The organism is Nesterenkonia maliinae (assembly GCF_051262655.1).
Lineage (GTDB): Bacteria > Actinomycetota > Actinomycetes > Actinomycetales > Micrococcaceae > Nesterenkonia.
The window spans coordinates 453177-506409 of the sequence record NZ_JBIMEY010000001.1 but is presented as its reverse complement, the minus strand read 5'-3'; the positions used below and the strand labels follow the sequence as shown (position 1 = coordinate 506409).

At 64.7% G+C, this 53233-nt stretch carries 60 protein-coding genes, 1 tRNA gene and 2 pseudogenes (2 of these 63 only partly in view); 26 read left to right on the top strand and 37 right to left on the bottom strand.

The features are described from left to right. Positions 1-349, top strand: partial view of a hypothetical protein gene (locus ACHAA4_RS02360; protein WP_435772583.1) — the end only. Its footprint begins 419 nt before the window's first position; 349 of the gene's 768 nt are visible here — the last part of the coding sequence; the start codon falls outside the window, past its left edge; the stop codon is at positions 347-349. 172 nt (positions 350-521) lie between these two features. Here the strand turns inward: ACHAA4_RS02360 and ACHAA4_RS02355 are convergent, their stop codons facing one another. Beyond that, positions 522-854: a gamma-glutamylcyclotransferase family protein gene (locus tag ACHAA4_RS02355; protein ID WP_435772582.1), complete on the bottom strand. Its 333-nt coding sequence runs from the start codon at positions 852-854 to the stop codon at positions 522-524. Positions 855-2300: 1446 nt separating this feature from the next. Next, the gene (locus ACHAA4_RS02350; RefSeq protein ID WP_435772581.1) at positions 2301-2825 is read right to left on the bottom strand and encodes an AAA family ATPase; all 525 of its coding nucleotides are present in this window, start codon (positions 2823-2825) and stop codon (positions 2301-2303) included. A 116-nt stretch (positions 2826-2941) separates the two neighbouring features. Between ACHAA4_RS02350 and ACHAA4_RS02345 the strand changes: the two genes are divergently transcribed. Continuing rightward, complete coding sequence (locus ACHAA4_RS02345) at positions 2942-3442, top strand: NADPH-dependent FMN reductase (protein ID WP_435772580.1); 501 nt, start codon at positions 2942-2944, stop codon at positions 3440-3442. 264 nt (positions 3443-3706) lie between these two features. Here ACHAA4_RS02345 and ACHAA4_RS02340 read toward each other — a convergent pair whose 3' ends face one another. Then, complete coding sequence (locus tag ACHAA4_RS02340) at positions 3707-4264, bottom strand: DUF7010 family protein (protein WP_435772579.1); 558 nt, start codon at positions 4262-4264, stop codon at positions 3707-3709. A 424-nt stretch (positions 4265-4688) separates the two neighbouring features. Beyond that, positions 4689-5321 (bottom strand): isochorismatase family protein, encoded by a 633-nt coding sequence (locus ACHAA4_RS02335; RefSeq protein ID WP_435772578.1) that lies wholly within the window; start codon positions 5319-5321, stop codon positions 4689-4691. 151 nt (positions 5322-5472) lie between these two features. Here ACHAA4_RS02335 and ACHAA4_RS02330 point away from each other — a divergent pair, with 151 nt between their 5' ends. Continuing rightward, positions 5473-6429, top strand: coding sequence for a GlxA family transcriptional regulator (locus tag ACHAA4_RS02330; protein ID WP_435772577.1), 957 nt, complete (start codon positions 5473-5475; stop codon positions 6427-6429). Between the two features lie 178 nt (positions 6430-6607). Here the strand turns inward: ACHAA4_RS02330 and ACHAA4_RS02325 are convergent, their stop codons facing one another. From ACHAA4_RS02325 to ACHAA4_RS02285, 9 genes are all read right to left on the bottom strand, one after another. Continuing rightward, complete coding sequence (locus ACHAA4_RS02325; protein WP_435772576.1) at positions 6608-7123, bottom strand: DUF2306 domain-containing protein; 516 nt, start codon at positions 7121-7123, stop codon at positions 6608-6610. A 162-nt stretch (positions 7124-7285) separates the two neighbouring features. Further along, positions 7286-7525 carry a hypothetical protein gene (locus tag ACHAA4_RS02320; protein ID WP_435772575.1) on the bottom strand — a complete coding sequence of 80 codons (240 nt, stop codon included), beginning with the start codon at positions 7523-7525 and terminating at the stop codon, positions 7286-7288. A 368-nt stretch (positions 7526-7893) separates the two neighbouring features. Further along, positions 7894-8331, bottom strand: coding sequence for a cytochrome b5 domain-containing protein (locus ACHAA4_RS02315; RefSeq protein WP_435772574.1), 438 nt, complete (start codon positions 8329-8331; stop codon positions 7894-7896). A gap of 62 nt (positions 8332-8393) precedes the next feature. Beyond that, positions 8394-8822 (bottom strand): hypothetical protein, encoded by a 429-nt coding sequence (locus tag ACHAA4_RS02310; RefSeq protein WP_435772573.1) that lies wholly within the window; start codon positions 8820-8822, stop codon positions 8394-8396. Positions 8823-9118: 296 nt separating this feature from the next. Continuing rightward, complete coding sequence (locus ACHAA4_RS02305) at positions 9119-9937, bottom strand: GVDTG sorting domain-containing protein (RefSeq protein ID WP_435772572.1); 819 nt, start codon at positions 9935-9937, stop codon at positions 9119-9121. Between the two features lie 435 nt (positions 9938-10372). Then, the gene (locus tag ACHAA4_RS02300; RefSeq protein WP_435772571.1) at positions 10373-11119 is read right to left on the bottom strand and encodes a sortase domain-containing protein; all 747 of its coding nucleotides are present in this window, start codon (positions 11117-11119) and stop codon (positions 10373-10375) included. 938 nt (positions 11120-12057) lie between these two features. Then, on the bottom strand, positions 12058-12486 hold the full coding sequence (locus ACHAA4_RS02295; protein WP_435772570.1) for an ATP-binding protein: 429 nt from the start codon (positions 12484-12486) through the stop codon (positions 12058-12060). Further along, complete coding sequence (locus ACHAA4_RS02290; RefSeq protein WP_435772487.1) at positions 12476-12808, bottom strand: STAS domain-containing protein; 333 nt, start codon at positions 12806-12808, stop codon at positions 12476-12478. Before ACHAA4_RS02290 ends, ACHAA4_RS02295 begins: the two co-directional genes overlap by 11 nt. Before the next feature lie 192 nt (positions 12809-13000). Continuing rightward, positions 13001-14137: a PP2C family protein-serine/threonine phosphatase gene (locus tag ACHAA4_RS02285; protein ID WP_435772569.1), complete on the bottom strand. Its 1137-nt coding sequence runs from the start codon at positions 14135-14137 to the stop codon at positions 13001-13003. 1148 nt (positions 14138-15285) lie between these two features. On the opposite strand from ACHAA4_RS02285, the gene ACHAA4_RS02280 reads away from it, so the two are divergent. After that, positions 15286-16776 (top strand): NCS2 family permease, encoded by a 1491-nt coding sequence (locus ACHAA4_RS02280; RefSeq protein ID WP_435772568.1) that lies wholly within the window; start codon positions 15286-15288, stop codon positions 16774-16776. Positions 16777-17044: 268 nt separating this feature from the next. On the opposite strand, the gene ACHAA4_RS02275 is transcribed toward ACHAA4_RS02280, so the two are convergent. Beyond that, positions 17045-17554: a DUF805 domain-containing protein gene (locus ACHAA4_RS02275; RefSeq protein ID WP_435772567.1), complete on the bottom strand. Its 510-nt coding sequence runs from the start codon at positions 17552-17554 to the stop codon at positions 17045-17047. A gap of 296 nt (positions 17555-17850) precedes the next feature. On the opposite strand from ACHAA4_RS02275, the gene ACHAA4_RS02270 reads away from it, so the two are divergent. Beyond that, on the top strand, positions 17851-18201 hold the full coding sequence (locus ACHAA4_RS02270; protein WP_435772566.1) for a hypothetical protein: 351 nt from the start codon (positions 17851-17853) through the stop codon (positions 18199-18201). Next, complete coding sequence (locus tag ACHAA4_RS02265) at positions 18177-21518, top strand: DNA polymerase III subunit alpha (protein ID WP_435772565.1); 3342 nt, start codon at positions 18177-18179, stop codon at positions 21516-21518. Before ACHAA4_RS02270 ends, ACHAA4_RS02265 begins: the two co-directional genes overlap by 25 nt. On the opposite strand, the gene ACHAA4_RS02260 is transcribed toward ACHAA4_RS02265, so the two are convergent. Continuing rightward, positions 21436-22017 (bottom strand): methylated-DNA--[protein]-cysteine S-methyltransferase, encoded by a 582-nt coding sequence (locus ACHAA4_RS02260; RefSeq protein WP_435772564.1) that lies wholly within the window; start codon positions 22015-22017, stop codon positions 21436-21438. The genes ACHAA4_RS02265 and ACHAA4_RS02260 overlap by 83 nt on opposite strands. Then, complete coding sequence (locus ACHAA4_RS02255; RefSeq protein ID WP_435772563.1) at positions 22014-23759, bottom strand: DNA-3-methyladenine glycosylase 2 family protein; 1746 nt, start codon at positions 23757-23759, stop codon at positions 22014-22016. The genes ACHAA4_RS02260 and ACHAA4_RS02255 overlap by 4 nt, the downstream gene beginning before the upstream one ends. 156 nt (positions 23760-23915) lie before the next feature. On the opposite strand from ACHAA4_RS02255, the gene ACHAA4_RS02250 reads away from it, so the two are divergent. Further along, positions 23916-24581 carry an SDR family NAD(P)-dependent oxidoreductase gene (locus ACHAA4_RS02250; RefSeq protein WP_435772562.1) on the top strand — a complete coding sequence of 222 codons (666 nt, stop codon included), beginning with the start codon at positions 23916-23918 and terminating at the stop codon, positions 24579-24581. A 157-nt stretch (positions 24582-24738) separates the two neighbouring features. Further along, positions 24739-25581: a formate/nitrite transporter family protein gene (locus tag ACHAA4_RS02245; RefSeq protein ID WP_435772561.1), complete on the top strand. Its 843-nt coding sequence runs from the start codon at positions 24739-24741 to the stop codon at positions 25579-25581. Here ACHAA4_RS02245 and ACHAA4_RS02240 read toward each other — a convergent pair. The 4 genes from ACHAA4_RS02240 to ACHAA4_RS02225 form a co-directional block, all read right to left on the bottom strand. Then, positions 25578-26480 carry a DMT family transporter gene (locus ACHAA4_RS02240; protein ID WP_435772560.1) on the bottom strand — a complete coding sequence of 301 codons (903 nt, stop codon included), beginning with the start codon at positions 26478-26480 and terminating at the stop codon, positions 25578-25580. The two genes, ACHAA4_RS02245 and ACHAA4_RS02240, sit on opposite strands and share 4 nt — an antisense overlap. A 68-nt stretch (positions 26481-26548) precedes the next feature. After that, positions 26549-27013, bottom strand: a complete 465-nt coding sequence (locus ACHAA4_RS02235; RefSeq protein WP_435772559.1) for a hypothetical protein — start codon at positions 27011-27013, stop codon at positions 26549-26551. 90 nt (positions 27014-27103) lie between these two features. Then, complete coding sequence (locus ACHAA4_RS02230; RefSeq protein WP_435772558.1) at positions 27104-28252, bottom strand: ATP-grasp fold amidoligase family protein; 1149 nt, start codon at positions 28250-28252, stop codon at positions 27104-27106. Between the two features lie 878 nt (positions 28253-29130). Then, on the bottom strand, positions 29131-29262 hold the full coding sequence (locus ACHAA4_RS02225) for a hypothetical protein (protein WP_435772557.1): 132 nt from the start codon (positions 29260-29262) through the stop codon (positions 29131-29133). 43 nt (positions 29263-29305) lie between these two features. On the opposite strand from ACHAA4_RS02225, the gene ACHAA4_RS15365 reads away from it, so the two are divergent. Continuing rightward, positions 29306-29833, top strand: coding sequence for an immunity protein CdiI family protein (locus ACHAA4_RS15365; RefSeq protein ID WP_494337964.1), 528 nt, complete (start codon positions 29306-29308; stop codon positions 29831-29833). Between the two features lie 68 nt (positions 29834-29901). Here the strand turns inward: ACHAA4_RS15365 and ACHAA4_RS02220 are convergent, their stop codons facing one another. Further along, positions 29902-30261, bottom strand: coding sequence for a nuclear transport factor 2 family protein (locus ACHAA4_RS02220; protein WP_435772556.1), 360 nt, complete (start codon positions 30259-30261; stop codon positions 29902-29904). A gap of 112 nt (positions 30262-30373) precedes the next feature. Between ACHAA4_RS02220 and ACHAA4_RS02215 the strand changes: the two genes are divergently transcribed. Beyond that, positions 30374-30877 carry a hypothetical protein gene (locus tag ACHAA4_RS02215; protein ID WP_435772555.1) on the top strand — a complete coding sequence of 168 codons (504 nt, stop codon included), beginning with the start codon at positions 30374-30376 and terminating at the stop codon, positions 30875-30877. Continuing rightward, on the top strand, positions 30874-31203 hold the full coding sequence (locus tag ACHAA4_RS02210) for a transcriptional regulator (protein WP_435772554.1): 330 nt from the start codon (positions 30874-30876) through the stop codon (positions 31201-31203). The genes ACHAA4_RS02215 and ACHAA4_RS02210 overlap by 4 nt, the downstream gene beginning before the upstream one ends. A gap of 78 nt (positions 31204-31281) precedes the next feature. Here the strand turns inward: ACHAA4_RS02210 and ACHAA4_RS02205 are convergent, their stop codons facing one another. Continuing rightward, complete coding sequence (locus ACHAA4_RS02205) at positions 31282-31563, bottom strand: hypothetical protein (RefSeq protein ID WP_435772553.1); 282 nt, start codon at positions 31561-31563, stop codon at positions 31282-31284. Between the two features lie 39 nt (positions 31564-31602). Between ACHAA4_RS02205 and ACHAA4_RS02200 the strand changes: the two genes are divergently transcribed. The 4 genes from ACHAA4_RS02200 (at position 31603) to ACHAA4_RS02185 (ending at position 33859) form a co-directional block, all read left to right on the top strand. Then, positions 31603-31845 carry a hypothetical protein gene (locus ACHAA4_RS02200; protein WP_435772552.1) on the top strand — a complete coding sequence of 81 codons (243 nt, stop codon included), beginning with the start codon at positions 31603-31605 and terminating at the stop codon, positions 31843-31845. A 358-nt stretch (positions 31846-32203) separates the two neighbouring features. Beyond that, entirely contained in the window at positions 32204-32980 is a 777-nt protein-coding gene (locus tag ACHAA4_RS02195) for an SOS response-associated peptidase (RefSeq protein ID WP_435772551.1), read from the top strand. 88 nt (positions 32981-33068) lie between these two features. Further along, positions 33069-33344, top strand: a complete 276-nt coding sequence (locus tag ACHAA4_RS02190) for an SDR family oxidoreductase (RefSeq protein ID WP_435772550.1) — start codon at positions 33069-33071, stop codon at positions 33342-33344. Further along, complete coding sequence (locus ACHAA4_RS02185; protein WP_435772549.1) at positions 33341-33859, top strand: SgcJ/EcaC family oxidoreductase; 519 nt, start codon at positions 33341-33343, stop codon at positions 33857-33859. Before ACHAA4_RS02190 ends, ACHAA4_RS02185 begins: the two co-directional genes overlap by 4 nt. Before the next feature lie 61 nt (positions 33860-33920). Here the strand turns inward: ACHAA4_RS02185 and ACHAA4_RS02180 are convergent, their stop codons facing one another. Together ACHAA4_RS02180 and ACHAA4_RS02175 are read right to left on the bottom strand one after the other, a co-directional pair. Then, positions 33921-34667, bottom strand: a complete 747-nt coding sequence (locus ACHAA4_RS02180) for an NYN domain-containing protein (protein ID WP_435772548.1) — start codon at positions 34665-34667, stop codon at positions 33921-33923. A gap of 75 nt (positions 34668-34742) precedes the next feature. Then, a complete protein-coding gene (locus ACHAA4_RS02175) occupies positions 34743-35456 on the bottom strand; it encodes an ion transporter (protein WP_435772547.1) in 714 nt (237 codons plus the stop codon). 110 nt (positions 35457-35566) lie between these two features. Here ACHAA4_RS02175 and ACHAA4_RS02170 point away from each other — a divergent pair, with 110 nt between their 5' ends. Together ACHAA4_RS02170 and map (ACHAA4_RS02165) are read left to right on the top strand one after the other, a co-directional pair. Next, entirely contained in the window at positions 35567-35875 is a 309-nt protein-coding gene (locus tag ACHAA4_RS02170; RefSeq protein WP_435772546.1) for a hypothetical protein, read from the top strand. Then, entirely contained in the window at positions 35872-36657 is a 786-nt protein-coding gene (gene map, locus ACHAA4_RS02165) for a type I methionyl aminopeptidase (protein WP_435772545.1), read from the top strand. The genes ACHAA4_RS02170 and map (ACHAA4_RS02165) overlap by 4 nt, the downstream gene beginning before the upstream one ends. 93 nt (positions 36658-36750) lie before the next feature. Here the strand turns inward: map (ACHAA4_RS02165) and ACHAA4_RS02160 are convergent. From ACHAA4_RS02160 to ACHAA4_RS02150, 3 genes and pseudogenes are all read right to left on the bottom strand, one after another. Continuing rightward, a pseudogene (locus ACHAA4_RS02160) lies at positions 36751-36843 on the bottom strand (SdpI family protein); the annotation flags it as partial. Positions 36844-36929: 86 nt separating this feature from the next. Beyond that, complete coding sequence (locus ACHAA4_RS02155; RefSeq protein WP_435772544.1) at positions 36930-37172, bottom strand: hypothetical protein; 243 nt, start codon at positions 37170-37172, stop codon at positions 36930-36932. A gap of 58 nt (positions 37173-37230) precedes the next feature. Then, positions 37231-37698 (bottom strand): class I SAM-dependent methyltransferase, encoded by a 468-nt coding sequence (locus ACHAA4_RS02150; RefSeq protein ID WP_435772543.1) that lies wholly within the window; start codon positions 37696-37698, stop codon positions 37231-37233. 285 nt (positions 37699-37983) lie between these two features. On the opposite strand from ACHAA4_RS02150, the pseudogene ACHAA4_RS02145 reads away from it, so the two are divergent. Beyond that, positions 37984-38393 (top strand): annotated as a pseudogene (locus ACHAA4_RS02145) (DUF302 domain-containing protein). A gap of 52 nt (positions 38394-38445) precedes the next feature. Here ACHAA4_RS02145 and ACHAA4_RS02140 read toward each other — a convergent pair. The 4 genes from ACHAA4_RS02140 to ACHAA4_RS02125 all read right to left on the bottom strand — a co-directional run bounded on the left by ACHAA4_RS02140 (position 38446) and on the right by ACHAA4_RS02125 (position 41605). After that, positions 38446-39273 (bottom strand): cytochrome c oxidase assembly protein, encoded by an 828-nt coding sequence (locus ACHAA4_RS02140; protein WP_435772542.1) that lies wholly within the window; start codon positions 39271-39273, stop codon positions 38446-38448. A gap of 44 nt (positions 39274-39317) precedes the next feature. Further along, the gene (locus tag ACHAA4_RS02135) at positions 39318-39731 is read right to left on the bottom strand and encodes a DUF2243 domain-containing protein (protein WP_435772973.1); all 414 of its coding nucleotides are present in this window, start codon (positions 39729-39731) and stop codon (positions 39318-39320) included. A 234-nt stretch (positions 39732-39965) separates the two neighbouring features. Then, positions 39966-40865 (bottom strand): alpha/beta fold hydrolase, encoded by a 900-nt coding sequence (locus tag ACHAA4_RS02130; protein ID WP_435772541.1) that lies wholly within the window; start codon positions 40863-40865, stop codon positions 39966-39968. A 107-nt stretch (positions 40866-40972) separates the two neighbouring features. Continuing rightward, entirely contained in the window at positions 40973-41605 is a 633-nt protein-coding gene (locus ACHAA4_RS02125; protein ID WP_435772540.1) for a GyrI-like domain-containing protein, read from the bottom strand. 282 nt (positions 41606-41887) lie between these two features. Between ACHAA4_RS02125 and ACHAA4_RS02120 the strand changes: the two genes are divergently transcribed. The 5 genes from ACHAA4_RS02120 (at position 41888) to ACHAA4_RS02100 (ending at position 46602) form a co-directional block, all read left to right on the top strand. After that, positions 41888-42919, top strand: coding sequence for an aldo/keto reductase (locus ACHAA4_RS02120; RefSeq protein WP_435772972.1), 1032 nt, complete (start codon positions 41888-41890; stop codon positions 42917-42919). Positions 42920-43075: 156 nt separating this feature from the next. After that, a complete protein-coding gene (locus tag ACHAA4_RS02115; protein ID WP_435772539.1) occupies positions 43076-43411 on the top strand; it encodes a GNAT family N-acetyltransferase in 336 nt (111 codons plus the stop codon). A 92-nt stretch (positions 43412-43503) separates the two neighbouring features. Beyond that, complete coding sequence (locus tag ACHAA4_RS02110) at positions 43504-44829, top strand: glutaminase (protein ID WP_435772538.1); 1326 nt, start codon at positions 43504-43506, stop codon at positions 44827-44829. Positions 44830-45049: 220 nt separating this feature from the next. Continuing rightward, positions 45050-45748 (top strand): hypothetical protein, encoded by a 699-nt coding sequence (locus ACHAA4_RS02105; RefSeq protein WP_435772537.1) that lies wholly within the window; start codon positions 45050-45052, stop codon positions 45746-45748. Positions 45749-46287: 539 nt separating this feature from the next. Further along, positions 46288-46602 carry an alpha/beta hydrolase gene (locus ACHAA4_RS02100; RefSeq protein WP_435772536.1) on the top strand — a complete coding sequence of 105 codons (315 nt, stop codon included), beginning with the start codon at positions 46288-46290 and terminating at the stop codon, positions 46600-46602. 143 nt (positions 46603-46745) lie between these two features. Here ACHAA4_RS02100 and ACHAA4_RS02095 read toward each other — a convergent pair whose 3' ends face one another. The 5 genes from ACHAA4_RS02095 to ACHAA4_RS02075 all read right to left on the bottom strand — a co-directional run bounded on the left by ACHAA4_RS02095 (position 46746) and on the right by ACHAA4_RS02075 (position 50423). After that, positions 46746-47132 carry a DoxX family protein gene (locus ACHAA4_RS02095; RefSeq protein WP_435772535.1) on the bottom strand — a complete coding sequence of 129 codons (387 nt, stop codon included), beginning with the start codon at positions 47130-47132 and terminating at the stop codon, positions 46746-46748. 69 nt (positions 47133-47201) lie between these two features. Then, positions 47202-47274, bottom strand: a tRNA-Val gene (locus tag ACHAA4_RS02090). A gap of 67 nt (positions 47275-47341) precedes the next feature. Further along, complete coding sequence (ppgK, locus tag ACHAA4_RS02085; RefSeq protein WP_435772534.1) at positions 47342-48205, bottom strand: polyphosphate--glucose phosphotransferase; 864 nt, start codon at positions 48203-48205, stop codon at positions 47342-47344. A gap of 41 nt (positions 48206-48246) precedes the next feature. Further along, positions 48247-49149 (bottom strand): type I methionyl aminopeptidase, encoded by a 903-nt coding sequence (map, locus tag ACHAA4_RS02080; protein WP_435772533.1) that lies wholly within the window; start codon positions 49147-49149, stop codon positions 48247-48249. Positions 49150-49196: 47 nt separating this feature from the next. Then, positions 49197-50423, bottom strand: coding sequence for an MFS transporter (locus tag ACHAA4_RS02075; RefSeq protein ID WP_435772532.1), 1227 nt, complete (start codon positions 50421-50423; stop codon positions 49197-49199). A 77-nt stretch (positions 50424-50500) separates the two neighbouring features. On the opposite strand from ACHAA4_RS02075, the gene ACHAA4_RS02070 reads away from it, so the two are divergent. Continuing rightward, complete coding sequence (locus tag ACHAA4_RS02070) at positions 50501-50680, top strand: hypothetical protein (RefSeq protein WP_106123159.1); 180 nt, start codon at positions 50501-50503, stop codon at positions 50678-50680. A 54-nt stretch (positions 50681-50734) separates the two neighbouring features. Here ACHAA4_RS02070 and panB read toward each other — a convergent pair whose 3' ends face one another. Next, positions 50735-51553 carry a 3-methyl-2-oxobutanoate hydroxymethyltransferase gene (gene panB / locus ACHAA4_RS02065; protein WP_435772531.1) on the bottom strand — a complete coding sequence of 273 codons (819 nt, stop codon included), beginning with the start codon at positions 51551-51553 and terminating at the stop codon, positions 50735-50737. Positions 51554-51690: 137 nt separating this feature from the next. On the opposite strand from panB, the gene glnA reads away from it, so the two are divergent. Both glnA and ACHAA4_RS02055 read left to right on the top strand, forming a co-directional pair. Continuing rightward, positions 51691-53031 carry a type I glutamate--ammonia ligase gene (glnA, locus tag ACHAA4_RS02060; protein ID WP_435772530.1) on the top strand — a complete coding sequence of 447 codons (1341 nt, stop codon included), beginning with the start codon at positions 51691-51693 and terminating at the stop codon, positions 53029-53031. 2 nt (positions 53032-53033) lie between these two features. Then, positions 53034-53233, top strand: partial view of a bifunctional [glutamine synthetase] adenylyltransferase/[glutamine synthetase]-adenylyl-L-tyrosine phosphorylase gene (locus ACHAA4_RS02055; RefSeq protein ID WP_435772529.1) — the 5' end (the start) only. It continues 2917 nt past the right edge of the window; 200 of the gene's 3117 nt are visible here — the first part of the coding sequence; the start codon lies at positions 53034-53036; its stop codon lies beyond the right edge, outside the window.

Below are 53233 nucleotides of genomic sequence, written 5' to 3'. Positions count from 1 at the left end.
GGCGGAAGTGCGGGCTCGCCGCGCGGCGCTCTTGGCTCAAGCGCATGAGATGGACGCGCTCAATGCAGTCTTCGCCCTCCACTACTACAACCGCCGGTACTCCGGGCATATCGGAGAGTATGGATTGGGCCAGATCGACCTTGTCGACGCCTTGGGGAGCCGGTTCTCTCGCGGGCAGATCGACGAGGAGGTGAGGCGTTCTGATGCGTTGATCGAAGAGGGCATCCGGATGGGCGCCGGCTCCTGGGACAAGGAACCAAACATGGCCGCGCTGCGCAGGGACTTTCCCGGGTTCGAAGACCGGGCACTCAGCGACGCTCTCGATTGGGGACACGTCACCCATCGCTGAGATGGCCTGTTTCGGTTGTTTTAACACGTCACAACGGTCTCGCCGTTCCGTTCGCAGGGTGAGCGAGGATACGGAGATGCGTCTTGGAACCCAAGGGTTGAAAGGGAGTGGATAAGTGCTCGATGACGAATGCCAGGATGAGTCCGTTACACGATGACCGGGTGCCTGGGGCTCATTTTGGGAGATAGGCCCAGGCGGAGCGCCCCGAAATCAGGGAGACCGGGACGCGACGGTAAGAGACGCGCTCGTAGTGATCGGCAGCGGCGAGTTCGTCTGGGGCGAGTTCAAGGGCGACACCCTGGACGAGATCCTTATCGGTCCCGGGCAGAAGGGCCGGGTGCAGGTCTTTGCCGCTCGTGGCAATGACCTCTGGGTCGGTGATCCGCAGCTCGCCTACGACGTAGCCAGCAAGAGCATCGGGAACGGTTTCGACCGTCCGGCCGAATAGGGCGCGTTGAACATCCGCAAGTTGCAGGGTTCCAAAAGAAAAGACGACGTCAGACATGCTCACATCATCTCACCGACGAGGATCTTGACGCGCGAGATCCTCACCGTCTTGCAACCCAAGGGTGGTCTCAGGGGGTCCTTGCAACAGGCGGCTGAGATCCGTCCAAGAGTAGCTAGTTGACTCCTTCAACGGCCAGGTTGGTGCTCTCTCCAGCAGGTGATGCCGACGTTCCCAACCACAACTTGCTCTCGATGCTCACAATGCCTTGCGGGATGAGCCACCCTGGAAGCTCAAGTCAACCAAAGAAGGGTGCACGCATGACGGAGAAGCTCGAGTACGTGTCTGACGTGGAACGAAGTGAATGGCTTCGTTCCATGGAGGCTGAGCCGTTCAGCCGTGTCCTGTCGATCGTGCCCCGCGGTTACGAGATGTAGGCGCGCGTACTTCACCCGGTGTATCGCGACCGGCCACTCGCCACCAAGACGTGGCACGGCATCGACGAGACCACGTTACTTCCAAGATAATGCCGCAGACCTCGGCACCGTACTAGAATCCGAGCGCACCACCTGGACAAAGACTGCCGGCGCGTTCGACCCGACCATGCACCCCGAGGCCCAGTATGCACGTCTGCTGCGGTCCGACCCTGACGAGGTGCACTCGGCGATCGGTCATGATGGATGGCGCTACAGCGTCCCGGATGAAGGCAACCTCGAAGTGACCTCGCTCGAGACCGTCACCCGTGTGCTCGCCCGCCACACTACGACCCCCGATGCTGGCATTGCCCCGATCTGGGAGGGATGGGGCGGCCTCGTGAGCTCAGCCGGGGCACAGCTCGTGATGGTCGAAATCGTCGACAGCTCGTCTGCCGATGACAGCGATGGGGCCGGTGTGTGGCGCACCGTAGCCAGAGCGCTTCGGCGGCGACACAAGACCGCCGCTCGCCTGAGGAAGAGGGTCGTGCAGTCGGCGAAGATGCGACTTCCGACTCTGGCCCGCAATGTGCCGAAACCAGGTTCCGAGGTGCTTCCAGCTGAGATCGCCAGCGGACCGCGGCTCGACCTCCATGGAGATACCGGGCGCCACGACCTTCTCTTCGAGTCAGGGGCGCAGGACTTTGCGGACCCGACTTGGCCTGCCCGCGCGCCATGGACGCATCACGCTCAGCGGGCCCATTCGCCCAGCATCCTATGGCCCGATGATCACGTCTGGGTGCTGAGATTGACTACGACTCGACACTGGTCGCGGGAACTGGAGAACTCATCCACGAACTCGTCCAAACACCGGGCCTCGAGGTACTCCCGATTCCCACCGACGCCGACCTGACTTGGAACGGTGACGCGATTAATCGTCCTGGATGATGTCTAGACCCGTGGTTGCACCATTGGTTCATCAACTGTGTGCCGAGTGCAACCATCCGTGAGGTCGTCGAGTGACAGTGGACGACGGGGCTCAGTTGTCGTGGCACGCATACCCCGCCCGAATGGCCGCTCGCTGAAGGATCGGCTATCGGTCGGCCGCTCCAGCCGCTCGGCTTCTCTCAAGTATTTCGTCGACGACCTCCGTCAGTGTCGCAGTGGCATCGATAAGAATCCTCTGTCGGGGCATATCTTCTTTCGTGCGATGCAGCCGGAGAATGAGATCGCGTTCCGTGTGCCGACCACGGCCACCCCACTCGTCGTCCGCACGCGCATCCAACCTCTTTGTGAGGGTCTCGACGTCGACGTCGAGCACGAAGGCGACGTCGAACAGATCCACGAACTTCATGAGATTGCGAGAGCCTCCACAGAAGAACGTCATCTCCTCCCGACGGTCCTGGATGAGGGTCTTGACCTTCCCGAGGTGCCAGATCTGGTGGTGGTGGACCTCTAACCCCGAGGCGACTACTTCTTCACCGGTGTCCGGGTCACCTTGATACGCGAGTTCTCGGTCACCGTGTATGGCGTGGTAGCGACGCCGAACCAGCTCCTCACACACCGAGGTCTTCCCGGATCCGGAAGTGCCTTCAATGAGGAAGTTTCTTCTACCCATGGGCAAGACAATAACCAGTTCCGGGGTGAGGCGGGACCGCACGGGGCCGTGCTGTTCTGCGACGGAGACACCTAATCGCGACTGCTGTGATCAACAGAACCAGATACTTTGGGTGGATGTCTGCCCTGAACCTCCCGGTGTTTTCCTGGAGCCTTGACCCGGCAAGTCGAAGCCGGGACCTCGCATTCATGAGCTCTGAACTACTTCGGAGGCATGGGTATCGATCTGAAGTCGTGGATCTGGCCGAGTACGAGCTACCCGCCTTCGACAACGCCCAAGTGTTCGAGAGCACCTCCTTCACCGCGCTGCACGAGATCATCAGCGGTGCCGATGGCGTCGTACTTGCGTTCCCCATCTATAACTGGGTTCCAGCGGCGACCGTGAAGTCATTGATCGAGGCCACCGGCGCCACGGGTCAGGACGGTAGAAGATCCGCGTGGTTCGACATGGTCGTCACGTTCGTCTGCGCTGCTGGGTTGCCCCATAGCTACATGGCCACGGCCGCGATGGGGCAATCACTCATGCTCCACGTCAAATGCATGATAAACGCCATATACGGCGTACATCTCCGAACGAGACTGGCAAGGCTTCAACGAGCTAGAGGCTGGACGAGCTGATCATCTGGCCAAGACCCTAGGAGTCCACGCTGAGCTCTCAGAACGCCTCGCTGATCGCACTTACAGCTCTGATTGAGAAATCTGAGCACCCGCACCACGCGGGTAGAGCCGTGAGCGCCCGGTAGAGGATACCCCCAGCGGGCATCGAGTCCTCGACTGGAACGTGAATGCCCGAAAGGCGACCGGCTTGCAGGCAGGTTTCCCGTAGCGGCGAACGACTGCACGTCCACGCCTCCGGTGGCGACGGTTCGGAAACATCGGTACCTACATGCTGAACAGATACAGGATCAGGAAGGCCGCCGCAGTGAGCAGAAGCAGGATCCCGGTCACCCAACACACTCGCGCGGGCCCGACTCGCTCTGGCTCTTTTGGCGCCGTAGCCATCATGATCACTGCGGCGACCGAGATCAGGACCGCCATCACGATGTACCACGGAGTTTGGTAGAGCCAGGAATAGAGGACGAAGTGCATGCTCACCATCGAGGCAAACGCAACCGGCAGCAATGAGTAGCGCCCCGTGACAGCCAGGTAGACCAGGAAGGGAAGACCCAACAGCTGTGAAGTGGCGATCAGGATCGAAAGCTGCGTGATCGCTGCGGCAACCGGACTGGGCTGGTCGAAGGCTCCGATCAGGAAAGACAGTCCGATTGCCACCGGAAATGCGACTACGCCCTGAAACAGCGTTGCTATAGCGGCCGTGCGCGAGGTCACCCTCTCCCACAGAAGTCCACACACCAGCCACGTCATCCCATACGCGAGGAGAAAGGCTGCCCCAAAGATGTTCTGATCGGCTAACTCGTGCAGTCGTGAAGTCAGGTCCATGGTCGGCGCCCCCCGGTCAACTGTCGGTGGGTGAGACAGTACGGGAACTAGCGTCTGTTCTTACAGCGCAGAGACAGGGTCGGTTCGAGGGATCTGATCGAAGGGGCTGAAAGTCTCCGCCTCCTACAGGCCGAGGAGACTGTGGCGCATGGTGGTCTCCGTTGCAATGCGCCCACGCCGCCCGCAGAAGGCTCGGCTCATAGGCACGTCGGGACTCCCGTAGCTGTGGAGCGAGGGGCGTCATTTCGGTCAGGCGCGCCTCGAGTCAGTGGCTTTGGCGCACCCTGGCGGTTGGGGATCAACCGCGTGAGTCCCGCGCGGTCGTGGACGATGACCAGTAACAGCGCCATGGTCGACTGGTCGGGAACCCCAGCACTGGTGCTGGGGTTCCCACACGAATGTGCTGAGCGCCGCCCTGCCGGAGTCAGGAGAACTTCTGAGCTCCCGCGACAGCAGAGCTTCCAAGGTCACTGCCACCCAGGTGTTCTTGCGCCGACAATGCGTTGGTCCACGCCTCGGTGGTCGCCACGGAGGCCCAGTTCGAGTGCAGCAGCGACATCAGCGTCGTGTGAACGGTCTGCGCGTCGGCGGCTCCTGCTTCGTTGGCGAGGTTGATCGCGCCGGTGGCGTCGGAGAGGACTTCGGTATTGAAGCCCAGTCCCTCTGCTTCCACGGCGGAGGCGAGGATGCAGTTGTTGGTCATGTAACCGACCAAGGTGACGGTGTCGATGTTGTGCTCGCGCAGCCAGCCGGCGACATCAGTCTGGGCGTAGATGGAGCCAAACTTCTTGACCACTGATTTCCAGTTCTCGGTCTGACGCGCCGCCACGTCCGGGTGGAGTTCAAACTCCGGGGTCGACGGGTCGAAGACCGGCGCCCCTTCGCCAGCCGTGTGCTGGATGGCAAGAACAGGGATCTCCGCTGCATGGGCAGCGTCAATCGCCTCGGTGATGCGTGGCAGAGATTCAGCATGTGGGGGGTGCTGGATCTCCAGGGGGCCGAAGAAGTACTGCTGCTGAACATCGACGATGACCAAGGCGCGACGAACTGAATTCATGGGAATCTCCACACTTTTGAGGGCATGTACTAGGTCCCGGTCAGGACTTCCTCCAATACTCCAAGCGCGTCACGACACGAACAAGTGGCTTGCAAGCCGCTATACGATGATTTCTAGCCAAACGCCGTCTCATGAGGTCAAGGGAGTTCGCATGCGCATCGGGATCTACGCGTTCACCGGAGCGACGATGTTCCACCTCTCAGTCCCTCAGATGGTCTTCGCTGAAGTCGCGCGACAGGGAATCGCGGATTGGGAGACTTTCCTGTTCAGCGATCAGTCAGGGTCAATCACTACTGCGGAGGGGTACGAGATCTCCGGCGTGAGCGGTCCGGAGATGGTGAGAGGTGTCGATATGCTCGTCGTTCCCACCTGGCACACCGATGCACGCCCCGCCGGTGACTCCTTCCTCCGGATTCTGCGGGCAGCCCATGACGGTGGGGCCACGATCGTGGGACTGTGTCTTGGCTCCATACCTGTTGTGGACACTGGTCTTTTGCAGGGGCGGACTGCTGTCACCCATTGGCGGGCATTCGATCTGCTCGCGCAGCGCCACCCGGGTCTAGAATTCGATGAGACGGTTCTCTACATTGATCATGATGACGTGCTGACAGCCGCAGGTACGGCGTCGGGGTTGGATGCCTGTCTGCATCTAGTGCGCTCCCGCCTGGGGGTTGAAGCGGCCAACGCGGTGGCCCGCAGTCTGGTGATCGCCCCGCATCGGGAAGGCGGCCAGGCCCAGTACATCGACCGTCCACTTCCCCGGAACGCCGGAGAGGACCAGCTGACACTGGCGATGACATGGGCCTTGGAACATCTGGATGAGTCTCTACCGATTCGGCGCCTCGCGCAGAAGGCCCAGATGAGCCCTCGATCATTTGTCCGTGATTTTCCGGCCGTGACGGGAATGACCCCGGCTGCGTGGGTGATGTCACAACGCATCAACGAGGCGCGCAGGTTGCTGGAGTCCACAGACCTCAGTATCGAACACCTCGCGGAGAGATGCGGCTTCGGAAGCGCTGTCACGTTGCGGCAGAACTTCGTCCGATCGCTTGGAGTCTCGCCGTCTCAATACCGGCGGCAGTTCGGCCTTTCACCTCGAGGCGACTGAGACCACCCAAGGAACACCCATAGTGCTTCCTCCGGGACTGCCCGCTGAGGGATCGGCTTGCGCGCAACGAAACGCTTTTGAGTAAAACGGAGAGTCCTTCGCTGCCCCTGCGACGCGCAACCATCGAGTGGTAATCAACTCCGCTCAGCTGATCTAACCTCGTCACCTCAGGGTCGTGTCAGGGCACGGCTGCCTTGTCACCGACAGTGGTCCGTTGGCGCCTCATCCGAGAAAGAGCCACAACCCGCGCGACGCCGATGACCGACGCCGCAATCACCACAATGATCAGGGTGGCGAAGATTGCCTCCTCGGTGTGTATCCGGAAGGAATTGGGTATCCGTCTCTCCGGCACGACGATCACGCCGATGAACGCCCCGACGAGTCCCAGATAAGCCCCCGTCATGAATCCCGCGTGTTTGGCGATGTCGCCCTTCTTAAGGCGCCACCAGGCGATGGCGATCGACGCGATCGAGATCACGGCCAACGTCTTGAGGAACAGTTCCATGAACGTGGAGTAGCCTCCGATCCAGAAGGCAGACAGAGACGTCACCGCTATGCCCACCATCCACACTCTCCCGACGTACACGTGCCACCGGTCTCCCTTTCTGGGACGCAGCAACTGGAAGCCGCCCAGGAGTAACGCGAAAGCAGCAAAGAATGCGTGTACTGCGATGAGCGCGGTCCAGGGCTCCATGAATGCTCCAAGCGGGAGGTGGTGGTTGCAACGCTACATACTCAACCTTCGGAGGTAAATGATCTCGAGGTTGCAGTGACGCTCGTAAGTAGCGGGCATCATCGATGCAAGCGGGCCGCCAGCTCCGTGAACGGCAGCGGGTATTGGAGCGACACGGGAGGGTTAGGTGCCTCGTTTCTGTGCCGTGAGGATCAGTGCCGCGGCGATGCCGAAGAACGCGTAGAGGAAGGCACTGAGTCCCAGTGTGGTGTGGATGCCACCCGCTAGGTCATTGCCATAGACACTGCTGTAGTGCAGGGCGATGACCCCGAGGCTGGCGATGCCTGTGCCGGCTCCGAGGGCGAAGGCGCTTTCTTGGATCGCTCCGGCGTCAGCGGTGCGCGTGGTGGGGGCTGAGCTCATCAGTTCATTCGAGGCGATAGCCATGACGGTTCCTGCGCCGAGACCGCCAGCTGTCGGGGTCCGCATGGATGATTCGTTCGGGGATCTCCGGCTGGGAGAAGAGGAACCAGTGCCACCAAGAGGTGGCGAAACGTGCATCAGCTCGAGCGAGGTGCTCGCTGATCGGGATGCAGTCCAACAAGATAAGTCGATCGATCCGGGAGCTGTAGTCCAGCGCCAGACGCAGCGCGACGTCGCTTCTTCTATCGCCGCCACCAAATCCATGGCAGACCAGAGTCTCCAAGGAACCACTTGCGGTTCCATACGGTCGCCTACAGTTCCGAACAAGGGCAAAGGGCCCTCGTCTACCTCTGTCGATGGTGAGCGGATCAGTTCTCGAGGGTGCCGATCTCGAATTCGGTGAGCTGCTGCTCGGGGCCTTCGCTGCCGCCGTGCTGGCCTTCGAAGGCCGCTGCTGCATCAGTGCCGCACAACCCTTCGATACGGTCGGCGCCGCCTGGATGATCCTCGATCCAGTCGGTGAGGTCGTAGACGGTCCCGTCCATGACGGCCCAGCAGGAGTCGGGAGAGTCGTTTTCCTCGACTTGCTCCATGGTCAGGACATCGTCGGAAGTGTCCTGATCCTCTTCCACCTCGTTGTTCTCAGTGGTGTCTTCTTCTGCTTCGGTGTTCTCGTCGTCTGCCGGGGCAGTCTCTGTCTGGTCGGCTTCGGTCTCTTGAGGGGCCTCGGTGTCCTGTGCTGTTTCGGGCTCGGGGGCGTCTTGAGCTTCGTCTGCGCTCTGGCCGCATGCTGAGAGGACAAGCATGCTGCCGGCTGCTACTGGGACCAGGAGAGACTGTCTCCAGTTCAGTTTCCGCGTGATGGTGTTCATGACGGTGCTCCTTCTAGCTGATCACTACGAGATTCAGATCGGCTGCCGGCGTCGCTGCGACGCTGGGAGGAGAAGGCCCAGGCGGTGAGCCAGGTCGCCATCACGGTGAGGATCAATGCTCCACTGACGTGCTGAGTCAGTGTCATGGCGCTGCCCAAGAAGGCTTGGAGGAAGGTCAAGCCGAACAGTGCGACCGCGATGATCGATGACACCAGACCGGTCTTGGTCGCCCGAGCAAAGAGAAGGAGGGTCACGGCGAGGAATCCTGAGGTGACGTGAATCCCAATGGCTGCAAGACCATGCACCCCGAGTCCGCGGAAGTCCTGGACGTAGAGACCGGCCGAAGCAAAGAGGAACCCCAGGGCTGCGAGGTTTGCCAGGGCCAGGCACCGAGCCGCGATGAGAAGCGTGGGGGAGGAGAACATGTGCGGTCTGCCTCTCGCTTTCTTTGTCTGGACTGGGGTGAGTCGTCGTTTGCGGGGATTGCGCTCTCCAGAGCGCACCAGCGGCGGGGCTGTGATTGGCTGAGCTCGATGAATGGATCCCGCGACTGGTACCCGGGGACGGCCACAGGTGGTGGTCTGATATAGCAGTGGCCCCACAGAACCTGGAGGGATCTGTAGGGCCACCGCCATGCGTTCACCGTGATCTGCGCCGTTTCAGCACCATGAGTCAGTCCCCGCGCGGGAGGTCACTCATCCTGCTGGTCGGGTGTCGCGGATCAGGACTCGACGGTGCGCTTGCGCATGAAGTACGCACCGGCACCGATGGCGCCGAGAGCGAGTGCTCCGCCGCCGGCGGCCATAGCGATGCTGTTGTTCTGTGAGCCGCCGGAGACACCGGTGTCGGCGCCACCTTCAGGCATTTCACCCATCTGCGAGGCGGTCAGCGTGCCGCAGGCGGCGGGAAGGGTCGCAGCGTTCGGCAGGGACTCATCGAGCTCGGACTGCTTGTTCGCGGCTTCCTCGGTCAGGACCGTGGGGTCCACGCCGTGGACCACGACGACGCCGGTGCCATCGACGATGGAGGCCAGCACGTCATCGGAGATCTCCAGGTCGCGCTCGTAGGTGTAGCTGCTGCCACCGGGGAAGCGCTCCACTGCCAGGCCGGAGTCCGGTGAGGTGTCACCCTCGATGGTCAGCGAGGTGCCGATCCCGCCGTAGAAGGGTGCGCCTTCTTCGACGTTGATAGCGCCGTCGCCGTCGACGTCAGCGTCGGGGCCGGGGCACTGGCCCTGGGAGCCGAAGTGGATGTGCTGGGCGTGGGGGAAGGGGCCGTCCATGAAGGTCTCGGCTGCGCCGTCGACTGTCATGTAGACCGTGGCCTGGTTGCCCTGGCCCTCGATCAGCACGTCGCCGACGGTGCCGCTGTTGTTCAGGGGATCCAGGCTGGTCTGGAAGGACCAGGACTCGCTGGAGGTGGAGGTGGCGGCGCCGTCGCTGGCACCGCCGTGATCGGAATGGGCCATTGCTGGGCCGGCGCTGAGCAGAATGGCGCCGAGCGCCAGGGTGGGAACAGCGAAGAATTTGGAGGTACGCATAAGAGGGACTCCTCATAAGAAGGGTGTGGTTCTACGGACTTTTGATCGTGGTCTCGAACAGTCCGCTTATGCGGAGTTCGGAACGAGATCAGGATCGGATGGAAAATTTCCAAGAAAACTTACTCGGCTCACCGATTGGCTTCAGCCGGGGATGCCCGATTGTTTGGCTCCGGTAAGAATCTGGGCTGCCATCTTGTAGAAGTCGATGACGTAGTGGGTCTCGCATCCAGGGTCCCGAATGCGACGCTTTGATGGTAACCCAGATCACTCATAAAGAGTGAATATTTCGATGGTCTAACTTTTAGTCGTCAATTGGGGAACGCGCCGTCTCGTTAAACCTGGATCAAACTCAGAGGAGCAGGTGCCTTCTGTGCTGGTGGCTGCTGGGACGTGCCAGTCATCCGGCCTTGAGTCTCGCCCGGCGCCTGAGCGGGGCTATCCGGCGAGGGTCGCGTAGACCACGTAGTTGTCTTCGTATTCGCCGGTTGCCTCGTTGTAGCCGTCGCAGGTGATGAGCCGCAGTTCTGGGTCTTCGGTGTTGCCGTAGACCTCCAGGGTGGGGAAGGTGGTCTTCCCGTACTGCTCGGCCTTGGTCACCACGAAGGTGGCGGTCTCGCCGTCTTCTTGGTCGACGGTGATCTCGTCGCCTTCCACGAGAGCGGGCAGGTCGGCGAAGACCCCGGGCTGGCCCAGGGAGTCATCGACGTGGCCCAGCAGCACTGCCGGGCCCGACTCGCCTGGTGCGGGTGAGCCGGTGTACCAGCTCGCTGGCGAGCCGGGGTCGCCGGGTGGGACGTCGAGCGTGTCGTTCTCGCGCAGGCCGAGGTGCAGAAGGTCCGAGCCCGCGCCGATGGCCGGGATGGAGAAGGACGCCGGCGGTGCTGCCTCGGGGGCGGCTTCGGGTGTCGTTTCGGGGCTTTCGTCTTCCTGAGCGTCCTGGCTGTTTTGGTCTGCTTCGGTCTCCGCTGGCTCGGCGGGTTCTGTCGTCTCCGGTGCGCTCGTCTCGGATTCGATGGCTGCGGGGGCTGCTTCTTCGCCGGCGGCGGGCTCTGTGTCCTGGCCGGGCGAACATGCTGAGAGGGCCAGCATGAGTGCGCAGCTGAGGGCCAGCGCGCCGCTGCGGCGTGGGCTGGCTGGTGCGGCGGGGGTGGCCTCGGGGTGGTGCCGGCGGAGAGGAAGCATGGTGGTTCTCTTTCGGGTTGGACCTTCTGGGCGGCAGCGATCTGATTCGACTTCCCATTACCCACACCAGGGGGGGCGTCCCCAATCTACATTCCGACTCACCACGTATCCGGTGAACTACACGACCCGGGTCGGAATCCGCCAGGCCAAAGGTGAAGCCCAGTGCCGAGCTCGCACAGTCACAGTGGATAGAAGGAGAGGCTGATTCGAACGGATCGTCTCTATTTTCCAGTGCCCGCCGCTTACTGGGCCATCGCCTATGCGGCAAGGCTGATGGATATGGGCTGATGAAAATAGGCAGGGCCGGGGAGTAACGAACCGTTGTCCACAGGCCGTATCTTGGAGGATTCCGTGAATGGTTAGCGTTTCTTGGCTCTGCGGTAGGCCTCGACGATGTCTCTATGCCGCGGACACCGACATGATGGCGCGAGTCGACGGCCCGAAGGTTGATCCGGCTGACGTTGCGAAGGCAAGCCGTGCCGGTATCGAGGCCCGCTCGATTCAAATTCTTGTCGATGATCCCTCACGCTTCGTCAAAGCTGCCCGGGGTGAGGATCCGGCCTAGCTCTCCAGCTGAGACTCACCTGATTAATCGGGGCCCCGTCCAGCGAGGACCCCGGTGTGGGCGGGTTGCGGTAGCGGGTAGGTCGCCTCACGGTCTGCTCGTTACCGTGCCGCGTCCGGGTTAGCAGGTAGCAGGAGCAGGCGGCTACTGCCGCCCGCTAGGCCATCGGTTATGTGCGCTGGCGGGAGAGGAGGCGACGATCACCGCCAGGCGACTTTGGTAGGGGACGGTCATGAACGAGTGGCGACTGGTCTTGTGAGGACGTGCCTATTCATATTGCTAGACCCGTGACCTCTTTGAGGCCTTCATCTCCGAAAGGAAGCCTAGGGAGAATGTGTGATGGAGCGGACAAAGTTGTGTCCTTTACTATGATTTACTCTGAAGCGCGGCGCCTTCGCATCAGGGTCCAGGTGTGACCATTGTTCACCTCGTGGCTGAGATGATCCAGTGCCATGGTTGCTATGGCCAGACCGCGGCCAGACTCCGCCAGTTCCTCGGGAAGCTCCGCCTCGTGCAGTGCGATGGTCACCGGCGCGGCGTCGTCCTGGAAGCGGGCCGAGAGCGCGGCGGCGTCGACCGTGAGGTCCGCGGTGACGGTGACCCCGGCGTCGCCCTGACAGTTCGAGTGCATGACGATGTTGGTGATGATCTCGCTGACCGCGAGCGAGAAGAAGGTGCGATCCTCATCGGTGAGGTCACCGGCGCCTTGGAAGAGCTCTTCCAGGGCGGTGAGCACCCGATCCACGAAGTCCAGCTCCGCCGCCCCGGTCAGGGTGACGCGGGAGCCCCCATCAGCTGTCACCGAAGGCCGCCTCGACGGTGGGGTGGTCGCGGAGCACGCGATCAAGGCTGGTCAGCTTCAAGACGCTCTTGACCGAGTCGCTGGCTGCGGCGAGCCGCAGATCGCCCTCGGCGAGTCGGGCCGCTTTCAAGCCGCCGATCAGCGCGCCGAGTCCGGAGGAGTCGATGAACTCGGTCTGGGCCAGGTCCACTACGATGCGGGGATTCCCGTCCTCGATGAGCTTCTTGATCGCCTGCTTGAGCCGTGGAGCGCCCGCGGCGGTGAGTCGTCCTTCGGGGCGCACGACGGCATGGTGTGGATGGGTGGAGACGTTCAGATTCATGGTGTTCCTTCTGCCTCTTCGGCGTGTGCTGCGGGTCCCTTGTAGCGCAGGGCTTGGATGACGATGCTCAGGGCCGCGCTGTGTGCGTTCAGGTCTCCACGCTTAGGAATGTCTTCCAGTCCCAGGGTGCGTATTTGTTGCTGATCAGCCTCGCGAGGAGGGTGAAGATGTGGAGCAGGATTGGCTCGAGGGTCATGAGTCTCTCCTGATCACGACCACGGTGACGTCGTCGGTGGCCTTAACCTTGACGGCGCGGCGCAGCGCTTCTTGGACGGCGCCGTCGATGCCGTATTCGCGGAGTACCTGTTCGACTTCGTGGAAGGGGTCATCCAGGTCAAGCAGGTCGAGCAGTCCGTCGCTGCAGCTCAGCAGCGCGTCTCCGGGGTTCAGCCGCGCGGTGCCGAGGCCGTGGGGCTCGTCGAGGCCCATGGCGAGGGGGAGCCCGGTGGAGTTCAGGTGTTCCCAGCTGCCGTCGGCGCGCAGGATGAAGCTGAGGCTGTGTCCGCCGTCGACGTAGGTGATCTCTCCGGTGCGGGTGTCGAGGTCGCCGCAGAAGAGCGTGACGAACATGTGCAGGTCCCCGACGTCGTGTTCCAGCATGGCGTCGATCTCGCTCACCGTTCTGAGCAGCGAACGTTCGGGTGCGGTGCGCATGGAGGCGCGGACGGCAGAGGCGATGATGCCGGCACCGATGCCCTTGCCCATGACGTCTGCCAGGGTGATGCGGAGCTGGTCATCGTGCAGGGTCACGTCGTGGAAGTCTCCGGAGACGGCGCCCGCCGGCGCGGAGGCGGCGGTGACGGTGAATCCGGGGGGCTGGGGGAGGTTGCGCGGGGCCAGCGCGCGCTGGACCACGGCCGCGTGGTCCAGTTCGTGCTGTTGGGCGAGCTCGGTCTGCACCCAGATGGCCAGGTCCTCTAGAAGGTCGCGTTCCTGCTTATCGAATTCCCGTGGTGTGGTGTCCATGAGACAGAGCGTGCCGACCTGTTCCCCTCCCGGGGCTTTGATCGGGTGACCTGCATAGAAGCGAAGGTGGGGATCGCTCTGCACAAAGGGATTGGAGGCGAAGCGCTCATGTTTTGTGGCGTCTTCAACGACTAGCGTCCCTGTCTGCTGGATTGTGGCCTCGCAGAAGGCGTCCTGGCGTGGAGCTTCTGGCCCGCCGAGTCCGATCTCGGACTTGCGCCACTGCCGTTCCCGATCCAATAATGTGACGCTGACCATGGGGACCCCGAAGATCTGTTGCGCCATCCGGGTGATCCGGTCGACCCGTTCATCGGGGGGAGTGTCGAGGATACTCAGGGCGTCCAGGGCATGCTGCCTCTTCATCTCATCGAACATCCCCGGGGCCCCTTAGTCTTCGTTTAGCTCATGCTTTATCGATACTTTAGTCCACGCACGCTGAACGTAACGAGGTCTACTCATACTAGGGAAGACCATCGCCGACGCAGAGTTCCGAAGTAGTTGTATATCGCAATAAAAAATAACAATTAAGGTAAAGAAAATACTTCTCTAATTTATTTATATGTATACACCATGAGTTCCAAGAACCCGTTATCGTCCTGGGTGTAGAGGTTCTCGCGCTTCCCCTCGGGGAGCGCATAAGTGATCGTGTTCGCCGCATCGTCGTATTCGACCTTAGGGCCCGCCCTGCCGGGTCCTGGACCTCAGTCACCCTGCGGTCCTCGGAGGAACAACTCATCCCGACCCCGTTGCGGTCGGTGGACTCCATCAGATAGCCACCTGCGTTGAGGTGCATCTGCTGGCCCGTCCAGTGGTAATCGATGATGAACCCATCATCGTCGGTTCGTTCCAGGGTCGCGTTGAGTCCGTCAGGAGCGACCAGGATCCCATCCGCACCGGGGGTGAGGCACTGGTTGAACCCGGAGGCGTCCCGGAAGCGCAGGTCCCCGCCGGTAAATCGCACCCGGTGTCCTGATCGACCCCTGACCGCCAGGTATCCCCAGGGAGGCCGAGGTTGTGTCTTGGGAGTCGTAGTGGTCGGTAGGCATCGCCGGCACTCCGGCAGGGGAGAGTTTGCTCTGGGTTGCCCCGGTGCCCAGGCTGCCGGTGGTCAGGTTCACTCCGGCGGTGGCGTTCGCGAAGATCTCTGCGGTGTCCATCGAGTAATACGGCAAAACTCCATAGGCGATCTCGACCGAAGCTCACGACGCCCTGGCCGTCCTCGGCTTCGTAGAGCTGGCCCATCACCCCGGAGCTCAGTGCGATCAGCATGTAGAACGGGTACGCCAGCACCGCGTTCGCGCGCCCTCGAGCGACGGTCTGGACCATCAGCCGGGCCAGCCCGAACTCTCGATGCAGCCGTGCTGGTCGCGGTCTCGTCCTCACGCACTGAGCCTCATCCACACGATATCGACCACCCGACGTCGGCATCCCGAGTATTTCCGCGTGACTCCGGTCTCGTCTGGTGAATTCCGTTGGTCGGAAATACTCGCGGGGCCATAAGGTAGTGCTCCGTGAGCACTCAGACCCCCGCCTCCCAGACCTCAGAGCCGCGACAGCCCGGGGCTCTCGACCGGTATTTTCACATCACCGCCCGCGGTTCGAGCATCGGTCGGGAGGTGCGCGGCGGTCTGGCGACCTTCTTCGCGATGTCCTACATCATCGTGTTGAACCCGCTGATCATCGGCGCCTCAGCCGACTCCACCGGCAGCTTCCTCGGTGGCGGTTCGGAGCCGAACCTGCCCGCCGTCGCCGCCGCGACCTCGCTGATCTCCGGTCTGATGACCATCCTCATGGGCGTGATCGGCAAGTTCCCGATGGCGGTCTCCTCCTCCCTGGGACTTTCGGCCTTCATCACCTATGGCATCGTCGTGCTCCCTGGCATGACCTGGGCCGATGCCATGGGACTGGTGGTCATCGAGGGTGTGATCCTGCTGGTCCTGGTGCTCACCGGATTCCGCTCCGCCATCTTCAACGCCGTCCCCGGCGCGCTCAAGATTGCGATCAGCGTGGGCATCGGACTGTTCATCGCTCTGATCGGCATGGTCAACGCCGGCTTCATCCAGAACAACGGGGGCACCGGGCTGGAGCTCGGCGTCGGCGGGTCGCTCTACGGCTGGCCGATCCTGATCTTCCTCATCGCGATGTTCGCCCTCTTCGCGATGTGGGCGGCCAAGATCCGCGGCGCGATCCTGTATTCGATCGTGGGCGCCACGGTGCTGGCGATCACCATCGAGTCGGTCTTCCGCATTGGCCCGCAGGTGGCCGAGGACGGCACCGAGAACCCTTACGGCTGGGGCCTGACCGTGCCGACCCTGAACCAGGACTGGCTGACCATGCCCGACCTGAGCCTGATCGGGGACTTCAACCTGCTGGGCTCCTGGCAGAGCATCGGCGTGGTCGCGGCCACCCTCGCGATATTCACCCTGCTGCTGGCCAACTTCTTCGACCTGCTGGGCACCATGGTGGGCGTCTCCAACGCCGGGGGAATCAAGGACGCCGACGGCGACATCCCGCACTCCCGCCGGATCATGGTCGCTGACGCGGTCGGCACCATCGGCGGCGGCGTGGGCTCCACCTCGGTGAACTCCGGGTTCATCGAATCGACCGTGGGCGTGGGCGACGGCGCGCGGACCGGTCTGGCCAACGTGGTCACCGGAGTGCTCTTCCTGTCTACCATCGTGCTGGCCCCACTGGCTGCCGTGATCCCCACCGAGGCGGCCTCCGCCACTCTGGTGCTGGTCGGATTCCTGATGATGCAGCAGATCGTGCGGATCGACTGGACCGACGTGGAGATGGCGATCCCCGCCTTCATGACCATCGTGGTCATGCCATTCTCCTACTCGATCACCAACGGCATCGGTGCAGGCTTCATCAGCTACGTGGCCATCAAGGTCTTCCGCGGCAAATGGCGTGAAGTGCACCCGCTGATGTACGTCACCGCGGCGCTGTTCGTGCTCTACTTCGTCTCCGGTCCGATCCAGGAGGCCCTGGGCGTCGGCTGACCGAGGACAGACTATCGAGGTCATCCCAAAACGCCTGGGTGAGCTGCCCTGTGGCGCTGAGTGTGGTCGGAGCATGAAAAGACGTGGTCTTCGGCATCTGCCGTCGCATTCCTCGGAGCCCTGACAGCCTGCAGTCCCAGCCAGGGTGATCCGGACCGGATGGAGACCTTCCATGCAGCGGGAAGCCGATGCACCGCTGAATAGTGGCTCGACCCCCGGATCGACGCACCGTCAGGGGGCTTTTCAGGCTTGGCTGTGGGAGAAGCACCTAGTACCAGGCGGCGGTGAACTCCGGGTGGTGCGTCTCCGGCGCAGAGGGGCGCACGAGCAGCAGGAGCACCACGAACCATCCGATGACCGGGATGAAACCGAGGAAGAACATCGAGCCCGGGAGCCCAGAATCGTGAAGTCGGCGCCAGGTGACGGCGAGCAGCGGCGGGATGGTCAGCGCCGCGATCAACACGTGCAGGCCGAGGATCGAGACGGCGAAGATCGCGCCGAAGCCCTCGAGCCAGACGCTGGGGGAGAACCCGGCGACTCCGAAGAGATCCCGCGCGTCGGTGACGATGTCTTCGACGAACAAGGTGCTGATGGTGATGATGGCCGTCATGCCGATCGCAGTGTGGACCAGGATCAGGAACAGGAAGGGCCACCAGAACTCCGAGCGCGTGGAGTAGCCTCTGAACTGGATGTAGTTCTCGAAGAAGGACGAGAGCGTGGCGTCGGGCGCGTAGACGTTGCCCACTGGCCATATGGTCTCACCGGCGTATAGCTGCATTGCACATCCTCGATCTGCTCATGCTGAGGGACGGGTCAGAGGCCACATCGATTGAGCACACTCTGCTCGTGTTTCGGTGTGAAACAAAGAGGCTTTGGTCCCATCGACCTCCTGCTGTCCGATCTCATCCGGGTCTTGCCCGAGCTCTCCGGACTTGCCGTGCAGTCGGCCGTGTCCGTGCCCAGACCTAAGCTCACCTCTGTTGCTATCGAATGTATGTTCGAATACGATGAGGCTCCCGGGCCTCCCATCAGTTTCGTCATACCTCTTGGAGACATGAAAGAGGGAGCTTGTCCATGTCCACTGTTATTCGCCCCGAAGCCGACCGAGCACCCCGCCGTGGAGCGGTGACGCTCACTGAATCCATCGATGTTGAATGCGACGAGCAGTTTCTGCCCCATCGGGTGATCTGGAAAGAGCGGAGGCATCTCGTGGTCGAAGCCCCTGTCCGCTGGTATCAGCGCCGCAGCTGGTGGTTGGAGGAGCCCCGCGCCGAGCGGGGTCGCCCCGGACTGGTGGCTCATGAGATGTGGCGGCTGCAGGTCCAGCTTGAAGCCACCTCGCGCACCGAGACCGCCGAGGTGCACACCATCGATGTCAGTCGGCACCTGGCCTCCGGGCGTTGGCGTCTGGTGCGGGTCCATTGACCTTCACCCACCTGAATGTGGCCAGCTCCTTCAGCAGTCACTACGGCACCAACCGGCCCGGTGAACTGGTGGCCGCCGCCGCGGCGGATGAGATGACAGCCCTTGCCATCACCGACCGGGACGGGCTCTACGGGGCGGTCAAACACCTCGGTGCCTGCATCGACCTGGGCATCGCCCCGATCCTTGGCGTCAGCCTCGCGGTGGAGGATCGTGGCCGGGCCGTGGTCCTCGCCAGCAATGCCACCGGTGGGTATGCGGCGCTGTGCCAGCTGATCTCCCGCGCCCACGAACGCCCGCAGGGCGAGGCCGCGCGGGTGAGCCTGCAGGACCTGGCCGAGCACTCAGCCCCCACGCAGGGCGAGGTGCGTCGTCGCCTGTTCGTGCTCGCCGGGCCGGAGAGCGAGATCGGTGCGGCCGCGGCCTCCCGGGACTACCGCAGCACCCGGGCGCTGCTGCGCCAGTGGCGCGAGGTGCTCGGTGAGGCGCTGCGTGTGGAGGTCGTCTCCCACCTGGCGCCTCCAGGGGAGGCGCTGTCCACCGCCCACGCGGTCCGGATGCTCAGCGCCGCGCAGGTCAGCCGAGTCACGCCGGTGCTGACCAACGCGGTGCGGCTGCTGAGCACCGATGAGGCCGCCACCGCTGATGTGCTCGACGCCGTGCGGGTGCTCTCGGATCTGCACAGCACCCCGGCGCTGCAGCCCACCGACCAGGGCTGGCTGAAGCCCGCCGCCGCGATGAAGTCCCTGGCCGCAGAGATCTGCGCGGCCAGCACCACCGCGATCCCGGCCGAAGAGCTGCTTGCCAACACCGAGGCGCTGGGACGCCAGTGCCAGCTGGACCCGGTCAGAGACATGGGCTGGGGTCAGCCCAAGGTGCCCGAGACCTCCGTGATCGGGATCGAGGGCGACCCGGATGAGGAGCTGCGCGCTCGCTGCGAAGCCGGCCTCGCCGAGATGCTCGCCCAGGAAGCCGCGGCTGACGCGAGTCCCGATCATGAAGCCCCAGGCCAGAAGCGCACTGGTGCGGCGCGGGCGCGGCTGGAACATGAGCTGAGCATCATCGCCGACCTCGGCTTCGCCCCCTATTTCCTGACCGTGGCCGAGGTGGCCCGACTGATCCGCGAGATGGGGGTCCGCGCCGCCGCCCGCGGTTCGGCGGTCTCCTCGCTGGTGGTCCACGCCCTGGGAATCAGTCCCATCGATCCGCTGCAGCACGGACTGATCTTCGAACGCTTCCTCTCCCGCCGGCGCTCCACGCTGCCTGATATCGACATCGACGTGGAATCCTCCGAGCGGCACCGAATCTACCGAGCGGTGTTCAAACGCTTCGGCTCCCAACGGGTCACCCTGATGAGCATGCAGAACGCCTACCGGATCCGTGGCGCGGTCCGGGACGCCGGGCTCGCGCTGGGACTCCCCGAGGAAGAGATCGATCAGCTTGCGGAGATCATGTGGCGCTTCCCCGCCCGGGAGTTCCGCCGCGCCCTCGAGGAGAAGCCCGAGCTCCAAAGCCTGGCCGAGCGGATCAAGACCGAACGCAGCTCCGGACGCCAGCAGCTGGACCTGCTGGTAGATCTCTCCGAACGTCTGGACCGGTTGCCCCGTCACATCTCCACCCATCCCTGCGGCGTGATCCTGGGCAACAACAACCTGCTCACGCTCACCCCGGTGGAGCGCTCCGGGGTCAACGGGCTGCCGATGAGCCAGTTCGACAAGGACGACATGGACCCGATGGGGTTCATCAAGCTCGACATCCTGGGCGTGCGGATGCAGTCGGCGATCGCCTATGCGCTCACCGAGCTCGAACGCACCACCGGGGAGGTCATCGACATGGTCAAGGACGTGGACTATGCCGATCCCGCGACCTTCGCGATGATCCAGTCCACCCACACTCTGGGCTGCTTCCAGATCGAGAGCCCCGGGCAGCGCGAGCTGATCGGCAAGCTGGTGCCCAAGACGCTCAACGACCTGGTCGTGGACATCTCGCTTTTCCGCCCCGGCCCCATGGGCTCAGGCATGGTCAAGCCGTACCTGGAACGCCGCCACGGCTACGAGACGGTGGGCTACCCACACCCCGATCTGGCGCCGATCCTCGACGAGACCTACGGGGTGGTGGTCTTTCACGAACAGGTCCTGCGGATCTTCGACACGATGACCGAATGTGGCCTGGATGTGGCCGATGAGTTGCGCCGGGCGATGAGCAAGGACAAGGCCGGTCCGGTGGAGGCCTTCTTCCGCGAGGAGACGGCCAGACGCGGCTACTCCGCTGCGGTGATCGACCGGGTCTGGGAGATCCTGCTCAGCTTTGGCAGCTTCGGCTTCTGCAAGGCCCATGGGGCGGCCTTCGCCGTGCCCACCTACCAGTCGGCCTGGCTCAAGACCCACCACCCCGCCCACTTCCTCTGCGGCTTGTTCGAACATGACCCGGGCATGTACCCGCTGCGGCTGCTCGTCTCCGAGGCCCGTCGGCTGAAGATCCCGCTGCTGCCGATGGACGTCAACCGTTCCACCAGCAGCTATCACGTGGAGGCGACCTCGGTGGCGGGGCTGCCGGTGTGGGGGATCCGGATGTCACTGGTCGGGCTGAAGGGGATCTCGAGGGCCGAGCTGCGCAGGATCGAGGCAGAACAGCCCTTCGCCTCCCTGGCGGATCTGCGCGACCGGTCGCGGTTGAAACGCTCCACGCTGCGCGACCTGGCCAAGGTCGGTGCCCTCGACTGCCTGCTGCCGGAAGGCCGGAAGCACCGCAAGGACCTCATCCAGTGGGTGGAGTCCACCAACCTGGAGTACGCCAAGAAGCTTCCGGCCCGCCAGGTCCAGGGTCAGCTGGCCCTGCCCATCGGGGACGTGGAGATCGCGAACATGCCCACCGGGGCGGGGGAGCTGGCGGCCCGAGAGATCGTCACCACCGAGCTGGACCTGACCTCCCTGGACACCAGCGGACACGTGATGGACTTCCATCACCCGGTGCTGCAGGCGGCCGGGGTCACCTTCGCCGAGGACCTGCTGTCCCTGCGCAACGGCGCCACCGTGCGGGTGGCCGGGATCCGGGTGGCCACCCAGACCCCGCCGATGGCCTCGGGGAAACGCGTCGTGTTCATCACCCTCGACGACGGCACCGGCTGCGTAGACCTGAGCTTCTTCGAGGAGGCTCAGCGCAATACGAGGGAATGTCTCTTCGCGGCGAAGATGCTGATGGCTGAAGGCACCATCCGGCGCACCGGACCCCGGGCGGTCACCGTGCAGGCGACTCGCGCCTGGGATCTGCGGGGAGAGACGGTGCCGGGACGGCTTCCCGCCGCAGCAGGCTCTCTTTGATCTGCACCCCGTAGCGGAAGCCGCCGAGCCCGCCGTCGGTGCGGATCACCCGATGACAGGGCACGAACAGCGCCGCCGCGTTCATCGCGCAGGCCCCCGCCGCCGCTCTGACCGCGCGCGGGCGTCCCGCGCGCTCGGCGTACCCGGCGTAGGTCAGCGGTGCGCCTGGTGCCACCTGACGCAGCATCTCCCAGGCCTGCTCGCGAAAAGGCCCGGAGCGCTGCATCACCGGCACGCCGTCCACCGCCGCCGTGTCACCGCTGTAATAGGCTTCCACCGCCTCAGCCGCATGACTCAGCACCGGGTGCGTGCCGGAGCTACTGGCGTCAACGCTCTCAGAGCTGCCCACGCGCAGACTGGGGTGGATCAGCTGGATCAGGGCCTCGATGTCCCAGGTCCATCCGGATGCCAGCACGTGACTGTCATCGGCGACCATGCTGAAAGGTCCATCTGGCGTGTTGAAGCTGACGTGATGCATGCTGTTGCCGAGACGTGTCATGGTGCAGTCACCTTTCGAGTCTGAGCTGGGGGAGTGCTTGCCGCCTGCCAGAGGTGCATCGCGGCATAGGAGCGCCAGGGCGACCACTGCCGAGCATGGGACTCCAACGCTCGGTGCGCCGCAGTCTTCTTGGATGCCGGGTCCAACAGGCCGAGCTTCTTGGCGCCGGTCAGCAGGACGACGTCGCCGGTCATCCAGACATCGGGGTCGCCCAGCACCCGCAGCATCAGATATGACGCCGTCCAGTGCCCGATGCCCGGCATGGCGGTGAGCTGGTCATGCAGCGCCCGGGTGTCTGCTCCCTGGTGCAGGCTGAGCTCTCCGCTGGCCAGGGCCGCCGCGGCGGTGAGCACGGTGGTGATGGACCGGGCGGGCAGCCGCAGTGGTCGCTCCGGGTCCAGGACGGGCGGCGGACCAGAACCGGTGCGCGACGGCGGCGCCGGGATCCCCGCGACGATCTCCTCCGGCGTCGGAAACAACCGGGACAGTCCCGCGAAGGAAGACTCGTGCTTGGTGCCCAGCGCGTCGACGAGCCGGCCGAGGTGGGTGCGTGCGGCCGTCACCGAGATCTGCTGACCCACGATGGCGCGGATCAGATACTCCGGACCGTCGGCGGTCCCTGGGATCCGCAGCCCCGGGGCACGGGCGAGCAGGGGAGCCAGCACCGGGTCTTCGGAGAGGGCGGTGCCGACGGCGAGCGGGTCGGCGTCGAGATCGAAGAGCCGACGGGCCACGGCGACGGCGGCCGGGATGTCGGCCCAGGCGCTGAGTTCGCACTCCAGCTGCAGCTGCCATTGCAGCGACGAGGGTGCAAGGTCCTCACCGGTGCAGGCTCTTGTGGCAGGGATCTTGCGGCCGGAGGTCGCGGTGGCAGGTGTCGCGGTGAACTGCATCGCGGCCGGTCCGTGGGCCAGCCGCAGGGTCCGGGCGTAGACCAGCGCTTCGTCGTCGAGCTGTGTGGCCTCAACGCCGGGAAGCGCACGTTCAGCCAGGAAGGTGAAGAGCTCCACCGCGTTGAAGGGCTCCCGGACCGGCAGGGCCAGACGCAGCCCGAGCCGTCCCGTGGCAGAGGCTCCAGCCGCGGCGCCGGCGCCGGAGGTGGAGGCGGAATCGGAGGGGGAGCCTGCGCTGGACGCGGCGAGCTTCGGCGCAGCGCCCGCCGAAGGCTGGGCGCGCACCCTGATCTCCCGGGGTGTCGCGCCGAGGACGGCTCGGGCGGTGTCGTTGAACTGGCGCACCGAGGAGAACCCGGCGGCGAAGGCGATCTCGGTGATCGGCAGGCAGGTACCGACCAGCAGGCTCCGGGCCAGGTGGATTCGGTGTGCCCGGGCGAGTGCGAGCGGTCCGGCGCCCAGTTCCGCGCTCAGCGTCCGGTGCAGGTGACGGCTGCTGTAGCCCAGCTGTGCGCTCAGGGCCTCCACGCCGCCGTCGTTCATGTGGCCTTCGCGGATCAGTCGCATGGCGCGTCCGGCCAGGTCCTGCCGGGTGTTCCATTCGGGGGTGCCCGGAGCGGCTTCGGGCAGGCATCGCTTGCAGGCGCGGTAGCCGTGCTCGTGCGCAGCGGCGGAGGTGGAGTAGAAGGTGACATTCTCGGGCTTCGGAGTCTGCGCCGGACAGGAGGGACGGCAGTAGATCTTCGTGGAGGAGACCGCGGTGTAGAACTGCCCGTCGAAGCGGCGATCCCGGGACTTCACGGCCCGGTAGCGGCGCTCGAACACTTCGTCCTGGTCCATGTGTCCCATTCCACATCCCTGACGCAGAGAATGCTAGCGGGAATCGGACGCGGCCATCGATGGTTGTCAGCTTCAGCGTCCGGCATGGAACGTGACCGGGCGCAGGATGTTCACGATGTCCGATTCCGCTATGTGTGGGGTCACGGACTCCACGGAAGGACCTATATGACTACCATCGCGCTTATTGGAGCAGGACGCGGCCTGGGAGCCGCTGTTGCACGTCGATTCGGCAGGGAGGGCTTCAACCTGGCCTTGATCTCCCGGAGTCAGGAGCGCGTGGACGCGTTCGCGGCGGAGCTCAACGCTGAGGGCTTCACCGCCAAGGGTTTCGAAGCCAATGTCCGCGACACCCGCAGCCTGACCGAGGCGCTGGACAAGGCTGTGCAGGAACTGGGACCCATCGAGGTCATGACCTACAGCCCGCTGCCGCAGAAAGAGTTTCTGCGCCCGCTGCTGGAGACCACCGCACAGGATCTCGAGGGCGCCGTCGAGTTCTCCATCTACGGACCCGTCGCGGCCGTGCACCAGGTGCTGCAGGGCATGCGCGCTCTGGGTCGGGGCACCGTGCTGTTCATCAACGGTGGCAGCGGTGCAGTGCCCAGCGCGAAGGTGGCCGGCACGTCGATCGCCTTCGCCGGGGAGAGCGCCTTTGCGCAGATGCTCCACGATGAGCTCGCCGAGGAGAACATCCACGTCGGGCAGCTGATCATCCCCGGTGAGATCACCGAGGGCAGCGACACCAAGGACCCGCAGGTTCTGGCCGAGAAGCTGTGGGATCTCCACGCTGATCGCAAGGACTTCCGCGTCTTCGCGGAGCCGATGGATCTCTAGGCTTTCGCAGCGTCGTCAGTTCGGCGAGACAACGGGCCCTGGTCAGCAGACCGGGGCCCGTTGCTGTGGTGGACGTTGCCTGGATGGCGCTCTCCGAACCGGTCATTAGACTCCCTGCTATCAGGCGCAGTACCCCACGACCTCGGAGAGCAGCCCCATGAGCGAGGAACGCCGCAGAGAACTGGGCGAGAACGACTCTCCCGTCGAGGAGGCCCTGCAACAATCCTTCGACAACACGGTCAACGAGGGGGCCGAACGGCTCCAGCGCACCTTCCGCGCGATGCTCGTCACCGGATTCTTCGGCGGGATGGAAGTCGGCCTCGGCGTGATGGCCTACCTGGCCGTGCTGCATGAGACCGACAACCACCTGCTGGCAGGTCTCGCGTTCAGCATCGGATTGATCGCGATCCTGCTGGCGCACAGTGAACTGTTCACCGAGGACTTCCTGATGCCCGTCGCCGCAGTGGTCTCGCGTGAGGGCAGCGTCACCCAGCTGGGCAAACTCTGGGGAGGCACTCTGGTGGCGAACCTCGCCGGCGGATGGATCTTCATGTGGCTGGTGATGCAGGCCTTCCCGGAATGGGAGTCGACCGTCCGGGAATCCGCCGCGCATTTCGTGGACGCTCCGTTCTCCCTGCAGACCATCTGTCTGGCGATCCTCGGCGGCAGCACCATCACCTTGATGACTCGCATGCAACAGGGAACCGACGCGGACATCGCGCGGATCGTCGCGGCCGTCGTCGGGGGATTCCTGCTGGCAGGTCTGCAGCTCTTCCACTCCATCCTGGACTCGCTGCTGATCTTCGGCGCCATCCAGACCGGCGCGGACATCAGCTTCCTGGAGTGGCTGACCTGGTTCAGCTACGTGTTGCTGTTCAACATCCTCGGGGGCATCGCGCTGGTGACGGTGCTCAGACTGGTGCGGACCAAAGAGCTGGTGCAGCAACGACGCCGCGAATCACCGGCAGACCCAGATGCCGCGCACGGCGAGCAGGACTAGACGACGCCGCGTCGCGTCAGTCTCGATCGGCCGGTCCGGGTGGTGATGATGACCCCCAGAACGACGACGAGCGCGCCGGTGATCTTGGGAAGCGTCACCTGGGCGTCCAGCCACAGCACCGCGCCAGCCATGGTCGCGACCGGCAGGAAGTTCAAGAAGATCGAGGCCCGAGCGGGACCAAGCTGCTGGACCGCGCGGTTGTAGAACAGCAGCGCGAGCAGGCCGGGGAAGACACCGAGGTAGATCAGCCCGGGAAGATGCTCCCTGGCGCTGACCGTCGGCACCCCGAGCACCGCCCACTCCAGGATGACCAGAGGCGCCAGGATCACCGCAGCCAGACCCGTCATGACCAGGAGCACGCTGAAGGTGGGGAACAGGCTGAGGTATCGGGTGACGGCGATCGAGTAGACCGCCCAGGAGGCGACCGCCCCGAGCATGATGCCGTCACCGAGGTTCCATTGCAGCTGCGCCAGTGCAAGCACCTGGCCATCGGTGATCACCCAGAGTGCTCCGAGGATTGAGAGCGTCAGTCCGGACCATTGGATCAGGCGCAGCCTCTCGCGCAGGACCAGAGCGCTCAGTGTCAGGGTCAGCGCGGGAATCAGGGTCTCCAGCACGGACACGTTGGTGGAGGAGGTGAACTGCAGAGCGGCGTAGATGAAGGTGTTGAAGAACGCGACCCCGGTGAGGGTCAGCAGCAGCAGCGGCTTCCACTCGTGGAGGAACAGGCCTCTGGAGCGCCAGGCCGCTCTGCCAGCCAGGGGCAGAAGACAGAGGAACGCCACGGCGAGTCGGGAGAACGCGATGGTCAGCGGTGGGAGGTCGTTGAGCGCCTCGCCGACCAGGATGTTTCCCGAGTAGAAGATCACGACCATGACCATCAGCAGGTAGGGGAGCATCAGGGGGGTCCTGGTCGATGGTCAGAAGAGTTTTGTCTCGGGAGATCTGCCGGGTCAGGCTGACGGAGTCACGGCGTCGAGTTCGCGGTCGCGAGATGCCGCCGAATCTCCTCTGCGACGGTCTGGGGGTCTTCGACGCTCAGCAGATAGGTCTTCCGCGCATCCTTGACCTCCACGGTGGGGCCTCCGATGAGCAGACCCACCCTGCCGCCGGGGAGGAGGCGATACCCGGCACCCTCGAGGACCCCGGTCACAGGTCCCTCTTCGACCGAGAGGATCTCTGACCAGGCGAAGTCCACGTGGAAGATCCCCATGCAGCGCGCACTCAGTCCCTGGTCGCCCGCCGTGATCGTGACCCGGGACAAGCTCAGTGCCACACCCACCACCAGCAGCAATGCGAGCATGCCCAGTCCGACCCAGAGGGGCGTGAAGAGGAGTCCGGTGGCGCTCAGCCCCAGGAGCAGAAAGAGGGGAATGGAGACACGCCTACTCAGCCGGACGCTCGAGATCAGGTGTCCTGGGGAATGAGTCATTGTTCTCAGCCTATAGATCCGAGACCTGTGACGATAGATTTATTGAAGCTCAGCACCTGAAGACTGGCCGGCGGCGCGAGCTCTCGGTGATCAGCCGCGGAGCGTTCGCTTGATCTTCTTCGTGACTTTGCGCAGCACGGGCGGGCTCTGCGGACGCCGAACTAAGGATCGTCGACCTGCGGATCTGTGTGCTTCGGTCAGGTACTCATTGACCGCCGCGTCCCCGCCCTTTTCCATGAGCTTTTCCTGGGCCTTGGCCATTCGAAATCCGCCGAGACTGCCACGGGTGTAGTGGAAGTGGGAGAAGCGCTGGTACTGCCGAAGGTTGATCCGCGGATGAGACGCCAGCACCGAAGCTGGGGTCGACTGCAACAGCGTGCTCCAGCTTCGCGGGGGTTCCACGGACTCTCCCTGGAGGGTTCGTTCGGCATCGAGGAACAACGAGTCGAAGTGGGCGAGCAGCTCGTCGCTGTAGGTGACCGTGCGTTTGAACTCTGCTCCGGAGGAGAACGTGAACTCCCCGAAGTAGGGGCCATCTTCGGTGTCGTAGAGATCGACCCGCACAAACGGAGCGTCGGTCATCTTCGCGAGCTCGATGGCCCAGCGGGAGAGCATGACCGCCGAGCGCGGGACCACGGGGGCCCCGGGCTGGATGTCTGAGGGCCGGAACTTGTAGTCCCGGCCGGGGACGAACGGCCTGAGATCGCCGTCGAGCTTCACCATGCGCGGAGGTGAGTAGTTCCGGTCGATCTGGGCGACCATGCCGATCTGGCCCTGGAACATGTAGAACTTGTAGTCGAAGGGCACTGCGCCGGGCTGCGCGCCGCGCAGCAGTTCCTCCACGATCCAGACCGCTTTCTTCCCCGGGAAGGTGGTCGCCACGGTGTTCTGCTTGTCGCGAATGCCCTCGAGCGTCCATTCGCGCTTCGCCATGTGGTCGAAGTACCGGTCTTCGCCGAGGCGTTCGAGCAGCATGACCCCCTTTGCTGACCAGCCGTTGGCGAACTTGAGCGCCACGCGGTCGCCGAGCGCCTCCGAGGTGATCTCATCGGTGGAGTTCAAGACCGCGTGCTGCGTGGGCAGCCCGATTCGTTCCCCACCGAGGGTCTTGTCCCGGAGAAGCTGATGCACATAGGTCTTGTTCGAAAGGTCACGACGTTGCTGTGAGCCGCGGTTCCAGAACTCGGCCGTCACGAAATTCAGGAAGGGTGATTTCGCGGCGGTCTTCTCGGAAGTCATATAGGGATACCGGTTCTCTACATATCGGGCTGATTCAGCTCTGAGAGCTGCTGGTCGATTGGCACCTCTCAAGTGGTGCGTGGGCCGTCATCTCGCCTGGGAATGGTCTGCAGATCAAGCCAACAGGAATTCGAGAAAGGACAACTCCGGCTTCTCTCGGTTATCAACGATATACGGGTATGGGATTTCCTGCAGTTCTGTGACTCCGAAGGACACCGCGAGCTTGTGTCGCGTGTCTTTTTTAGAAGGCGTTTTCGACGCAGCTCGTCCCGGTCTGCGGCTTGCGCGGTGGACGAACGAGGTGCGGCGCCGTCGTCGTCCGATGTACTTCGTTCCCGGGCTGTGCGGATCGGGCCAGTGGTCTTTGCACGTGACTCTTGGAGAATATTGATCATGCGGTGTTGTTGATCGGTGGTCCATTCTTCTGATGGGATGTTCCTACGATGAAGCCATCAGGCACCTTGACCGCAGACGAATTCTGGTCCGCTGTCCGGGCAGATGATGAGAGAGTCCGGCAAACCAGCGCAGACATCCCGCTCTTCGCGCCGGCACGGTGGACCGCATCGGTGGCCCTCGGCGAATGGGCGTTCGGGACCGGACCCCGAGAGCTGGTGCACGGTCTTCCTGGGTACGGGAAGTCATTCATCAGTGTGGTCACGACGCCCGGCCGCGGGCGGGATTTTGTGCGGGTGCGGTGGACGAACCGTGGCGGTCCTCCCGCCAATAAGGCCGAGCACCTCGCGCGTATTCAAGCCTTCGATGCACAGGAGCCGCGACGGCGGCGAGTACTTGTCGATGACTCGTGGGTGGAGTTAGATGTCTGGGAAGACGACACCCGGTGGTGGGCTGCGGTCGAGACATCGCGGTATGCCCTCGCGCTAGAAGCCTCGGATCTCGACCCCGCGGCGCTGGCGCTGGTCGGAGTCGACGACGTCGAACCCTACCTTGTGGGCAGAACCGCGTGGATCCAGCGCCAGCGGGGTGAGGTTTAGCCGGTTCTCTCCCGCCATCCCCCTCGCGCACCTGCTCCTCGACGATGGGATCGATCGACCGATGCTCTCTTGGGTCACCGCTTTACTCCTGCCCTGCAGGCGATCTGGGGAGCGCAGACATGTGGAGTCGGTGACACCGCGCCCCCGAGTGCTGCGGATCTTCCCTGACTACGCCGAAAGTGTCCTGTGGCTGGCCGAACCAGTGCCCTATGGGATCTCGGGTCTGTCGCGGGAGCTGGTTCACGACCTGGCGGTGTGGGAGCAGTTCTATTACGACTCACTGACGGCAGATTTCATCTTCAGGTCACAGGAGCTGGCCCGTGAGTTCACCACGAGGGGGAAGCGTCTTGCCGGCCGAGTGGCCGAGGAGCTGGGGGGCCGGTGGGAAGTTGAGTTCAGGTCCTACGAGCCCCTCGTGGAACCCGTGCGAATTCGCGCTACCGGTGTCGCCACGAATGCGGAAGCAGCTGCCGCTTTCGCCGCACTGGCCGCGGAGCAGGCGGCGGTGCAGCGCCCCCGCGTGGCAGGGAATGGCAGGTGGTCCGCACGGGCAACGCTGCCTGACACCGACTATGAGCCCCGCGATTAGGACGTTGCCGCGAGACTGATCTGGAGATCAGCCGGTACGGTGCGAAGGGCCTCCCCAGGGAAGGCCGCTCAGTTCTGCGCGATAAAGGTTCCCTGATGGAATCTCAACACCAAGCTCGGAACCTCCCAGAGAGACGTATGGCGACTGTCATCTGGTGTGCCATGGATCCGATAGTTAACTAAGACCAGTTCCGGGCTGATCCGGTTGAACAGCCACTCAGAAGTCTCCGGTGCCTCCAGCGGGTCTTCTGCCTGGAGTGTCGCGACCATCTCCGCGTAGGTCCAGCGTCTGCCCCATCGGCCAATCTCAGCGAAGTCAGTCGAGAGCACGCGTGGCACCTGATCGTTGTCCTGTCGCACCGCCGGCGACAGGAGGGCCAGCTCTGCTGCCTTGACCGCGACGAATGCCTGTGAATCCGGTTCCCACATGGCGCAACTGTAGCTCGCATCCCGCCGGTGCTCGCCACGCGCCTCTCGACATCAGATCCAAATATATGAGAAAGGGTTTCCAATCCCGTAAGTCACACGTAGAGTTGCCAATATGGCAAACAACTCCACGTCTCACCAGTCAGCTGGCCGCGGCGATCACCCTTCGGCGGAGGAAGCTCGAGTCACACTCACGGAGCTGGATCGCGACGGTGCAAGCCTGGCCCGGCGCGCGGTCACTCCGTGGTGGTATCACCTGGCCCTCGGCGGAATTGTCGCGATGTTCGTCGGCGCCCAAGCACTTCCGACGGCACTGATGAGCTCCCTCATGGTGCTGGGACTGGTGGCGATTCCGTTGCTGACCACCGCGTATGCCCGCAGCACAGGACTGTCCATGAGTCAGCCCGCAGGACCTAGGAGCAAGCGGCGGCTTCTGGTGCTGGGGGGAGTCCTGGTCCTCGCGCTGGGGGTCGTCGCCGGGATGAAGCTGGCCGGTCTCCCTCCGTGGTGGGCCTTGGCGCCGGCGCTCGTGGCCTTCCCGGCGACCGTCGGCTTCGGTCGCATGTATGACGCCGCGCTGCGACGCGAGATCGCCGGGACCGGCAGCGCGAACACATGACGACTGGTCCGGCAGCACAGTTCAACACCACCATCCACTCGCCGATCCGGCTGCGGATCTGCGCTCTGATGCGGCGCGTGCCGGAGCTCGAGTTCGCCGTCATCCGCGACACGCTTGGACTGAACGACGCGAATCTGTCCAAGAACCTGAAGGTGCTCGGCGACGCGGGCCTGGTGACCGTGCGGAAGGAGAGCTCCTCGGCCAGATCAGATGCACGACGGCTCACCTGGGTCGCGCTGACGGCGGAGGGAAGGAAGTCGCTGGAGGGTCATCTGGCCGCCCTCACCGAGATCGCCGACGGCGACCCAGGTCGCACAGGGGAATAGGGAATGCCGGGCCGAGCAGCCCGACCCACCCGACTCAGTGCAGCTGGTTCGCGGCCCGCGAGACAGATTGCCGGCCGATCAACGACGACGCGCGATTCGATCCTCGAGCTTCTTTCGGCGGCGATGGAGCCTGGCCCAGCTGAGGCCACCCTTGATCACGATCAGTCCCTGTTCTTGCAGCGACGGCAGGCCCTCCGCCTTCAGAGCGGCATCGATGACCGACTTGTCCTCGCTCCTCGCCTTCAGCTCCTCGACGAGATTCTGCGCTCGTCGGACCCTTTCGGAGCAGAACTCATGCAATGAAATCTGTTTCTGAACGAGAGCCAGCTCAGTCTGAGAATCCTTGAACACTTTTGTCATATACCGAAGTTTATTATCCTCATCCAGGGAGAGTGAGAAATGGAGACCAGGGAGAGGAACGTCGTGACAGAAGCCCAGACGCACAAGTCCCCGAAACAGCAGTTCTGGACCACCTGGCGGGCCTTCGTCGGGATTCCCGGAGTTCTTCTCATCGCCTGGATGTACTTCGCGCCAGAGGAGTTGCGACTGCCCTACGAACACGTCACCGTGGTCTGGCTGGCGCTGTTCGCCGTCGCAGTTGTTGCGGGGCTGGTCAGAGTGAAGCTCTCCTCCGACCCCTGACTGCGTATGCCCTCATCAGGGCCGTGGCATCTCTTGTGTCGCCGGCCTGTTCGGCGCAGACTGAGAGAGATGAGCAAGAAAACTCAGACGCGAATCATCGTCGTGATCATCGGGCTTGCGCTATCCGCCTCAGCCCTGATCATGCTGATCCCGCACCTCTTCTGACTCTCCGTCGTTCGCACAGACCTGGGCGTCCGTCATTCTGGGAATCCTGACAGCGGGATTCGGCGGGGCCGCCCTCGCCCTGCGACACGCACGCCCCGGCTCCTCCCAGACCTGACGAACCGACCGCCCCGTCACGCAGTGGCCAGGACGCACGGTGATTGCCCTCCACACCCGCATCTGCAAAGCTCAAAGAATGTGTGGACGCTATGTCATGGCCAAGGACACCGGCGATCTGGCCGATGATCTGAATCGGGCGCGCCTGGGCCCTGTTCAGCCTCCTGCCTTCGAGCTCGCACCCAACTGGAACATCGCCCCGACCTCCACGGTGCCCATCCTGGTGGAGCGCTATGACGACGCCGGGGAACTTCTGCGCGAGCTTCACCCCGCCCGGTGGGGCCTGCTGCCCGAATGGGCCAAGGACATGACGTTCAGCTCCCGGACCTTCAATGCCCGCTCGGAGACGGTCGCGTCCAAGCCGAGCTTCCGCTCAGCGGCGAAGGTTCGACGTTGCGCGGTTCCCGCCGAGGCGTATTACGAGTGGAAAGCCGGGGGCGCGAAGAAGCGCCCGCATGCCATCCATGCCGCCGACGGCTCGCCCCTGGTCTTCGCCGGACTCTACGAGTGGTGGAAGGACAAGGATGCCGAGGCCCGCGGTGAGTCCGATCCGTGGATCCTCTCCTGCACCATCCTCACCGGCCCCTCGCCGGAGACCACCGACGACGGCGTGCTCAGCGATCTCGGGGCACTGCATGACCGGATCCCGCTGGCCATGACGGAGGAGTTCGCCGCGCAGTGGATCCACCCGGAGGAGAAGTCATCCGAGGAGCTGGAGGTCCTGCTGGAGCAGCTGCGCAGCGAGATCCCAGCAGTCGCCTCCGCCTGGGAGATCCACGAAGTGGACCCCGCCGTGGGCAACGTGCGCAACAACGGACCTCAGCTCCTGGAACCGGCACCCACCCTCTGGGGATGAACGTCATGCGACCAGTTTGGGGAGCAGCGCTGCGTCGTGAGCGCCCACTGCCGCAGCGCCACCCATCCCACAACAGCAGGAGCAGACCATGACCAGTCTGGATCTCACCACCAAGACCGCCCTCGCGAACGGGTCCACGCACGGCTTCGGTCTCGTCTTTGCGAACCGTCTCGCCCAGCAAGGCCTGCCTGCGGAGACTCTCTTCGCCGCACTCGGGGACGTCACCGCCGACGAGGGACTGGGCGACACCCTGGGCGCCGCGGGTGAGGTCGACACCGTCGTCAACCACTCACCGCTGGCCTCGGCCACCACCGGCAGCGCGCTGCGCGTCGACGGTGACCACGTCGATCTGATTCTGTCGTGACCGCGTCACACAGCCACAGCAGCACACATGGGGTCAGCACCCCTGCAGGCATCGCTGAGGGATTCGCGCACGCCTGGAACGCCGCCGATGCCGACGGACTGGCGGCGCTGTTCGTCGAGGACGCCGACTTCGTCAACGTCGTGGGCCTGTGGTGGAACAGTCGAAGACGCATCCGCAGTGCCCACGACTATGGATTCCGGAAGATCTTCAGCCGCTCACAGATGCGGCTCGAAACGGTCAGGGTGCGTGAGCTGGGGGAGAGCGTCGCCGTCGTCCACGCGCTGTGGACGCTCACCGGCCAGACACCGGCACCCGGGGAGAACCATGACGCGTCCCCGGGCACCCGGCGGGGCGTGATCAGCTTCACCGTCCAGCGTCAGGCCGGGACGGCAGAGAACGACGACGGCGGCTGGCTCGCGGTGAGTGCCCAGAACACCGATCGAGTGCCCGGCGCGGAGACCCTGGCCGCCGAGGGAGAGTCATTGCGCCCCGCCGCCTACCAGGACCTCGGATGAACCCGAGGCGGTTGACGCAGCTCGGCTTCTCAGTTCGTCTTGCTCCCGAGGTGCCCTGAACCTAAGTTCGGACCTCACCAAGAAGCTTCTGGCGCCGCTTGTCCCGGACAAGAACCGCGAGATTCTCACGTCTTATGTCGAACAGTGCTATTGCCTCGATCAAGTCACTCAGCTTCCGATAGCCGTAGCTGCGAGGGTCTAACGATGCCTGGTTGCTGATTTGACTCCCCACCGCTGCGAGGTTCGACCACCCGTCATCACCGCGCGCGGCTTCGACAGCATTGCGCACCAGAAGCACGAGCTGGGTGTCACCGCTCAAGGTCTTGGGAGCGCCGGCAGCGCCGATCGACGCCTCGACGTTGGAGGAGGGCTGTCCTAGACCCTCGACATGAGTGAACAGCGAACAGGCGTTGACGAACGGCTCAGGAGTCTTTCTCTGACCAAAGCCGTATACCTTCAGACCGTCGGCGAGGACTCGCATGACCAGCGGAGTGAAGTCTGCGTCGCTCGACACGATGGCGAACGCGTCGACCTGGCCTGCGCGGAGCAGGTCCATGGCATCGATGGTCATCGCCATGTCGGCAGAGTTCTTGCCCGTGCTGTAGGCAAACTGCTGTATAGGTCGTATCGCATACGGGTGAAGAGCGGCTTCCCATTGCTGTAAACGAGGACTCTTCCAATTTCCGTAAGCCCGACGCACATTTGCCACCCCATAGCGGGCGACTTCGGCAAGAACAACGTCGATCTTGGAGGCTGGCGCGTTCTCGGCGTCGATGAGTAAAGCAATCCGCTTCTCGTCATTGTTCACTCGTTGAGCATGCCGGTACCCATGGAACTGGTCAACTGCTCGCGGTTGATTCACGAGTTGTCGGCTTGCCGAGACCTATTCGTCCCTGACGGGTTCCACTACAGGTTCCACCACGGGATCTTGACCGCGCAGGAAATAGGCACCCACGGACCCGGCGAGGGTCGCGAAGACACCCACGGAGTACACCGCGAGGACCAGCTGCACTCCCTTGGAGAACGGGTCCTCGGTGGTGATGCCGGTGCCGGTCACCGTGGCCAGCGCGGACTCATACAGCGCGCTGGTGTAATCGGTGTGGGATTCAAAGGCGTAGAGCAACTGGCTCGCCGCCAGGATCACGACGACGGTCACCGCCGCCAGCCACCCGATCCGGCTGGAGAGGAGCCGTCCGGCCGATCGAGAGCCGCGCACGCCAGCGGAGAGGATGCCGCCCACGCGGGCGACCCGCGCCACGCGCAGCACCCGCACCGCCTGCAGGGCGCGGACAAAGCGCAGGAAGGGCACAAGCAGGAAGATCACCTGCCACCAGTTGCGCTTCCAGAAGGCTTTCTGGAAGCCCGCCACATAGGCGCGCAGGATGAATTCGGCGACGAAGACGGCCCAGAACACCCAGCCGGCGATGCTCAGTCCCAGACTCCAGCCCGGTTCGGTGACCAACATCTGACCCAGGAAGACGAAGAGGAAGAGCACGCCAAGCAGGCCCATAGGCCGATCCAGACGAGCGGCGAGGCGTTCGGCCGCCGCCTCCTGTTCGGCCTCCTGCGCGGGTGCGCGCCTGGATTCGCTGCTCACGCTCTGTCGACCTCCATCGTGGGACTTACGGCCACTCTACGAGGGCTCACCGAACCCAGCTGACCGCTGGGGAGATTGACGGGAGCACCCCTGGACGATGGAATGATCTGATGGAGCTAATCGCGATCATTCTCTGGGTTGTGGCAGCAGTGCTGTTCACCGCGTCCTTCGACATGCTCCGGAGTGTGAATCCCGACTCTCGTCTGCCGTTCTTCTTCGGCAGGCCGCCGAACAATCCTCCCCAGGTCGCGATGGTGCGACTCCTGGCGTTCGTCCTGTTCCTGGTCAGTGCCTGGATCTTCAGCGACGCCTACGGCCGCGCCATGGGTCCGATCCTGATCCTGATCGGCGCTCTTCCCGGCTGCCTGCGCAATTACCTGCACAACCGTCGCGTCGCCGCTGCCGAAGGAGCCGCATGATCGAGATTCTCAACGCCACCGCACTGTCCCGGGGGCGCGTCACAGGGACGCTGGTCGCCGACATCCTGCAGGCCATGAAACGTCGCGCCACCGTAGGCACCAACCTGCTGGAGATCGATGCGTGGACCCAGCAGATGATCCTCGACGCCCGGGCCACCTCCTGCTACGTCGCCTATGAGCCGGCGTTCGGGCGGGGACCGTTCGGTCACTACATCTGCACCTCGGTGAACGACGCCGTGCTCCACGGCAAGCCACACGACTACACCCTGGCCGACGGCGACCTGCTCACCCTCGACCTCGCGGTGTCCCTGAACGGGGTAGTCGCGGACTCCGCGATCAGCTTCATCATCGGGGAATCCTCCGCACCCGAGGACGTGGCAATGATCGACGCCACCGAACGAGCCCTGGCAGCCGGGATCGCTGCGGCCGCCCCGGGAGCTCGGATCGGGGATCTGTCCCACGCCATCGGCACGGTGCTCAGCGAGGCCGGCTTCCCGATCAACACCCAGTTCGGCGGGCACGGAGTGGGATCGACCATGCATCAGGATCCACACATCGTGAACACCGGGCGTCCCGGACGCGGGTACAAGCTTCAGCCAGGTCTGCTGCTGGCCCTGGAACCGTGGGTGATGGCGGATACCGACGAGCTGCGCACCGACGCCGATGGCTGGACCCTGCGCAGCGCCACCGGAGCCCGGACCGCGCACAGCGAGCACACCATCGCGATCACCGAGGACGGGGCGGAGATCCTGACGCTGCCGACATCCGACGCGGCTGACTAGCCAGCAGCGGGCTGAGAGACGCGGGACAGTGATTCCGCGACGCTCGCTTGCCCGAGCGGGCAGACCGGAGAACACCGGGCCGGCTCCCGCGATCGCGATCCAGCGCCAGGCGGCGCGGTGGGCACGAACCCAGGTCTCCGCGTCCACCGTGGTGGAGGGGATCCGGATACCCACGAACGCGTTCATTGGCAGCGTCCCGCGGCGGCAGGCGAACGCCAGCACTGTGGTCAGCACCCCGACGCCGATCAGGACCAGGCCGAAGATCAGAGCGATCACGCGTGGGGCCTCCCGGTCTCAGCCGGCTCGGTGGGTTCCGCCGACTCCACGGCCTTGCGTCTGCTCTGGGAACGTCCCACGCTCCACATGACGGCGGCGAACGGGACGACCCACAGGCCGAACGCCATATGAGCCACAGACCGCTGGTTCCCGAACAGGTGCCGCACCACCTCGGAGGTCACCACCAGCACGACACCGACAGCGGCGCCGATCGCGAGGTCCTTCTTCTGATGCGCCATGAATGCCTTTCTGCCGCTGAATCCACGGTCCTGACCTGGGCGTCGGCACCAGGGTAGTTCATGTGTGCAACCGCTTGGCCAGAATCACGAGGTCATCCAGGGTCGCACCTTCGCCATGCGGTCCCTTCGTCGACCGCGTGCGCAGCTCCCCGACCCGCACCGCCCACGCGTGCCGCGGTGCCAGACCGGCCAGGTCGCCGTCAAGGGTGGGCATCTCATCTGGTCCGTGTCGGTGTTCAGACCACTGTGGCGCTGTCGCATGGGAGACCACCAGGAGGTGTCCGCCCACAGCGACCCGCTCTGCCGCAGCCTGGAGGATCCGGAGACGATCGAGTGCCACCGGGGACTGCAGGAAGAAGACGCTGACCAGATCAAAGGGGCCCTCAGGCATACACTCTGGGAGTTCCGCCACAAGAAATTCAGCGCTGCCGTCTTGGCGATCCGCGGCCTCAGCGTGAGCCTTCCCGCGCGCCACAGCGGTGGCCGAGATGTCGACCCCGATCGCGCGCCACCCTCTCGCGGCCATCCAGAGCACATCGCCGCCCTCTCCGCAGCCCAGGTCGAGCGCACGTCCAGGTCTGCGGACCGGCTCGGTTCCCCGGCATCGTCACCGGATGAGCCCACGCTGATGCCTGCCGAGACGCTCATGCCCCATATGTCGAAGCTCACCGGCGCCTTGACCATTCAGGAGTCGGTTCCCAGTCAGGATCAGCATCCATCATGATGGCAGCGGCGGCGGTGAATTCACCGACCGGCGCTGAACCGTGTCGGCACCCTCAGGTGTCGGCCAATTCTGACGAAGGAGCCCGCCATGAGCTACACCCACACGATCACCGTCCCGATGACCTATGATCAGGCCGTGGAGGCCACCCGCTCCGCTCTGGCCGATCAGGGCTTCGGGATCCTCACCGAGATCGACGTCAAGGCGACCTTCACCAAGAAGCTCGGCACGGAGTCCGGCGAGGCGGTCGGGGACTACATCATCCTGGGCGCCTGCAACCCGACGCTGGCCAGCAAAGCCCTCGCCGCTGAGGCGCGCTGCTGCCCTGCAACGTCGTGGTGCGCCGCGCCGCTGCTGACGATCAGGCCATCGTTGATGCGATCGATCCGCAGACCATGGTCCAGCTCAGCGGGTCGGCAGCGGTCCGAGAGGTGGCCGAGGACGCCGAGCAGCGCCTGCGCGCGGCCCTGGACGCGATCAGCGCCGCCGCGAAGAACTAACTGGCGCGCCGACCACGGAAGTGACCAGCGCGCCGAGCTCCGGCGGGCACCATCAGCGCGGGCCAGCCTCGACGTCCTGCGCGCTGCGCGGACGCGTGGCGGTGTACCAGCCGGCAAAGAGCAGCGCCACCAGCGCAAGGTCCACCACGTCCCCGCCGTAGTACATCAGCTGCGCCCCCACCTGCCCGTCTCCCCGTTCAACGCCCTGGGGCGGATGGGCATAGAGCCATTTTGCCAGGATCGAATGCGCGGCGATGAACAGAATCAGCACCGCCGAGCGCACCACCATCGACGCCCGGTGCGGATCCGGATCGATCCCGACCAGCGATGCCGTGAACACGTAGCCGACCACGAAGATGTGCAGATGGACCAGCGCGTAGGCCACCGGGGAGACATGCATGACCTGGAACAGATCGGTGGCGTAGAGCAGCCAGAGACCGCCCGCGTTCAGCGTGCCGGCGACCACCGGGTGCGTGAGCACGCGTGCGCCGGGGCTGCGCAGGACCCGGGTCAGCACTCGGGCCGCCTGCACCGGCAGGCCACGCAGCGCCAGAGTGACCGGCGCGCTGCGCACCAGCAGCAGCGGGGCGATCATGCCCAGCAACAGGTGCCCGAGCATATGGGCGGTGAAGCTGACATGTGCCACGCTGGCCACGGGGCCGAGCAGCCCGGCCGCAGCGCAGACCAGCCCCAGGTAGAACAGGACGCTGCGGTGCAGGGGCCAGGGGCTGCGACGGCGTGCCGACCACAGTGCCGCGGCATGACCGACTGCTGCGAGCACCAGGATCAGCACGACGACGACGTCGAGCGCGACCCAGACCAGCGGATCGGCAGGGGCGAGGCCAGTGAAGCCATCCGGGTGGTGGCCCTGATGACTCATCAGCGGCTCGTCAGCATGCAGGCGCGATCATCCAGGCCCCACCCTCAGGCCGGAACTTGTGTCGGACGGGTATGGCGCAGCAGGAGCAGCCCGATCAGCAGCAGCACCATAGCCGAGCCGATCCAGGTCAGGTCATAGACGAAGAGGTCCACCCCGTAGCGGATCTGGTGGATCCTGAGCAGCTTGTGGAAGACGACTCCGTCGAAGAGCTGGAAGAACCCAATACCGGCGAGGACGGCACCGGTCCAACGCGCCCAGTGCACTTCGGCGCGGCGGCGGACGTCGGCGAGCAGGAACAGACCCCAGACGGTGATGAACCAGCCGACGGCATGGAAGAAGCCGTCGATGGTCAGCGCGACCTCGGTGGTGGAGAGGTCATAGAAGTGGTGCCACTGCAGGGCCAAATGGAAGATGAACAGGTCAATCATCGAGGCGGCGATCCCCGACCCGAACAGCATCCCGGAGAGCACCGTCCGCCGGTTGAACCGCGCCTTCGAGAATGTGTTCACAGGACCCAGCGTAGACCTCGCTCGCCGACCCGGGGGTGGTCCCACGTGAGACTAGGCATGGCGCGCTGAGCACTTCCCCGCGAACTGGGGCCGCAGGCGTAGGTGGCCGGCCGCCGTAGTGATCTCCGGGGTCCAGAGCGACCACGGGGCTGGCCGGCCTCCGCCACGATCAGTCGCTGATGATCACCCCAGGGTTCGTGCTGAGTCGGATTCCTTTGCGCTTTCGGAGCTGGCGGAGGATGGACCGACCAGGAAGGATCGCAGCGCCGCATTGACGTCTTCCGCGTGGGTCCACAGCAGCCCGTGCGGTGCGCCTTCGATCTCGATGTACTCCGCGCTCGGCACCGCCTCACGGAAGCGCCGTGCGGTGGCGTCGATGGGCAGGATGTTGTCGGCCGTGCCGTGCAGGATCAGGACTGGCTTCTCGCTGGCTCGGACGGCTTCGACGTCCTCACGGAAGTCTTCGATCCAGGATGAGACCACGGCGTAGGCGGCCACCGGTGCGCTGGCGATGGCGACGTCCCAGCTGCCGGTGACAGCCTCTTGGCTGATCCGCGAGCCGAGGTTCTCGTCCAGGTTGTAGAAGTCGGAGAAGAACTGCGTGTACCAGGCGTACCGGTCGCTCTTCGCGGCGGCCTCGATGCCGTCGAAGACCTCCTGGGGCACACCTTCGGGATTGTCATCGCGGGCGACCAGGAAGGGCTCCAACGAGGCCAGGAACGCGAGCTTCGCCACCCGGTCATGTCCGTAGCGGGAGACGTATCGTGCAAGCTCCCCGGTGCCCATCGAGAAGCCCACGAGAACTGCGTCATGCAGATCGAGGGTGGTCATGACGGTGTCGAGGTCGGCGGCGAAGGTGTCGTAGTCGTAGCCGGACCCCACCTTGGACGACTTGCCGAAGCCGCGCCGGTCGTAGGTGATGACCCGGTAGCCGTCAGCCAGCAGTTCGCGCGTCTGTTTCTCCCAGCTGTGCCCGTTGAGCGGGTACCCGTGGATCAGGATGATCGGCTGACCATCACCCTGGTCCTCGTAATGGAGGTCGATCGGGGTGGAGTTCTCTTCACCGACGGTGATGTATCCCATGGCTGCTCCATTCGTGAGAAGACCTGCGATCCAGCGTGATCGCCGTGGCACCAGATTCTCAGCGCCGCGGAGCAGCTCGCGTCGGTAGACACTACCTAAGTGGGTGCTCAGCAGTTGGGCTGGGCAATGCCGACGGGCTGCCGGAGGATGGTGCGCAGCTTCTCGGGGGCGGTCCTGCGCGGGTCGCTGAGGTAGATCTCGTGGTGCTTTCCTGTGGGTTCAAGGCCTTGGCCCGGGATGAACTCCTCGTGCATGGGTTCGAGGGTCCTGGGCTCCTCTTCGAAGGGTCCCACGTGCAGGGTCTGGACGCAGCGGCCTTCGGTGAGCATCTCGAGACGGGCATCCTCGAGCCTGGCGGGGGAGGGCTTCGCCCGTACCGCCTCGACCGCGGCGTCAAACATCAGCTGGTCGATCCACTCTGGGACGAGGATCATCAGCGTCCACTGCCACTTCGACTTGTCACGGGCGCTGGTGAAGGCGGTCATGTCCTCAGCCCACCAGAGTCCTTCCAACGGTGGGACCACATAGTCGCGGTCCAGCTCCCGTCTGCTGGTGAACTTGAGGGTGTACGCCAGGGGGTAGAGCGCCTCCAGTGCGGCCGAGTATTCGAGCGAGGTGTTCGGGTCACCGCGTCCATCGACCATCAGATACTGCAGCGAGGGCAGGTCGATGACCTGACAGTGACCAGGCTCGGCGCTATAGCTGGGCAGCGTCTTCTTGAAATCGATCTTCTCGGTCACAGTCTGCTCGCTTCCGAAGGTGGCAGATACGGAACAACCTAGGCTTCTTCGCTGACCTGCTCAAGACTTCCTCGGAGGGCCGCCGACTCGCCATCACGGACCGCCGGGGACCTGGTGTCCTATGTGATCGGGTTGATCTTTCAGGTTTTGCCCAGCTAAAAACATGTTTCTGATAGGGAATGGTTGGTGAAGTCGGAAACGATTCTCCACCACAAGGCGTCGGTACTCATGAGTTCGGCGTGACGCACTCTCTCCGAAGGACGTGGCATGACTCAAGCTGATCTGACTTACCGAACACTGGGCCGCAGCGGAGCCGTCGTCTCAGCTCAGGCGCTTGGCACGATGACATTTGGGGCAGAGGCTGACGAGGCGACCTCCCATTCCCTCCTCGATGCCTACGTCGCCGGGGGCGGCAACTTCATCGATACTGCCGACGTCTACACCGCAGGCACCAGCGAGGAGATCATCGGTCGCTGGCTCGCTGCTCACCCAGACGAGGCCGCACAGATCGTCCTCGCGACCAAGGGCCGCTTCCCGATGGGCCAGGGCCCCAACGATCTGGGAACCTCGCGCCGGCACCTGCGGGACGCGCTGGATGCGTCCCTCCGGCGGCTGGGAGTCGACCATATCGATCTCTACCAGCTGCATGCCTGGGACGCGATCACCCCGTTGGACGAGACGCTGCGCTTCCTCGACGACGCCGTCACGGCTGGCAAGATCGGCTACTACGGGTTCTCCAACTTCACCGGCTGGCAGCTCACCAAGGCCGTGCAGCTGGCTGAGCGGCACGGTTGGGCGCTGCCGGTGACCCTGCAGCCTCAGTACAATCTTCTCGTCCGCGGCATCGAGCACGAGATCGTCCCAGCAGCTCTTGATGCGGGGATCGGACTGCTGCCATGGTCACCGCTGGGCGGCGGATGGCTGAGCGGGAAGTACCGCCGAGACGAAGCACCGACAGGTTCGACGCGACTCGGAGAGAACCCAGAACGTGGCATGGAGGCCTGGGAGAAGCGCAATGCCGATGATCGCACCTGGCGGATCCTCGATACAGTCTCCGCCGTAGCCGAGGAGCAGGATGCCTCCCCGTCGCAGGTCTCGCTGGCGTGGCTGAAGGCCCAGCCCGCCGTCACCTCCGTGATCCTCGGGGTTCGTACGTTGGAGCAGCTTCGGGACAACATGGCGGCTGATTCTCTCGAACTGAGCGCTGAACAGCTCGAGCGGCTGACCAGCGCCAGCGAGCCCGAGATGGAGGACTACCCCTACGGAACGGCCGGCATCCAGCAGCGCCATCGCAAGCTCAGCGGGGGACGCTAGTCCTCAGTGGCGCAAGCTTGCGTCATTGGCCGGGCCGGTTCCTCGCACCAGGTCCTGGTCCATTGACCATGTCCCGACGACAGGGTGTTGACTTGCTGTATGAACCAGGAATTGACGGACAACACTGGGGCGCCGGTCACGGTCAGACTTGAGCTGGTGAGACCCGTCAGCGCCTTCACCGTGGATCTCGCCGATGCCCGAGGCGTCGGCAGGGCCGACTTCATCGACCCTGCCGACGCTGATCGTCAGCGGATCTTTTTCCACACTGAAGTCGATGAGCAGTTCGCCGGACGCGGTCTGGCGGGGATCCTGCTGCGCGAAGCCCTCGCAGACAGCATCCGCAACGGCCTCACCGTGGTCCCGGTGTGCCCATTGTTTGCCCGACATCTGAAGAAGCACGGCGAGGAGTTCATCGGCGACGGCGGCGCGTGGCGCGCCGCCACGCGCGAGCACATCGCCACGGTGTCACGCCTCGCCCACGTTGATTCCTGAGAGGTCATTGCCATGCCGATGTGTGACCTCATGAAGTGCCCGCCTCCTGCTCGGCAGCCCGCGTTGCTGAACAAGGGCGCACAGGAGGATGGATGCAGCCCCTGATCCCGGACTACCTCGACGAGGTCCTGGCCGCTGTGGCGCCCAGTTCCTCAGGAGAGACCGCGAGCTACATCCCCGAGCTCGCAGCTGCGGACCCCGAGCGGCTCGGCGCCGTCTTCGCCACTGTCGACGGCGAGGTCTACGGCGCCGGGGACGTCGATGTGGAGTTCACCATCCAATCGATCTCGAAGCCGTTCGCCTATGCACTGGCCCTCTCAGATCGCGGGTTCGCTCCTGTGCTCGAGAAGGTGGGAGTCGAGCCCTCCGGAGAGGCGTTCAATGAGATCTCCCTCGAACGTGACACCGGGCGCCCGCGCAATCCGATGATCAACGCCGGCGCGATGACCACTCACTCTCTCGCCGGGGCCGAGGGCATGAAGCCCGCCGAGCGAGTGGAGCGCGTCATCCGTTGGCTATCGGCCTTCGCGGGGCGTGATCTCGAGGTCGATGAGACAGTGTGCGCCTCGGAGATGGAGAGCGCCCATCGCAACCTCGCGATCGCGCACATGCTGCGCAGCTACGGGATTCTCACCGAGGATCCGAGGGGAGTGGTGGACGGCTATATCCGCCAGTGTTCGGTGCTCGTCTCCGCGCGAGATCTCGCAATGATGGCAGCAACTCTGGCCAACCGGGGGATCAATCCGCTTTCTGATGAGCAGGTGGTGGACCAGGCGGTCGTGCGCCAGGTTCTGAGCGTTATGGCCACCTGCGGCATGTACGACGCGGCGGGGGACTGGGCGACCCAGATCGGCATACCCGCGAAGAGCGGCGTGGCTGGAGGGCTGATCGGCGCCCTGCCCGGTCAGCTCGGGATCGCCACCTTCTCGCCCAGGTTGGACTCGCATGGAAACAGCGTTCGCGGTGTGTCGCTGTTTGAGCGATTCTCATCCGACATGGGGCTCCACGTGATGGAGGTGCCACCTGCGGGCAGGGAGGTCGTGCGATCCAACCGTGTGCGAGGCGAAGGCCCAGACAGGACGCGAATCCTCAGACTCCAGGGTGGGATCCGCTTCGCGGGGGCCGAGCGGATCGTCCGCGAAGTCTTGGACAGCGCTCTTTCGGAACCCCGTGTGGTGCTCGACGTCTCTCTGGTCCACTCGATCGACGACGTGGCACGGCGCATGCTGCTGGAGGTCGCGCGTCGACTCTCCCTTGACGGTCACCAGGTCGTCCTCCTCGACCCGGAGACGATCATTCCAGAGCCGGATCCCGGCGACGGCGGTTCGCTCACCGTGGTGCATGAGCCTGAAGAGGCGCTGAATCCGGGGGTGGCGGACCGCTGGGAGCGAAGCGACTGGGGTCAACGCTTATCGTGAGTTGAAAGAAGCGCAGCCGATTGCACGAGACACTCCCAAGTCCAACGAACTCGCCGGGTTCGGAACGGTACTCCCTGACGTCATCTGCCGAGCTGCTTCCCGCTTTCTTGACTCGCCGCTATTGTCATATCAGGGCACGGTGTCCTGCTATGAGGAGGCCGCACGTGCCATGAAGAATAGAAGTGTCGGGTCACGGATTCGCCGGGTGTTCCTATGGACGATGATCGGCTCCTTTTGTCTCGCGGCGGCGGCCGGGATCTTCGTCCTGATCGGCGTGAGCTTCGACGAGACCGGGGCGCGGGTGCTGGGTACGACCTTGACGGTGGGGCTGTTCAGCCTGGCGATGTTGTGCTGCGGCGCGGTCTTCAACCGAAAGACCCAACTGGTGGGCATCGTCGGCGTGGTCGTCTGTCTGCTCACCCTCGGCTGGAGCATCTTCCTCATCTGGTCCGAGGGGTATCACGAGTGGAATGTCTACCAGGTTCTGCTCTCCGGGATCACGTTCACCGTGGCCTTCAGCTTTGCGAGCCTGGTCCTGGCCTCCGCTACCCAACGCGACAAGCTTGTCCGCAGCCTGCTCTGGTCTTTCCTGGTGTTGATCACCGTGAGCATCTTGCTGACGTTGCTGCTCATCTGGGACGAGGGGTGGGAAGGGGAATTGTTGCCCCGCGCCTACGGCATCGTCCTGATTCTGGCCGTCCTCTGCGGGGTAGTGGCTCCGCTGCTCTCGAGTCTTCGAAACCGCGGCGGCCCGTCCGAGGCAGTGAGCGACCACGGCATCCCGAACAGGACCCTGGCCGTGCCGACAGATGGGGGAGCACTTGATCCAGCCCTCGTCGCCGCGCTCCAGCATGAGGCATCGATCCGTGGCGTCACGGTGGCGCAACTCGTCGAACCGCTCCTGAGAGGTCACCGGTAGGGGCGGGTGCAGGAGCCTCCCAGCCGTGAACTGGCGTGTCCGGTACCGCAGACGGACTGCGGTCGAGCGTCGAAGACCACAGCGACGCCGTAGGCGGCCATTGAGTTGACCCTGTTGCAGGGACAGGGTGTTACGGCACGAGACTTGGAGCGGTCTCCGCAGTGGAGTTCCCGCAGAACGTGGGCGCCATGATCCTGGACGGGGCCTTCGACCCGACCCTCGGCTCGCAGGAGCGACTGCTCACCTCATATGTCGGGTTCCAGGACTCATTCGAGTTGATGGCTGCGGCCTGCGCCAGCGAGGCAGACTGCCCCCTCGGGACGGACCCGACAGGCTGGACCGCGGCGCCGCAGGAGATCCTTCGTCCCCTCGTCAACAACCCTGTACCGGAGGGGACACCGAGTTGGACTTCGATACCGGGGTCGGGGGAGTGATGAGCGGCTTGTACAGCCCCGACCTCTGAGGCGACACTCACCCCTGAGGACCTCGCGCAACTCCGCGAAGACATGTTCACACACGCGCCGAAGATGGACCCGGGTGTGGCTTCAGAGGAACCTACGCGGGACAAGTGCGCGGACTTCCCCGTCACCGGCCAGCTGGAGTTCCCGTATGCGCAGGACATTCGAGGTCTTCCGCCGACTCTCGTAGTCTCACTCACGGACGACCCGACGACCCCGTACTCCGGTGCTGTTGCGCTCGCCGAGTCGATCGGCAGCACCCTGTTGACGGTCGAGGATCAGGGGCAGACCGTCATTGCGAGGGGCCTCAACGACTGCGCCGACGCGATCGCTGCTGCCTACCTCATCGACCTCGAGCTCCCCGAGGGGGCACCGATGTGTGCCGCCGAGAAGTAGCCCGTCGACGGCGTCGTATCAGGCGCGATGCCAGCCCTCAGCGCTTGACGAGAGCTTCCTCCGATCACGAGAAACCTCAGCCACCCGCCACCGGTGCGCGCCCAGCCGCGACCGTCCCTCGGCCGGGCGACCAGACGGGGTCATCACGCGGGCCGGCGGGTGGACCACACGGCGAGCCCGACGAGCGCGGGCTGGAAGAACAGTCGCACCAGCCGCTTGCGATCGGTGTCCAGTCCGAACCCGTCACGCCTGTGCACGTACTGCGCGATGTTGCCGGGGAAGACCGCGGCGAAGAACACGCCCGCGGCAGTTCCGACCAGCGGGCGGTGCTCACGGGAGAACAGCAAGGCCGTGCCCAGCCCGATCTCAGCCACACCGGACGCCAGCACAGTCGTGTCAGGGTCCAGCGGGAGCGACTCCGGGACCTGGGCGCGGAACTCCTCGCGGGCCCAGGCCAGGTGGGAGATCCCGGCGAAGGTCAGAGCGGAGCCGAGGAGGATTCGACCGGTGGTGCGTGCAAGGGAAGCCATGGCCTCAGAGTAGCGCCGGAACCAGCCACGAGCGCCGGATGAGGGGTTTTCACTCTGCAGGCGAAACGGTGGGCCCTGCCGGGATCGAACCGACGACACCCGCGGTGTAAACGCGGTGCTCTACCAGCTGAGCTAAAGGCCCGTGCCCAGAAACCGCTGAGTCAGCGCGATCTGGTGCAGCAAGAAGTGTAACAACCCGCGCGTGCGGCTCAGGACCGGCCGCGGGAAGCCTTCAGCCGAGTCTGCTCGGCGGCATACAGGGCCGCCCCGACGATGCCCGCGTTGTTCTGCAGCGCCGCGACCTCGACCTTGGCCCGCAGATCCTTGATCTCGGGAAGGAAGTCTTCGCTGCGCTTGGAGATCCCGCCGCCGATGATGAACAGCTCGGGCGACTGCAGCCGCTCCACATGCTTCAGGAACCGGTTCAGCAGTTGGCCGTACTCATCCCAGGGCATGTCGGAACGCTCGCGGGCCGCGGCTGAGGCCTTCTTCTCGGCCACCTCGCCCTCGAACTCCAGGTGGCCCATCTCGCTGTTGGGGACCAGCACGCCGTCGTGCACCAGGGCTGACCCGATGCCGGTGCCCAGGGTGATGGTCATGACCGTCCCCTCGAGCCCCTTGCCGGCGCCGTAGCGCGCCTCGGCGAGACCGGCGCCGTCGGCGTCGTTGAGGGTGTGGATCTGACCCGGCAGGTGGCGCAGCAGCTTCGCGGCGTCGGTGTTGATCCAGGACTCGTCGATGTTCGCCGCGGAGAGCACGATGTTCTTGTCCACGATCGCGGGGAACAGCACGCCCACCGACAGCTCTTCCAGCGCGGGCGCCTTCTCCCGGGTCAGCAGCTCATCGAGGATCTCTCCGATCACCTCGGCCACCGCCTCTGGCGTCGCCGGCTTCGGAGTGGGGATGCGGAACCGCTCACCGGTCAGGGTGCCCTTATGCAGGTTGACGAGCCCGCCCTTGATGCCGGTGCCGCCCACATCGATGCCGATGGCCCGCTTGGGAAGGTCACTGATGGTCTCGCTGGCGGAACCGAGGGACTGGGCAGCCAGGGGCTGCTCGTGAGAAGTGCTCATAGTGGTGCAGTATCTCCGTGCTGTGGGGGAGGGGACCGGACTCAGGCGCCCGAAGGCAGCGTGAGGATCTCGGCGCCGTCATCGGTGACGACCAGAGTGTGCTCGAACTGCGCGGTGCGCTTCCGGTCGCGGGTCACGGCTGTCCAGCCGTCCTCCCACATGTCCCAGTGGCGCGTACCCAGGGTGAGCATCGGTTCGATGGTGAACACCATTCCCGGCTCCATCAGGCGCGCGTGGTCCGGTGCTGCATCGAAGTGCGGGATCACCAGGCCGGTGTGGAACGCCTTGCCCACGCCGTGGCCGATGAACTCGCGTACGACACCATAGCCGAAACGTTTTGCATAGGACTCGATGGCGCGACCGATCACGTTGATCGGACGGCCCGGCTTCACTGCTCGGATCGCGCGCATCATGGCCTCCTCGGTGCGCTCGACCAGCAGCCGCGACTCCTCGTCGACCTCGCCGACGTAGAACGTGCGGTTGTGGTCTCCGTGCACTCCATCGATGAAGGCGGTGATGTCGAGGTTCACGATGTCACCCTCGGCGAGCACCGTGGTGTCGGGGATGCCGTGGCAGATGACCTCGTTGACCGAGGTGCAGATCGCCTTCGGGAACCCGCGGTAGGACAGGCAGGACGGGTAGGCCCCACGCTCGGTGAGGTACTGGTGTGCGTAGGCGTCGAGCTCCTCGGTGGTGACCCCTGGGCGGATGAGCTGGGAGGTCGCGACCATGGCGTCGGCGGCCAGCTGGGCGGCACGGCCGATCCGCGCGACGGTGGCGGCGTCGTAGACCTCCTCGCCGGTGTACTCCGGCGGCGCTTCGAGGCCGACATAGTTGGGCCGTTGGATGTGCGCCGGGACCGGGCGCTCAGGTGACACCGCGCCCTTGGTGAGCGTGCCCACGGGGGCATGGGAAGACAGGGGAGTGGACTGCGGGGTAGCCATGGGATTCATCCTATCGGTCGGGCATGGGGCTGTTCAGCCCGTCCTGTTCAGCTCGTCGTGACGTGTCGCCGGGGGCGCAGCTGCAGCGCCAGCGCCACCACCGCGATGCCCACGATCACGCTGATCGCCACGGGCAGCGAGGACCCCTGGGTCATCACCCCGATGGCCGGGGAGAGACTCAGCATCACTGCGCGCATCGCCCAGCTGATCCAGGTCACTCCGCTGTGCGCCGGCAGGCCGGGGACCCGATCGGCACGGGCGAAGGCCAGCGGCACGGTGACCGCACAGCCGAGTCCTGCCACCGCCAGCCCGACCAGCGTCAGCGCGACACCGGGAGCCCAGGCGGCGCCGAGGAGTCCGATGATCACTGCGGAGAGGCTCAGGATCAGCGAGCTCCGTTCGCCGAGCCGGTCGATCACCCGGTCCCCGATCATGCGTCCGACGAACTGGGCGGAGAGCAGCACAGAGAGTCCGACGCCGGCCGAGGCGGCGTCCATGCCGCGCTCGGTCGATAGCAGCACCGCAGACCAGTTGTTGCCGACATCTTCCACCGAGATCCCGGCCAGCGCGATGAGCGCGAGGGGGAGCAGGATCTTGATCGTGGACCAGCCGGAGGGCCGGGCCGGGGTCTCTGCGTCCTCAGGCTCAGCCTCGGGCTCAGGCATGAACCCCCTGGCCGAGAGCGTCATGGCCAGCACGCAGATCAGCGTCCAGACCGCCATATGGGTCACCAGCGGGACCGCGAGCACTGCGGCGAGGGTCCCGACGGCGCCGCCCAGCGCCGCGCCGATGCTCCACCCGGCGTGCATCGAGTTCAACAGCGACCGCCGGTACGCCGCTTGGACGCGCAGCCCTTGAGAGTTCTGGGCCACGTCTACTGCGGCATCGCCGAAGCCGGTGATCAGCAGACCAGCCACCACTACCCAGGGATTGCCCAGCGCCACCCCGGCTGCGGCGAGGGTCAGTCCGCCGCCCATCCAGAGCGTGCCGAAGCCCGCGGTGCGTGCGACTCCGATCCGTCGGTTGATCACTCCGGGCATATGCAGGGCCAGTGTGCCGCCCAGACCAAAGCCGACCACCACCAGCCCGAAGATCGCCGGGCTCAGGCCCAGCGCGTCCTTGACCTCGGCGTAGCGGGCCAGCAGCGAGGCTGGCAGGGCGCCGTTGGTGGCGAAGGCGGCCATGGTGGCCAGACGGCTGCGTCGCAGGGAGCGGGCGCGCCGTCGTCGTCGGTCTGCGACGGCTGTCGCCGAGGGTGGGGTGCTCGCATGCATGAGCAGAAGTCTGACACGACACCGCCACGCACGCCCTGGAGGAGGTGAGAGTCCACGCCGGGGCGTATTCTGTGCGCATGAGCACCGAATACTGGTTCAATGTCCGCACTGGTCAGGTCGAGGAGGGCGCGCAGTCCTCCTGGAGTCAGCTGCTGGGTCCGTATCCCACCCGCGAGGCCGCCTCGGAGGCGCTCAAGCGCGTGCAGGAGAACAACGAGGCCTGGGATGAAGAGACCGAGGAGCGCAAGAAGCGCTGACCTTCCCGACGTCGTGCAGGTGCGGGCAAGGACCGTGGAAGCTGACGCCTTGAGCTATCCCTCGAAGCTGTGCTCCGGGGCCGGGAAGGTGCCGGCGCTGACATCCTCTCGGTATGCCGCGGCCGCCTGCCCGACCACCTCGCGCAGGTTCGCGTACTGCTTCACGAAGCGCGGGACCCGCCCGGACCCCAGTCCGAGCATGTCCTGCCAGACCAACACCTGACCTGTGGTGCCGTTGCCGGCGCCGATCCCGATGGTCGGCACGCGCAGCGCCCGGTCCACCTGGGTGGCCAGCTCGGCGGGCACCATCTCCATCAGCACGCAGAACGCGCCTGCGGCCTCCAGCGCCAGGGCGTCATCGATCAGCGCCTGCGCGGTCTCGCCGCGTCCCTGGACCCGGTAGCCGCCGAGCGCGTGTTCGGACTGCGGGGTGAAGCCGATGTGAGCGATCACCGGTATGCCCGCGGCGACCATGGCGCGGATATGTTCTGCCATCGCCGCGCCGCCCTCGATCTTCACCGCCTGGGCCCCGGCCTCCTTCATGAATCGGACCCCGGTGGCCACCGCCTGCGCCGGGGAGGCCTCGTAGCTGCCGAAGGGCAGGTCCGCGACGACGAGCGCGCGACTCGCGCCGTTGACCACGGACGTGGTGAAGACCAGCATCTCGTCCACCGTGATCGGAAGGGTGGAAGAGTGGCCCATCATCACGTTGGAGGCGGAATCGCCCACCAGGAGCAGCTCGATCCCTGACTCGTCGAAGATCGAAGCGATCTGCGCGTCGTAGGCGGTCAACATGGAGAATCTCTGGCCGGCATCCTTGAACTGCTGAAGGTGCACGGTACGTACCCGCTTGGGGCTGATCGGCTCGGACATGTGATCAGGCTACCCAATCCTGTGCGGCCCCCGGTCAGCGCGCCCCAGCCGCAGAACGCGCTGCACACCGTCCACCCAGGAGTAGTTGGGTAGAGTGGTCCCGGCGACACCCACTGCATTTCAGGAGGCTTCAACGTATGGATCGACAGCAGGAATTCGTACTGCGCACCATCGAGGAGCGCGACGTCCGCTTCGTGCGCCTCTGGTTCACCGACGTGGTGGGCTCGCTGAAGTCTGTGGCACTGGCTCCGGCCGAGGTCGAAGGCGTCTTCAACGAGGGCCTGGGCTTCGACGGATCCTCGATCGAGGGCCTCTCCCGCGTCTTCGAGTCCGACATGCTGTTGCGCCCGGACCCCTCCTCATTCCAGATCCTGCCCTGGCGCGGCGAGGAAGAGCCGACCTCGCGGATGTTCTGCGACATCCTCACCCCTGATCAGGAACCCGCCGCCGGGGACCCGCGCAACGTGCTGCGCCGCCAGCTCGACGTCGCCGGGGAGATGGGCTTCACCTGCTACACCCACCCCGAGGTCGAGTTCTACGTGCTCGAGTCCCAGGAGCTCAACTCCGACGGCGAGCCGGTCCCAGTGGACCAGGCCGGCTACTTCGACCACGTCACCGGCAGCGTCAGCCAGGATTTCCGCCGCCACACCGTGAACATGCTCGAAGCCGTGGGCATCTCGGTGGAGTTCAGCCATCACGAGGCTGGCCCAGGCCAGAACGAGATCGACCTGCGCTACGCCGACGCGCTGACCACCGCGGACAACATCATGACCTTCCGCACCGTGATCAAAGAGGTCGCGATCATGCAGGGCAAGTACGCCAGCTTCATGCCCAAGCCCTTCTCCCAGCACCCGGGCTCCGGCATGCACACCCACTTCGGGCTCTTCGAGGGCGACACCAACGCGTTCTTCGCCCCGAACACCGAGTACAACCTCTCCACCACCGCCCGGCAGTTCATCGCCGGCGTGCTGCGCCACGCACCGGAGTTCACCGCGGTGACCAACCAGTTCGTGAACTCCTATAAGCGCCTCTGGGGCGGGGGAGAAGCGCCCTCGCACGTCTCCTGGGGCCACAACAACCGGTCCGCGCTGGTCCGGGTGCCGCTGTACAAGCCCACCAAGGGCGGCTCCGCAAGGGTGGAGTTCCGCGGCATCGACTCCGGCGCGAACCCCTACCTGGCCTACGCCGCCGTGCTCGGTGCCGGGCTCAAGGGCATCCGCGAAGGCTACGAGCTGATGGATCCGGTGGGTGAGGATGTGTGGTCCCTGACCACCTCCGAGCGCAAGGCGCTGGGCATCAAGCCGCTGCCGGGCACGCTGCACGAGGCGCTGCGCCAGATGGAAGACTCCGAGCTGATGGCCGAGATCCTCGGCGAGCAGGTTCTGGAGAACTTCCTCCGGAACAAGCAGCAGGAGTGGGACGAGTACCGGGTGAACGTCTCGCCCTTCGAGATCAAACGGTACCTCGGCCTGATCTGATCGTGGCTGACTCTGCGCTGACCCGCCGGGAGCTCATCGCTGCCGGCTTCCAAGAGCTGGAGCGGGCCTCCGGGTTCCTTGACGACGAGCATCTCGCCGGGCTGGAGCGGAACGTGCTGCTCAAGACCCTGCACTATGCGCCCAATCCCGATCAGGCGCTGCTGCTCCTGATCCGGCTGGTGGAGCGCGCCGGGGACGTCTG

Bases quoted from the DNA above. Each gene is read 5' to 3' on its own strand.
- ACHAA4_RS02355 (WP_435772582.1), bottom strand. From the start codon at position 854: ATGTCTGACGTCGTCTTTTCTTTTGGAACCCTGCAACTTGCGGATGTT.
- ACHAA4_RS02350 (WP_435772581.1), bottom strand. From the start codon at position 2,825: ATGGGTAGAAGAAACTTCCTCATTGAAGGCACTTCCGGATCCGGGAAG.
- ACHAA4_RS02345 (WP_435772580.1), top strand. From the start codon at position 2,942: ATGTCTGCCCTGAACCTCCCGGTGTTTTCCTGGAGCCTTGACCCGGCA.
- ACHAA4_RS02340 (WP_435772579.1), bottom strand. From the start codon at position 4,264: ATGGACCTGACTTCACGACTGCACGAGTTAGCCGATCAGAACATCTTT.
- ACHAA4_RS02335 (WP_435772578.1), bottom strand. From the start codon at position 5,321: ATGAATTCAGTTCGTCGCGCCTTGGTCATCGTCGATGTTCAGCAGCAG.
- ACHAA4_RS02330 (WP_435772577.1), top strand. From the start codon at position 5,473: ATGCGCATCGGGATCTACGCGTTCACCGGAGCGACGATGTTCCACCTC.
- ACHAA4_RS02325 (WP_435772576.1), bottom strand. From the start codon at position 7,123: ATGGAGCCCTGGACCGCGCTCATCGCAGTACACGCATTCTTTGCTGCT.
- ACHAA4_RS02320 (WP_435772575.1), bottom strand. From the start codon at position 7,525: ATGAGCTCAGCCCCCACCACGCGCACCGCTGACGCCGGAGCGATCCAA.
- ACHAA4_RS02315 (WP_435772574.1), bottom strand. From the start codon at position 8,331: ATGCTTGTCCTCTCAGCATGCGGCCAGAGCGCAGACGAAGCTCAAGAC.
- ACHAA4_RS02310 (WP_435772573.1), bottom strand. From the start codon at position 8,822: ATGTTCTCCTCCCCCACGCTTCTCATCGCGGCTCGGTGCCTGGCCCTG.
- ACHAA4_RS02305 (WP_435772572.1), bottom strand. From the start codon at position 9,937: ATGCGTACCTCCAAATTCTTCGCTGTTCCCACCCTGGCGCTCGGCGCC.
- ACHAA4_RS02300 (WP_435772571.1), bottom strand. From the start codon at position 11,119: ATGCTTCCTCTCCGCCGGCACCACCCCGAGGCCACCCCCGCCGCACCA.
- ACHAA4_RS02290 (WP_435772487.1), bottom strand. From the start codon at position 12,808: ATGAATCTGAACGTCTCCACCCATCCACACCATGCCGTCGTGCGCCCC.
- ACHAA4_RS02285 (WP_435772569.1), bottom strand. From the start codon at position 14,137: ATGAAGAGGCAGCATGCCCTGGACGCCCTGAGTATCCTCGACACTCCC.
- ACHAA4_RS02275 (WP_435772567.1), bottom strand. From the start codon at position 17,554: ATGCAGCTATACGCCGGTGAGACCATATGGCCAGTGGGCAACGTCTAC.
- ACHAA4_RS02270 (WP_435772566.1), top strand. From the start codon at position 17,851: ATGTCCACTGTTATTCGCCCCGAAGCCGACCGAGCACCCCGCCGTGGA.
- ACHAA4_RS02260 (WP_435772564.1), bottom strand. From the start codon at position 22,017: ATGACACGTCTCGGCAACAGCATGCATCACGTCAGCTTCAACACGCCA.
- ACHAA4_RS02255 (WP_435772563.1), bottom strand. From the start codon at position 23,759: ATGGGACACATGGACCAGGACGAAGTGTTCGAGCGCCGCTACCGGGCC.
- ACHAA4_RS02250 (WP_435772562.1), top strand. From the start codon at position 23,916: ATGACTACCATCGCGCTTATTGGAGCAGGACGCGGCCTGGGAGCCGCT.
- ACHAA4_RS02245 (WP_435772561.1), top strand. From the start codon at position 24,739: ATGAGCGAGGAACGCCGCAGAGAACTGGGCGAGAACGACTCTCCCGTC.
- ACHAA4_RS02240 (WP_435772560.1), bottom strand. From the start codon at position 26,480: ATGCTCCCCTACCTGCTGATGGTCATGGTCGTGATCTTCTACTCGGGA.
- ACHAA4_RS02235 (WP_435772559.1), bottom strand. From the start codon at position 27,013: ATGACTCATTCCCCAGGACACCTGATCTCGAGCGTCCGGCTGAGTAGG.
- ACHAA4_RS02230 (WP_435772558.1), bottom strand. From the start codon at position 28,252: ATGACTTCCGAGAAGACCGCCGCGAAATCACCCTTCCTGAATTTCGTG.
- ACHAA4_RS02225 (WP_435772557.1), bottom strand. From the start codon at position 29,262: ATGGCGGGAGAGAACCGGCTAAACCTCACCCCGCTGGCGCTGGATCCA.
- ACHAA4_RS15365 (WP_494337964.1), top strand. From the start codon at position 29,306: ATGCTCTCTTGGGTCACCGCTTTACTCCTGCCCTGCAGGCGATCTGGG.
- ACHAA4_RS02220 (WP_435772556.1), bottom strand. From the start codon at position 30,261: ATGTGGGAACCGGATTCACAGGCATTCGTCGCGGTCAAGGCAGCAGAG.
- ACHAA4_RS02215 (WP_435772555.1), top strand. From the start codon at position 30,374: ATGGCAAACAACTCCACGTCTCACCAGTCAGCTGGCCGCGGCGATCAC.
- ACHAA4_RS02210 (WP_435772554.1), top strand. From the start codon at position 30,874: ATGACGACTGGTCCGGCAGCACAGTTCAACACCACCATCCACTCGCCG.
- ACHAA4_RS02205 (WP_435772553.1), bottom strand. From the start codon at position 31,563: ATGACAAAAGTGTTCAAGGATTCTCAGACTGAGCTGGCTCTCGTTCAG.
- ACHAA4_RS02200 (WP_435772552.1), top strand. From the start codon at position 31,603: ATGGAGACCAGGGAGAGGAACGTCGTGACAGAAGCCCAGACGCACAAG.
- ACHAA4_RS02195 (WP_435772551.1), top strand. From the start codon at position 32,204: ATGTGTGGACGCTATGTCATGGCCAAGGACACCGGCGATCTGGCCGAT.
- ACHAA4_RS02190 (WP_435772550.1), top strand. From the start codon at position 33,069: ATGACCAGTCTGGATCTCACCACCAAGACCGCCCTCGCGAACGGGTCC.
- ACHAA4_RS02170 (WP_435772546.1), top strand. From the start codon at position 35,567: ATGGAGCTAATCGCGATCATTCTCTGGGTTGTGGCAGCAGTGCTGTTC.
- map (WP_435772545.1), top strand. From the start codon at position 35,872: ATGATCGAGATTCTCAACGCCACCGCACTGTCCCGGGGGCGCGTCACA.
- ACHAA4_RS02155 (WP_435772544.1), bottom strand. From the start codon at position 37,172: ATGGCGCATCAGAAGAAGGACCTCGCGATCGGCGCCGCTGTCGGTGTC.
- ACHAA4_RS02150 (WP_435772543.1), bottom strand. From the start codon at position 37,698: ATGGCCGCGAGAGGGTGGCGCGCGATCGGGGTCGACATCTCGGCCACC.
- ACHAA4_RS02140 (WP_435772542.1), bottom strand. From the start codon at position 39,273: ATGAGTCATCAGGGCCACCACCCGGATGGCTTCACTGGCCTCGCCCCT.
- ACHAA4_RS02135 (WP_435772973.1), bottom strand. From the start codon at position 39,731: ATGCTGTTCGGGTCGGGGATCGCCGCCTCGATGATTGACCTGTTCATC.
- ACHAA4_RS02130 (WP_435772541.1), bottom strand. From the start codon at position 40,865: ATGGGATACATCACCGTCGGTGAAGAGAACTCCACCCCGATCGACCTC.
- ACHAA4_RS02110 (WP_435772538.1), top strand. From the start codon at position 43,504: ATGCAGCCCCTGATCCCGGACTACCTCGACGAGGTCCTGGCCGCTGTG.
- ACHAA4_RS02105 (WP_435772537.1), top strand. From the start codon at position 45,050: ATGATCGGCTCCTTTTGTCTCGCGGCGGCGGCCGGGATCTTCGTCCTG.
- ACHAA4_RS02095 (WP_435772535.1), bottom strand. From the start codon at position 47,132: ATGGCTTCCCTTGCACGCACCACCGGTCGAATCCTCCTCGGCTCCGCT.
- ppgK (WP_435772534.1), bottom strand. From the start codon at position 48,205: ATGAGCACTTCTCACGAGCAGCCCCTGGCTGCCCAGTCCCTCGGTTCC.
- map (WP_435772533.1), bottom strand. From the start codon at position 49,149: ATGGCTACCCCGCAGTCCACTCCCCTGTCTTCCCATGCCCCCGTGGGC.
- ACHAA4_RS02075 (WP_435772532.1), bottom strand. From the start codon at position 50,423: ATGCATGCGAGCACCCCACCCTCGGCGACAGCCGTCGCAGACCGACGA.
- ACHAA4_RS02070 (WP_106123159.1), top strand. From the start codon at position 50,501: ATGAGCACCGAATACTGGTTCAATGTCCGCACTGGTCAGGTCGAGGAG.
- panB (WP_435772531.1), bottom strand. From the start codon at position 51,553: ATGTCCGAGCCGATCAGCCCCAAGCGGGTACGTACCGTGCACCTTCAG.
- glnA (WP_435772530.1), top strand. From the start codon at position 51,691: ATGGATCGACAGCAGGAATTCGTACTGCGCACCATCGAGGAGCGCGAC.